At 38.0% G+C, this 57,671-nt stretch carries 56 protein-coding genes (1 of these 56 only partly in view); 20 read left to right on the top strand and 36 right to left on the bottom strand.

The window, feature by feature from the left end; translation table 11 throughout:
* Positions 1-378: 378 nt before the first annotated feature.
* The 4 genes from HCG49_RS06780 to guaB all read left to right on the top strand — a co-directional run bounded on the left by HCG49_RS06780 (position 379) and on the right by guaB (position 4,177).
* Positions 379-1,551: a hypothetical protein gene (locus HCG49_RS06780; protein WP_168468785.1), complete on the top strand. Its 1,173-nt coding sequence runs from the start codon at positions 379-381 to the stop codon at positions 1,549-1,551.
* Positions 1,552-1,602: 51 nt separating this feature from the next.
* Positions 1,603-2,139 carry an FMN-binding protein gene (locus tag HCG49_RS06785; RefSeq protein ID WP_240938648.1) on the top strand — a complete coding sequence of 179 codons (537 nt, stop codon included), beginning with the start codon at positions 1,603-1,605 and terminating at the stop codon, positions 2,137-2,139.
* Positions 2,139-2,639 carry a hypothetical protein gene (locus HCG49_RS06790; protein WP_168468786.1) on the top strand — a complete coding sequence of 167 codons (501 nt, stop codon included), beginning with the start codon at positions 2,139-2,141 and terminating at the stop codon, positions 2,637-2,639. Before HCG49_RS06785 ends, HCG49_RS06790 begins: the two co-directional genes overlap by 1 nt.
* A gap of 65 nt (positions 2,640-2,704) precedes the next feature.
* Positions 2,705-4,177, top strand: a complete 1,473-nt coding sequence (guaB, locus tag HCG49_RS06795; RefSeq protein ID WP_168468787.1) for an IMP dehydrogenase — start codon at positions 2,705-2,707, stop codon at positions 4,175-4,177.
* 171 nt (positions 4,178-4,348) lie between these two features.
* Here the strand turns inward: guaB and HCG49_RS06800 are convergent, their stop codons facing one another.
* Both HCG49_RS06800 and lysA read right to left on the bottom strand, forming a co-directional pair.
* Positions 4,349-4,852 carry a thioredoxin family protein gene (locus tag HCG49_RS06800; protein WP_168468942.1) on the bottom strand — a complete coding sequence of 168 codons (504 nt, stop codon included), beginning with the start codon at positions 4,850-4,852 and terminating at the stop codon, positions 4,349-4,351.
* A 93-nt stretch (positions 4,853-4,945) separates the two neighbouring features.
* Positions 4,946-6,187, bottom strand: a complete 1,242-nt coding sequence (gene lysA / locus HCG49_RS06805) for a diaminopimelate decarboxylase (RefSeq protein ID WP_168468788.1) — start codon at positions 6,185-6,187, stop codon at positions 4,946-4,948.
* A 159-nt stretch (positions 6,188-6,346) separates the two neighbouring features.
* On the opposite strand from lysA, the gene HCG49_RS06810 reads away from it, so the two are divergent.
* From HCG49_RS06810 to HCG49_RS06825, 4 genes are all read left to right on the top strand, one after another.
* On the top strand, positions 6,347-6,985 hold the full coding sequence (locus HCG49_RS06810) for an LON peptidase substrate-binding domain-containing protein (RefSeq protein ID WP_168468789.1): 639 nt from the start codon (positions 6,347-6,349) through the stop codon (positions 6,983-6,985).
* A gap of 77 nt (positions 6,986-7,062) precedes the next feature.
* The gene (gene sucC, locus HCG49_RS06815; RefSeq protein ID WP_168468790.1) at positions 7,063-8,256 is read left to right on the top strand and encodes an ADP-forming succinate--CoA ligase subunit beta; all 1,194 of its coding nucleotides are present in this window, start codon (positions 7,063-7,065) and stop codon (positions 8,254-8,256) included.
* Positions 8,257-8,605: 349 nt separating this feature from the next.
* A complete protein-coding gene (locus tag HCG49_RS06820) occupies positions 8,606-8,941 on the top strand; it encodes a hypothetical protein (RefSeq protein ID WP_168468791.1) in 336 nt (111 codons plus the stop codon).
* A 125-nt stretch (positions 8,942-9,066) separates the two neighbouring features.
* Positions 9,067-9,408, top strand: a complete 342-nt coding sequence (locus tag HCG49_RS06825; RefSeq protein ID WP_168468792.1) for a hypothetical protein — start codon at positions 9,067-9,069, stop codon at positions 9,406-9,408.
* Positions 9,409-9,446: 38 nt separating this feature from the next.
* On the opposite strand, the gene HCG49_RS06830 is transcribed toward HCG49_RS06825, so the two are convergent.
* Entirely contained in the window at positions 9,447-9,815 is a 369-nt protein-coding gene (locus HCG49_RS06830; protein ID WP_168468793.1) for a DUF1456 family protein, read from the bottom strand.
* Between the two features lie 112 nt (positions 9,816-9,927).
* On the opposite strand from HCG49_RS06830, the gene HCG49_RS06835 reads away from it, so the two are divergent.
* On the top strand, positions 9,928-10,329 hold the full coding sequence (locus HCG49_RS06835) for a TerB family tellurite resistance protein (protein WP_168468794.1): 402 nt from the start codon (positions 9,928-9,930) through the stop codon (positions 10,327-10,329).
* 135 nt (positions 10,330-10,464) lie between these two features.
* A complete protein-coding gene (locus tag HCG49_RS06840; RefSeq protein ID WP_168468795.1) occupies positions 10,465-10,890 on the top strand; it encodes an Hsp20/alpha crystallin family protein in 426 nt (141 codons plus the stop codon).
* A gap of 131 nt (positions 10,891-11,021) precedes the next feature.
* On the opposite strand, the gene uvrB is transcribed toward HCG49_RS06840, so the two are convergent.
* From uvrB to HCG49_RS06855, 3 genes are all read right to left on the bottom strand, one after another.
* Positions 11,022-13,010 carry an excinuclease ABC subunit UvrB gene (uvrB, locus tag HCG49_RS06845; protein ID WP_168468796.1) on the bottom strand — a complete coding sequence of 663 codons (1,989 nt, stop codon included), beginning with the start codon at positions 13,008-13,010 and terminating at the stop codon, positions 11,022-11,024.
* A gap of 254 nt (positions 13,011-13,264) precedes the next feature.
* The gene (locus HCG49_RS06850; RefSeq protein ID WP_168468797.1) at positions 13,265-14,098 is read right to left on the bottom strand and encodes an ABC transporter permease; all 834 of its coding nucleotides are present in this window, start codon (positions 14,096-14,098) and stop codon (positions 13,265-13,267) included.
* Positions 14,099-14,119: 21 nt separating this feature from the next.
* The gene (locus HCG49_RS06855) at positions 14,120-15,028 is read right to left on the bottom strand and encodes an ABC transporter ATP-binding protein (RefSeq protein WP_168468798.1); all 909 of its coding nucleotides are present in this window, start codon (positions 15,026-15,028) and stop codon (positions 14,120-14,122) included.
* A 504-nt stretch (positions 15,029-15,532) separates the two neighbouring features.
* Here HCG49_RS06855 and HCG49_RS06860 point away from each other — a divergent pair.
* Positions 15,533-16,615 carry a hypothetical protein gene (locus tag HCG49_RS06860; RefSeq protein WP_168468799.1) on the top strand — a complete coding sequence of 361 codons (1,083 nt, stop codon included), beginning with the start codon at positions 15,533-15,535 and terminating at the stop codon, positions 16,613-16,615.
* A gap of 57 nt (positions 16,616-16,672) precedes the next feature.
* Here the strand turns inward: HCG49_RS06860 and HCG49_RS06865 are convergent, their stop codons facing one another.
* From HCG49_RS06865 to HCG49_RS06905, 9 genes are all read right to left on the bottom strand, one after another.
* A complete protein-coding gene (locus tag HCG49_RS06865) occupies positions 16,673-17,731 on the bottom strand; it encodes a nucleoid-associated protein (RefSeq protein WP_168468800.1) in 1,059 nt (352 codons plus the stop codon).
* Positions 17,732-17,827: 96 nt separating this feature from the next.
* Positions 17,828-18,325 (bottom strand): plasmid pRiA4b ORF-3 family protein, encoded by a 498-nt coding sequence (locus HCG49_RS06870; RefSeq protein ID WP_168468801.1) that lies wholly within the window; start codon positions 18,323-18,325, stop codon positions 17,828-17,830.
* Between the two features lie 26 nt (positions 18,326-18,351).
* Positions 18,352-19,386: a COX15/CtaA family protein gene (locus HCG49_RS06875; RefSeq protein WP_168468802.1), complete on the bottom strand. Its 1,035-nt coding sequence runs from the start codon at positions 19,384-19,386 to the stop codon at positions 18,352-18,354.
* Positions 19,387-19,650: 264 nt separating this feature from the next.
* Positions 19,651-21,072, bottom strand: a complete 1,422-nt coding sequence (locus tag HCG49_RS06880; protein ID WP_410488986.1) for a CCA tRNA nucleotidyltransferase — start codon at positions 21,070-21,072, stop codon at positions 19,651-19,653.
* A gap of 5 nt (positions 21,073-21,077) precedes the next feature.
* Positions 21,078-21,647: an L-threonylcarbamoyladenylate synthase gene (locus HCG49_RS06885; RefSeq protein ID WP_168468804.1), complete on the bottom strand. Its 570-nt coding sequence runs from the start codon at positions 21,645-21,647 to the stop codon at positions 21,078-21,080.
* 2 nt (positions 21,648-21,649) lie between these two features.
* Entirely contained in the window at positions 21,650-23,476 is a 1,827-nt protein-coding gene (locus HCG49_RS18730; protein ID WP_168468805.1) for a CDP-glycerol glycerophosphotransferase family protein, read from the bottom strand.
* Complete coding sequence (locus tag HCG49_RS06895; protein WP_168468806.1) at positions 23,473-24,159, bottom strand: NTP transferase domain-containing protein; 687 nt, start codon at positions 24,157-24,159, stop codon at positions 23,473-23,475. Before HCG49_RS06895 ends, HCG49_RS18730 begins: the two co-directional genes overlap by 4 nt.
* Before the next feature lie 639 nt (positions 24,160-24,798).
* Positions 24,799-25,593, bottom strand: a complete 795-nt coding sequence (locus HCG49_RS06900; RefSeq protein WP_168468807.1) for a glycosyltransferase family 2 protein — start codon at positions 25,591-25,593, stop codon at positions 24,799-24,801.
* 644 nt (positions 25,594-26,237) lie between these two features.
* Complete coding sequence (locus HCG49_RS06905) at positions 26,238-27,053, bottom strand: 2,3,4,5-tetrahydropyridine-2,6-dicarboxylate N-succinyltransferase (protein WP_168468808.1); 816 nt, start codon at positions 27,051-27,053, stop codon at positions 26,238-26,240.
* 103 nt (positions 27,054-27,156) lie between these two features.
* On the opposite strand from HCG49_RS06905, the gene ruvX reads away from it, so the two are divergent.
* The 3 genes from ruvX to HCG49_RS06920 are packed head-to-tail and all read left to right on the top strand — an operon-like array spanning position 27,157 to position 28,656.
* Positions 27,157-27,567 (top strand): Holliday junction resolvase RuvX, encoded by a 411-nt coding sequence (gene ruvX / locus HCG49_RS06910; RefSeq protein ID WP_072762974.1) that lies wholly within the window; start codon positions 27,157-27,159, stop codon positions 27,565-27,567.
* 2 nt (positions 27,568-27,569) lie between these two features.
* Positions 27,570-28,160: a peptide deformylase gene (gene def / locus HCG49_RS06915; RefSeq protein WP_168468809.1), complete on the top strand. Its 591-nt coding sequence runs from the start codon at positions 27,570-27,572 to the stop codon at positions 28,158-28,160.
* Between the two features lie 58 nt (positions 28,161-28,218).
* Positions 28,219-28,656: a DUF5606 domain-containing protein gene (locus tag HCG49_RS06920; RefSeq protein ID WP_168468810.1), complete on the top strand. Its 438-nt coding sequence runs from the start codon at positions 28,219-28,221 to the stop codon at positions 28,654-28,656.
* 344 nt (positions 28,657-29,000) lie between these two features.
* On the opposite strand, the gene HCG49_RS06925 is transcribed toward HCG49_RS06920, so the two are convergent.
* Together HCG49_RS06925 and HCG49_RS06930 are read right to left on the bottom strand one after the other, a co-directional pair.
* Positions 29,001-30,584: a beta-N-acetylhexosaminidase gene (locus tag HCG49_RS06925; protein WP_168468811.1), complete on the bottom strand. Its 1,584-nt coding sequence runs from the start codon at positions 30,582-30,584 to the stop codon at positions 29,001-29,003.
* A gap of 26 nt (positions 30,585-30,610) precedes the next feature.
* The gene (locus HCG49_RS06930) at positions 30,611-31,258 is read right to left on the bottom strand and encodes a GDSL-type esterase/lipase family protein (protein ID WP_317167461.1); all 648 of its coding nucleotides are present in this window, start codon (positions 31,256-31,258) and stop codon (positions 30,611-30,613) included.
* Between the two features lie 392 nt (positions 31,259-31,650).
* Between HCG49_RS06930 and mazG the strand changes: the two genes are divergently transcribed.
* The 4 genes from mazG to HCG49_RS06950 all read left to right on the top strand — a co-directional run bounded on the left by mazG (position 31,651) and on the right by HCG49_RS06950 (position 34,840).
* Positions 31,651-32,424, top strand: coding sequence for a nucleoside triphosphate pyrophosphohydrolase (mazG, locus tag HCG49_RS06935; protein WP_168468812.1), 774 nt, complete (start codon positions 31,651-31,653; stop codon positions 32,422-32,424).
* Between the two features lie 148 nt (positions 32,425-32,572).
* Positions 32,573-33,964 (top strand): MATE family efflux transporter, encoded by a 1,392-nt coding sequence (locus HCG49_RS06940; protein ID WP_168468813.1) that lies wholly within the window; start codon positions 32,573-32,575, stop codon positions 33,962-33,964.
* A 73-nt stretch (positions 33,965-34,037) separates the two neighbouring features.
* Positions 34,038-34,265, top strand: coding sequence for a hypothetical protein (locus tag HCG49_RS06945; RefSeq protein WP_168468814.1), 228 nt, complete (start codon positions 34,038-34,040; stop codon positions 34,263-34,265).
* 5 nt (positions 34,266-34,270) lie between these two features.
* The gene (locus tag HCG49_RS06950; protein ID WP_168468815.1) at positions 34,271-34,840 is read left to right on the top strand and encodes a phosphatase PAP2 family protein; all 570 of its coding nucleotides are present in this window, start codon (positions 34,271-34,273) and stop codon (positions 34,838-34,840) included.
* A 34-nt stretch (positions 34,841-34,874) separates the two neighbouring features.
* On the opposite strand, the gene HCG49_RS06955 is transcribed toward HCG49_RS06950, so the two are convergent.
* The 10 genes from HCG49_RS06955 to msrA all read right to left on the bottom strand — a co-directional run bounded on the left by HCG49_RS06955 (position 34,875) and on the right by msrA (position 45,016).
* On the bottom strand, positions 34,875-35,561 hold the full coding sequence (locus HCG49_RS06955; RefSeq protein WP_168468816.1) for a hypothetical protein: 687 nt from the start codon (positions 35,559-35,561) through the stop codon (positions 34,875-34,877).
* Complete coding sequence (locus HCG49_RS06960) at positions 35,558-37,201, bottom strand: ArnT family glycosyltransferase (protein WP_240938649.1); 1,644 nt, start codon at positions 37,199-37,201, stop codon at positions 35,558-35,560. Before HCG49_RS06960 ends, HCG49_RS06955 begins: the two co-directional genes overlap by 4 nt.
* Positions 37,198-37,821, bottom strand: a complete 624-nt coding sequence (locus HCG49_RS06965) for a lipid-A-disaccharide synthase N-terminal domain-containing protein (protein WP_168468817.1) — start codon at positions 37,819-37,821, stop codon at positions 37,198-37,200. Before HCG49_RS06965 ends, HCG49_RS06960 begins: the two co-directional genes overlap by 4 nt.
* Positions 37,822-38,535, bottom strand: a complete 714-nt coding sequence (locus HCG49_RS06970; RefSeq protein WP_168468818.1) for a glycosyltransferase family 2 protein — start codon at positions 38,533-38,535, stop codon at positions 37,822-37,824.
* 166 nt (positions 38,536-38,701) lie between these two features.
* Positions 38,702-39,742, bottom strand: a complete 1,041-nt coding sequence (gene meaB / locus HCG49_RS06975; RefSeq protein WP_168468819.1) for a methylmalonyl Co-A mutase-associated GTPase MeaB — start codon at positions 39,740-39,742, stop codon at positions 38,702-38,704.
* A gap of 2 nt (positions 39,743-39,744) precedes the next feature.
* Positions 39,745-40,305: a DUF2911 domain-containing protein gene (locus HCG49_RS06980; RefSeq protein WP_168468820.1), complete on the bottom strand. Its 561-nt coding sequence runs from the start codon at positions 40,303-40,305 to the stop codon at positions 39,745-39,747.
* Positions 40,306-40,336: 31 nt separating this feature from the next.
* Entirely contained in the window at positions 40,337-41,245 is a 909-nt protein-coding gene (locus HCG49_RS06985) for an aldose epimerase family protein (RefSeq protein ID WP_168468821.1), read from the bottom strand.
* Positions 41,246-41,497: 252 nt separating this feature from the next.
* Positions 41,498-42,826: a Gfo/Idh/MocA family oxidoreductase gene (locus HCG49_RS06990; RefSeq protein WP_168468822.1), complete on the bottom strand. Its 1,329-nt coding sequence runs from the start codon at positions 42,824-42,826 to the stop codon at positions 41,498-41,500.
* 3 nt (positions 42,827-42,829) lie between these two features.
* Positions 42,830-44,212 (bottom strand): DUF1080 domain-containing protein, encoded by a 1,383-nt coding sequence (locus tag HCG49_RS06995; protein ID WP_168468823.1) that lies wholly within the window; start codon positions 44,210-44,212, stop codon positions 42,830-42,832.
* Between the two features lie 138 nt (positions 44,213-44,350).
* On the bottom strand, positions 44,351-45,016 hold the full coding sequence (gene msrA / locus HCG49_RS07000; protein WP_168468824.1) for a peptide-methionine (S)-S-oxide reductase MsrA: 666 nt from the start codon (positions 45,014-45,016) through the stop codon (positions 44,351-44,353).
* Between the two features lie 759 nt (positions 45,017-45,775).
* On the opposite strand from msrA, the gene HCG49_RS07005 reads away from it, so the two are divergent.
* Positions 45,776-46,018, top strand: a complete 243-nt coding sequence (locus HCG49_RS07005; protein WP_168468945.1) for a hypothetical protein — start codon at positions 45,776-45,778, stop codon at positions 46,016-46,018.
* Positions 46,019-46,259: 241 nt separating this feature from the next.
* Here HCG49_RS07005 and secA read toward each other — a convergent pair whose 3' ends face one another.
* From secA to HCG49_RS07035, 6 genes are all read right to left on the bottom strand, one after another.
* Positions 46,260-49,619, bottom strand: a complete 3,360-nt coding sequence (gene secA, locus HCG49_RS07010) for a preprotein translocase subunit SecA (RefSeq protein WP_168468825.1) — start codon at positions 49,617-49,619, stop codon at positions 46,260-46,262.
* A 184-nt stretch (positions 49,620-49,803) separates the two neighbouring features.
* Complete coding sequence (locus HCG49_RS07015) at positions 49,804-50,028, bottom strand: DUF2795 domain-containing protein (protein WP_072762956.1); 225 nt, start codon at positions 50,026-50,028, stop codon at positions 49,804-49,806.
* A 134-nt stretch (positions 50,029-50,162) separates the two neighbouring features.
* Positions 50,163-50,741 (bottom strand): cob(I)yrinic acid a,c-diamide adenosyltransferase, encoded by a 579-nt coding sequence (locus HCG49_RS07020; RefSeq protein ID WP_168468826.1) that lies wholly within the window; start codon positions 50,739-50,741, stop codon positions 50,163-50,165.
* A gap of 303 nt (positions 50,742-51,044) precedes the next feature.
* Positions 51,045-51,560 (bottom strand): hypothetical protein, encoded by a 516-nt coding sequence (locus HCG49_RS07025; RefSeq protein ID WP_168468827.1) that lies wholly within the window; start codon positions 51,558-51,560, stop codon positions 51,045-51,047.
* 100 nt (positions 51,561-51,660) lie between these two features.
* The gene (locus HCG49_RS07030) at positions 51,661-53,541 is read right to left on the bottom strand and encodes an ABC-F family ATP-binding cassette domain-containing protein (protein WP_168468828.1); all 1,881 of its coding nucleotides are present in this window, start codon (positions 53,539-53,541) and stop codon (positions 51,661-51,663) included.
* A 7-nt stretch (positions 53,542-53,548) separates the two neighbouring features.
* Positions 53,549-54,733, bottom strand: a complete 1,185-nt coding sequence (locus HCG49_RS07035; protein WP_168468829.1) for a DUF4105 domain-containing protein — start codon at positions 54,731-54,733, stop codon at positions 53,549-53,551.
* Between the two features lie 275 nt (positions 54,734-55,008).
* Here HCG49_RS07035 and HCG49_RS07040 point away from each other — a divergent pair, with 275 nt between their 5' ends.
* Positions 55,009-55,770 carry a CDP-alcohol phosphatidyltransferase family protein gene (locus tag HCG49_RS07040; RefSeq protein ID WP_168468831.1) on the top strand — a complete coding sequence of 254 codons (762 nt, stop codon included), beginning with the start codon at positions 55,009-55,011 and terminating at the stop codon, positions 55,768-55,770.
* 71 nt (positions 55,771-55,841) lie between these two features.
* On the opposite strand, the gene lptB is transcribed toward HCG49_RS07040, so the two are convergent.
* The 3 genes from lptB to tatC form a co-directional block, all read right to left on the bottom strand.
* Positions 55,842-56,582, bottom strand: coding sequence for an LPS export ABC transporter ATP-binding protein (lptB, locus tag HCG49_RS07045; RefSeq protein WP_072762950.1), 741 nt, complete (start codon positions 56,580-56,582; stop codon positions 55,842-55,844).
* Between the two features lie 69 nt (positions 56,583-56,651).
* On the bottom strand, positions 56,652-56,996 hold the full coding sequence (locus HCG49_RS07050; protein ID WP_072762949.1) for a carboxymuconolactone decarboxylase family protein: 345 nt from the start codon (positions 56,994-56,996) through the stop codon (positions 56,652-56,654).
* On the bottom strand, positions 56,980-57,671 hold the 3' portion of the coding sequence (gene tatC, locus HCG49_RS07055) for a twin-arginine translocase subunit TatC (RefSeq protein ID WP_168468832.1). The gene runs 148 nt beyond the window's last position; the window shows 692 of its 840 coding nt (coding positions 149-840); its start codon lies off the right edge, out of view — the gene reads right to left on this strand; it ends in the stop codon at positions 56,980-56,982. Before tatC ends, HCG49_RS07050 begins: the two co-directional genes overlap by 17 nt.

The raw sequence follows: 57,671 nt of genomic DNA on the forward strand, positions 1-57,671 counted from the left end.
CCTAAATATAGATCAGAAATACACTTCTATAGGTATGAAATTATTTTGCGTTAGGGATGGCGGCGGCATCCCCGCAGCGAAGCAAGGGATATAGCCAAGAGCCCGACCGACGTAGGAGGGAACGCCCAAGTGATGATCCTAAAACGCTGATAACGTTGAATATGTGGATGGTGCATACTACCTTCTATATAGATCTGATTCATAAATAATATTGGGAAATACGCTGGCATGACTTTGTTTGGAATAAGCTGACTTTTAAAATTATTAACTTTTATTTATAATTAGTTTAAATAAACTTTGTGAGATTGGTTCCTGTTATTATATTTGCACTCGTTTTTAAAAATTATTTACAATAAGTCTAAATAAGGATAAACCAAAATGAAGAAGTTAATTTATTTATCAACATTATTATTATCTGCAAATATTTTTGCGCAAGGTATAACCGATACCACATCAACAAATCCTCAATTCCAAGTAAATTCTGCTCAGCGAATCTTATCGGGAGTACATGGATCTGCCGTAACCTTGGGTGCTTATGGAGAAATGTTATACAACCAGCCAGAAGGAGATAACGGAGAATTAGATGTGCAACGATTGGTGGTTTTATTGGGATATAAGTTTAACGATAAAACGCAGTTCTTTACCGAAATAGAATTGGAGCACGTAGAAGAAGTTTACGTAGAACAGGCATTTGTAAACTATAATGTTGCCAATAATGTAAACCTTAGAGGAGGTTTAATGTTAGTACCTATGGGGATCATTAACGAGTATCATGAGCCTACGACCTTTAACGGTGTAGAGCGTCCGGCTATGGACAATGTGATAGTGCCAACTACTTGGAGAGAATTAGGAGTAGGGGTAAGTGGTAGACTTAATAGCTTGTCTTTAGGGTACCAAGCCTATATTTTTAACGGCTTTAAATCTACCATATCTAATGGTGCCGATGGTGCTAGTGGTTTCTTGAAAGGATCGAATGGTTTAAGAAGCGGTAGACAAAAGGGGATTAAATCTACTGTAGATAGCCCTACTTTTTCTGCGAAAGTTGATTATTACGGAGTACCTGGATTGCGTTTAGGCTTGTCTTCCTACGTAGGGAAAACCCAAGCTGCTGACGACGTAGAAAACCTAGAAGGTGCCAATATTGGGATCACTATGGTAGGATTGGATGCTCGTTATGCTTATGAAAGATTTACTGCTAGAGGACAGTTTATTCATGCTTCTCTTTCCGATACAGATGATTACAATGCTTTGACAGGTAGAGACCTTGGTAGTGAATTACAAGGATGGTATGTAGAAGGTGCTTATAATTTGTTGCCAAGAAATAAGGAACAAAAACTATTTGCTTTTACACGTTACGAAAAATACAATACGCATGCTGCTACTGCTGGTGGTTTGCAGAAGAATAAAGACTATGACAGAACCGATGTGACAACTGGATTAAGTTATCATATTGCTCCAGGAGTAGTGTTAAAAGGTGATTATCAGTTCAGGACCAATGAGGGTAGTGGAGCGGCTAATCGTTTGAATTTCGGAATTGGGGTATGGTTTTAATCAACCCCAATTTTATTATTAAAAATAATTCTAAATTAGTATTTTTGTACGATGCTGAAGAAAATTAGAATTACTGGGTTTATAATGGCTACGGCCTTTATGGTTTTAGGTTTTGGATTGCCTAAACACCTTCAAAATAGAGTGAATAAGGAGGTAGAGAAAGTTTTCAATACCTCCGTATTTACTTTAAAATCTGTTTCCGTGCCTAACGGGATCAATGCCTCCTTGCCTACCAAGATAACCTCGGAGAATTTCTTTTCGGTGAAAACCGATACTGGAGTTCTAGGCTATGTATTTGTCGAAAATGCGCCGAGTAAAACGGCGACTTTCGACTTTTTGTTGGTTTTTGATAAGGATTTGACCATAGTGCATTCCAAGGTACTTATTTATCGGGAAGAGTATGGTGGTGAAATAGGAAGTAAAAGATGGTTGCGACAGTTTAATGGCAAGAATGGTAAAGACAGGGTGGACCACGAGACCAATATCGATGGTATTTCCGGAGCTACGATTTCCGTACGATCTATGACCAATGCTATTGATGATATATTGCAGACTGTAGGAATTCTTCAAGTAAAAAATATCCTTTAATGAATTATAACGGACTTTTGTTATCCTTTCCCCGAGAAATTAAGATGTTTATTGGGGTTTTTGTGCTTGTTTTGTCTATTGGCTTTTTTACCGGATTATTATTTGTTTCGGAAACCAGTGGTACTTCTGTGAATGGCATAGAAGAAAACTACTTGGGGAATGAAGATGATGACGAAGCCGAGGTTATGAAATTTAAAAAAGGAAATCGGGAAATGCTAACGATAGTACATACCCATATTCTGTCAATGTCCATGATATTTTTTCTGCTGGGCGGCCTTGTCTGGCTGACTAAATTACCAAAAAATCTTAAGCTCTTTCTTACCGTAGAACCATTGTTATCAGTGGTGTTAACCTTTGGAGGTATCTACTTGATGTGGATAGGTTTCTTATGGGCAAAGTACGTGGTTATTGTCTCTGGGTTTTTTATGACCGCGAGCTTTAGTGTAGGCGCCTTATTGGTTCTTTGGCAATTGTGCCAAAAACCAAATATTGATAATTAATGACTTAAGCTTATTATAGTTCTTCAAAAAGTAGTATATTTGCACGCAATTAATCTCTAATTGCTATGCAAGCTCACCTAAATAAAATTGTTGGCGAAGGACTAACGTACGATGACGTACTTTTAGTTCCAGCATTCTCAGAAGTACTTCCAAGAGAAGTAAACATACAAGCCAAGTTTACTCGTAATATTACTATCAACGTTCCTATAGTTTCGGCTGCCATGGATACCGTTACCGAATCCCGTATGGCGATTGCCATAGCAAGAGAAGGTGGTATAGGTGTTTTACATAAAAACATGACCATTGAGCAGCAAGCTTTAAAGGTGCGTAGGGTAAAACGTGCAGAAAGTGGTATGATCTTGGATCCGATAACCTTACCGCAAGATGCGAAGGTTCGCGATGCCAAATCAAATATGAAAGAACATAGCATAGGAGGTATTCCTATCGTTGATGCCGAGGGTAAATTGGTTGGTATAGTTACCAACAGGGATTTGCGCTTCGAAAAGAACAACGATCGCTCTATTGTCGATGTTATGACTACAAAAAATCTTGTGACTGTTAGTGAGGGGACTTCCTTGGAACAGGCAGAAGATATTCTACAGTTTAATAAAATTGAAAAGCTTCCTGTTGTAGATAAGGACTATAAACTAGTTGGACTTATCACTTTTCGCGACATTACTAAGTTAACTCAAAAGCCTATTGCCAATAAGGATCAATATGGAAGGTTGCGTGTAGCTGCCGCTTTAGGGGTTACTGCTGATGCCGTAGATCGTGCAGAAGCTTTAGTAAATGCCGGTGTAGATGCTGTGGTGATCGATACAGCCCACGGGCATACCAGAGGAGTGGTAACGGTATTGAAAAGCGTAAAAGCTAAGTTTCCTGATTTAGATGTGATCGTTGGAAATATTGCTACTGGAGAAGCTGCCAAATATTTGGTAGAAGCTGGTGCCGACGCGGTAAAAGTTGGTATTGGCCCCGGGTCTATATGTACGACTCGTGTGGTTGCCGGTGTTGGTTTTCCTCAGTTTTCAGCTGTATTGGAAGTTGCTGCTGCTATAAAAGGTAGTGGAGTGCCAGTAATTGCCGATGGTGGAATCCGATATACTGGAGATATTCCTAAGGCGCTTGCCGCAGGAGCAGATACAGTGATGCTTGGGTCATTATTGGCAGGAACCAAGGAATCGCCAGGAGAAACCATTATCTATGAAGGACGTAAATTTAAATCTTATCGTGGAATGGGCTCGGTAGAGGCTATGAAACAAGGTAGTAAAGATCGTTACTTCCAAGATGTGGAAGATGATATTAAAAAGTTGGTGCCAGAAGGTATCGTCGGTCGTGTACCTTATAAAGGAGATATGTACGAGAGTATTCATCAATTTATTGGTGGTTTACGTGCCGGAATGGGGTATTGTGGTGCCAAGGATATCGCTACCTTACAGGAAACAGGGAAATTTGTAAAAATCACATCAAGTGGAATCAACGAAAGTCACCCACATGATGTAACCATTACCAAAGAATCTCCTAACTATAGTAGATAATAAAGGGCTCATTTTAATGATATTAATTGTTGAAATGATACCGTAGCTATAATTACATAGGGAAAGGGTGGTGAAAACCATCCTTTTTCTATTGATGAAATAAAGACATAAAAAAACTCCAAACTACATTTTAATAGTTTGGAGTTTTTTTATGTCTTAAAGAAAGTAGTGCTACTTTCTTTCGTTATCGTAGGTTTGCCAATCTTTTTCTTTGTGGATGTTATCCCCAAAATATTTGGCTATTTTTAAAAACGGTTCTGGTTTTTGATATCCAGGAACCGGCGATAACATATTCATTTTCTCATCTAAGAAGATCGTCGTTGGGTAGCTCATCCTTCCTTGCATCAATGCTGCTGCAAATTCGTGGTATCCATTTCTTCCCGATGCTATAAATTTAAAGGTCTTGCCTTTAAATTCTATAGGGTCTTTGCCTTCACCGTCGAGCTTAACCATATAATAGTTTTTGGACATGTATGCGGCTACTTCCGGGTTTTGAAAAGTATCCTTGTCCATTTTTTTGCACCATCCACACCAATCGGTATAGACATCTACAAAAATTTTCTTCGGATTTTTTTCAGTTTCCGCCAATTTCACAGCTTCTTCCCAACTGAGCCATTTTACTTCTTGGGCATTGGTAGTACCTATGGATAGGATTGCCATACCCAAGAAAAACATAGCTTTTGTAACAGACCTAATGGCGATTTTCATAAACTTTAGTTTTGACTTATGTTGATTAACGACCTCAAAACTAACGAAAATTTAGCGGCTTTATTTTGCTGTTACGTTTTCTTTAACAGGAAGGAATAAATCTTTTGTGTCTACTTGGTTCTTAATCAGGTCTTCAAAAGTCTCTCTCTCCCGTATTAAAATAGCTTTTCCTTCGTGCCATAGTACTTCGGCAGGTCTAAATCTGGAGTTGTAGTTGCTAGCCATGGTAAAGCAGTAAGCTCCCGCATTTTTAAAGCACAGGATATCGCCCTCCGAAATTTCAGAAATTCTTCTGTTGCTGGCAAAGGTGTCTGTCTCGCAGATATAACCTACTACTGAATAGTAACGCTCACGCCCTTTAGGGTTGGAGATGTTTTCTATAGTATGGGAGGCCCCGTATAGCATTGGTCTGATTAAATGATTAAATCCAGAGTCGATACTGGCAAATACCGTAGAAGTAGTTTGTTTTACGACATTTACCTTGGCCAAGAAAAATCCGGCTTCACTAACTAGGAACTTCCCAGGTTCAAAGGCTAGGGTCAATTCTCTTCCGTACTCTTTGCAGAAGTCATTGAAACGAGTACTTAGTTTTTTTCCTAATTCCTCGATATTGGTTTCTATGTCCCCCTCTTTGTAAGGAACTTTAAATCCACTTCCGAAATCAATAAAATCTAAGCTTTCGAAATTCTTAGCGGTTTCAAAAAGAATTTCCGATGCGTAAAGAAAAACATCAATATCTAGAATATCACTCCCTGTATGCATGTGAATTCCGTTGATATTCATATTTGTAAGCTTAACGATGCGCAACAAATGTGGGATTTGATGTATGCTTATACCGAATTTTGAATCGATGTGGCCTACCGAAATATTAGAATTCCCGCCAGCCATTACGTGGGGGTTAATACGGATACATACCGGGATGTTTGGATGTTTGCTTCCGAATTGCTCTAAAATAGATAGGTTATCAATGTTGATGCGAACCCCTAATTTGGCAGCTTCTTCAATCTCTTCCAAAGAAACACCGTTGGGTGTAAAAATGATAGAACTAGGTTTGAATCCTGCCATAAGGCCTAACTGTACCTCTTGGATAGAAACAGTATCTAGACCACTGCCCAAACTGTTCATTAATTTTAAAATAGTGATATTGGATAGGGCCTTGGTAGCGTAATTTAATTGTAATTTCTTTACGCCCTTAAAGGCTTTGGTCAATCGCTGAAATTGAGATATTATTTTCTCAGAATCATATACATAAACCGGATCACCATATGTTTTCGCTATTTTTAATAAGTCAGTTTGTTGCATCTTACTTTAAATTTTAAGCAAAGCTAGTTTACTTCAATAAGTTGAGCAAAATTTTATGATAAAAATAAACTTATGTAACAAAATGTTTTTTTTGTAACAAATTATAGCAAGAAAAATCCCTTCCATTTTTGAAGTTGTTGTAACTTTAAGAAAAAAGCAATGTTATTACCTATGTTCCCGCTTCAATCCGTGTTCTTTCCCAAGGAGGTGGTTGCTTTGCATATTTTTGAAGAACGTTATAAGCAATTAATCAACGATGTGCGTAAAAATGCCATGCTCTTTGGTGTTCCTGTGTTCATAGATGGGCGGATTTCCTATGGAACAGCATTTAATCTAAAGGAAATTGTAAAAACATATAAAGGGGGGGAGATGGATATCATTTGTCATGCTACTGAAGTATTCAAAATTTTGAGTTTTCAAAACCAGTTGGGCGAGAAATTATATGGTGGCGGAACGGTTGAGTTTTTAAATAATATTGATGACAGTGTTTTGTCGTTAAAAGAAGAGGTGTATCGTCTTATTAAAGAGTTGTATAGGTTAATGGGGGTGTCTCTTAGCGCAAAGTTAATGGCAGACTTCAATAGTTATTCATTTATTCATAAGATAGGCTTGTCGTTGGATCAGGAATACATGCTATTACAAATGGTATTCGAAACTGAACGCTTATTGTATATAAAAGACCATCTATATTCTACGATTCAGGTCCTTAAGGAGGTCAATAGGGCCAAGAAAATCATAAAAATGAATGGTCATTTCCGGTATTTTGACCCTATAGATTTTAATAATTTCAATATATAATGTACACTGCGGTTTTTTATTAGGGTAAATCCCTTGGGTTTCCTATTTTTGCTTCTGAACAAAAAGAAACCTTACTTATGAATCTTCATGAATATCAAGGAAAAGAAATTTTAGCGAGCTTTGGGGTGCGTATCCAACGCGGAATTGTAGCGCACAATACCAAGGAAGCTGTAGAGGCTGCCAAACAGTTAACCGAGGAAACTGGTACTGGATGGCACGTAATAAAGGCTCAGGTGCACGCTGGTGGACGTGGAAAAGGTGGCGGTGTTAAACTTGCCAAGAATCTAAGGGAAGTAGAAGAAATTGCAGGAAGTATTATCGGGATGAACTTAATTACTCCTCAAACTTCTGCAGAAGGAAAGAAGGTACATCAAGTATTGGTGGCCGAAGATGTTTACTATCCTGGTGACAGTGAAACTAGTGAATTCTATATCTCTGTTCTTTTAAACAGGGCTACCGGAAGAAATATGGTGATGTATTCTACCGAGGGTGGAATGGATATTGAAGATGTTGCAGAAAACACGCCTCACTTAATATTTACCGAAGAAATTAATCCAGCTACAGGTTTATTGCCTTTTCAGGCTAGAAAAATTGCTTTTAACCTTGGACTTTCTGGGGTAGCATTTAAGGAAATGACCAAGTTTGTGTCAAATCTTTACAAGGCATATGTTGAAAGTGATGCCAATATGTTCGAAATTAACCCTGTTCTTAAGACATCAGATGATAAGATCATGGCTGTTGATGCCAAGGTTTCGATTGATGATAATGCTTTGTACAGAAGAAAGCAATATGCTGAAATGCGCGATTTACGTGAAGAAAACCCCATTGAAGTAGAAGCTAGAGCGGTTGGTTTAAATTATGTAGATTTAGATGGTAATGTTGGATGTATGGTAAACGGCGCCGGATTGGCAATGGCAACCATGGATTTAATTAAAATGGCCGGAGGTGAACCTGCGAATTTCTTGGATGTCGGTGGTACAGCCGATGCTAAGAGGGTAGAGGAAGCCTTTAGGATTATTTTAAAAGACGATAACGTGAAGTGTATCCTGATCAATATCTTTGGAGGTATTGTTAGATGTGATAGAGTTGCGCAAGGAGTAGTAGATGCCTATAAGAATATGGGCGATGCTATAAAAGTGCCAATTATTGTTCGTTTGCAAGGTACCAATGCAGAACTGGCGAAAGATATTATTGATAATTCTGGTTTAGCAGTACATTCTGCGGTTCAGTTTCAAGAAGCTGCCGATAAAGTAAAAGAGGTGTTGGCGTAGTTCGCTTGCCCACCACATATTAGTTTTAATAAAAATGGCAATGTTTTCATAACATTGCCATTTTTTGTTTCATTCAAACAAAAGGGTGGTTTTCTTTTTGGATGCGTAAAGCAATGGTATTTACGTTTCATTATTTATATTTTTTTTGTCTTTTTGTTGATATATCTTGAGATTACTTTTAAAAAGTATATTTCTTGTTGGTGTTTCCTAATTGTTACTGGTTTTAAGTGTGCGTTAAGTCTGTTTATCAGCTTATTAAGTAAGGTTTTTTGATATTACATTTGTCCTGTCTCCTAAGAAAAGTATAGAGGAGGAAGCTAAATGTAAAGTCAATTTAAATCGATAAACCATGAAAAAAATCAGTATTTTTTTACTTCTCACCCTGTTTTTTGCAATAAGCAACGTACAAGCCAACGACCTAGTAAAACCTCACCCTAAAAAGGAGCTGAACGATAGGATCAGTGAATTATTACAGGATCATCAATTAACGATTCAGGGCGAGAGTGTATCGGCCAAGGTGCTTTTTACCTTTAACAAAGAGCAAGAGGTGGTAGTATTGTCCGTAGAAACAAATTACGAGCCGATGGAGGCGTTTTTAAAAGACCGTTTAAATTACAGAAAAGTTGATGCCCCCAAAGATATGGGGAGTCAGTTTTATACTGTAAATGTGAAATTAGTCCCTTAATAATTGATTTTTAGTACAAAATATTATTTAATATATCAAAAGTTGTAACATTTTTTGTGAACAACCGTCTTTTAAATATATCAATCTATTTATTAATCAATTCATCAATCAAAAAACAAAACATCATGAGAAAATTTAGTTTAGTAGTAGTGGCAGCAGTAATGTTATTATCCTTTGGAAATTCATTTGCTACCGAAAGAGAGAACAGGAATCCTGCTAAAAGTTTGTCGGAGCAAATTGGTCAGCTTTTGGAGGGGAACGATATTAGGGTCAATCAGGGCGAAGATCTTTTCGCTACAGTGTATTTTACTATCAATAGTGAAATGGAGCTGGTGGTACTTTCTGTAGCTACCGAAGAGGAAGGGCTCGATGCTTTTGTGAAAAACCGCTTAAATTACAATAAGGTATCGGCAGAGGGATATGAAGAGGGAAAGACCTATAAGGTTCCTGTGCGCTTAAAAAGCTAAGGAGAGAATCCTTTAAAGCAAAAATCCTGAGGGTAAGCTCAGGATTTTTTTTTGTTTTTGTATTTCACCGGACTAATATCTTTGTCCATGTTGCTTTTTTGTTTGCTTTTAAAAGATGGTCGGCGAGCTGGTTTTTCAGCTATATCTTTTTTGGGTTTTGGTAAAGTGAGGTTTACATCCTTCGGTTTTTCTTTGGTTCCTCGATAATGAATAACCAGTCCATTTAAGAAATTACGTAAGATCTGATCTCCACATTCCATATAGTTAGGGTGGTCGTCTTTTCTGAAAAAAGCGCCAATTTCACTCTTGGTAATATTAAAATCAACCAATTTTAAAATATCTACAATTTCATCGTCTCTTAGTTTTAAGGCTACCCTTAACTTTTTTAGAACATCATTATTGGTCATACTGAAATTTTTTTGCAAGGTATTACAAAATTAGCTTTGGTAAGGCTTCTTTCGTGTTGTTTTAGGAATAAAGAAAGCTTTTTAATGTAACTTAGTGTTAAACTGCTAATTTATGAGTACGTACAAAGAGAAGTTGAGCATTCTTTCTGAAATGATTTCTTTCGCTAGGGTAAATAATGAAATTAAAAAGTCGGAGTACGATTTTTTACTGGGTGTAGCCAATCAATTAGAGATCGATCAAAAAACCTTTGATTCCCTATTTCATAGAAAAGTAGAAAAAATGACTCTTAAGTTAGAGAGTGATCGGATTCTACAATTCCACCGGATTGTCTTGTTGATGAACGTAGATAGAGAACAAAGTGAGCAGGAAATAGAACGTCTTCACAATATTGGTCTGCGATTGGGCTTGCCGCCGGCCGCTATTGATCAGGTATTAAAAGTTATGTATAATTATCCCGATATGGTGGTGCCGCCAAAAGTCTTGATCAATATTTTTAAAGCCTATTATAATTAGGTTTTTTTTCAATTAGTGTCAAAATGACATTATGTTAAGGTAAAAACAGGACAAAATGGCGCTTAAATTGTGCTGGTATAACATTTGACTATATGTTGGAAAGAAACAAAAAGTTTAATTAAAAATATATAGATCATGAGTTTAGTAAAAAGAAACAATGTGTTGTTCCCTGCCTTTGTAAATGAAATTTTAAAACCAGATTGGCTTGGAGGTATGGAGACAGTGAACCAGCATCTTCCTGCTGTAAATGTTAAAGAAGCGGAGGGTGAGTTTGGCTTAGAATTGTTGGTGCCAGGGAGAAAGAAAGAAGATTTTAAAATAGAAATCGACAATGAACTGTTGACCGTATCCTCGGAAATTGCCCAAGAGAGCAACGAAAACGAGGAGAAGTATACAAGACGAGAATTTTCTTTTTCCTCCTTTAAGCGGGTGTTTACGTTACCTGAATCCGTAGATGCTGCGAAAATTAAGGTGACCTACGAAGATGGAATATTAAAGTTTGTATTACCTAAAAAGGAAGAGGCAAAACCAAAGCCTAAAAGATTGATAGAAATAGCTTAATGAAGGTATATTAGGTAGTTTGATTATTATTAGTTTAGTTAGTTAAAAAAAAGCGCCTTATGTTTTAAGGCGCTTTTTTAGTGTGTTTTAATTATATAGGAGTAAGCTGGTATTGTTTATTAGCGGCCAAGCTATTCCTGTTCTTGGAGTGCTTTTATTTCATCCCTTATTTTAGCCGCTTGCATAAAATCCAGTTCCTTAGCCGCTTTCTCCATCGCCTTTCTTTTGGTTCTGATCATTTTCTCTTTTTCATCCGCACTTAGGTACTTCATATCGGGTTCGGCGGCTTTTATACTTTCTTTCTCAAAATGGTAGGTAGAAACCGAATTCTTGGCCAGTATGCTGTCCAAACTTTTGTTTAAAGCAGTTGGGGTAATGTTGTTGACGGTGTTGTAATGGATCTGCTTTTCGCGTCTATAGGTGGTTTCATCAATGGTTTTCTTCATGCTGTTGGTAATCTTGTCAGCATACATGATAGCTTTTCCATTTAGGTGTCTTGCAGCACGACCCACGGTTTGCGTTAAGGACCTGGCGCTTCTTAAAAAACCTTCCTTGTCCGCATCTAAAATAGCTACCAAGGATACTTCGGGTAAATCCAAGCCTTCTCGTAGTAGGTTGACACCAATGAGAACATCAAAGATTCCTTTTCGCAGGTCCTGCATTATTTCAACACGCTCCAAAGTATCTACATCACTGTGTATATAGCGACATCGTATATTGATTCTCGTTAAATATTTTGCGAGTTCTTCTGCCATACGCTTGGTTAAGGTTGTCACCAAGCAACGTTCATCTTTTTCTACCCGTTGTTGTATTTCCTCAATTAAATCATCGATCTGGTTTAGGCTTGGGCGTACTTCAATAACAGGATCTAAAAGTCCGGTTGGCCTAATAAGCTGTTCCACGTATACTCCTTGGCTTAATTCCAGTTCGTAGTCCGCTGGGGTTGCACTCACATAAATAACCTGATTTTGCAGGGCTTCAAATTCCTCAAATTTCAGGGGTCGGTTATCCATGGCTGCTGGGAGCCTGAAGCCATAGTCTACAAGGTTTTCTTTCCTAGAACGATCGCCTCCGTACATGGCATGAACCTGGGGAATGGTAACGTGACTTTCATCGACCACCATTAAATAGTCATCAGGGAAGTAATCCAACAAACAGAAAGGTCTCGTACCCGGTTCCCTGCCGTCTAGGTAGCGAGAGTAATTCTCGATCCCGGAACAATAGCCGAGTTCCCGTATCATTTCTAAATCAAAATTGGTGCGTTCTTCCAAACGTTTTGCTTCCAAAGGTTTGCCGATCTGTTTAAAAAAAGCCACCTGCTTTACCATATCCTCCTGAATCTGATGAATAGCATTTTGCAAAATGTCGGGAGAGGTTACGAACATATTGGCAGGATAAATGTTGACCTGTTCGTATTTTTCCAAGGTTTTATTTTTGTAGGGGTCAAAAGCTTCTATTTCCTCAATTTCATCCCCGAAAAAGTGAACTCTAAAAGCATGGTCGGCATAGCTGGGAAAAACATCGACCACGTCGCCTTTTACCCTGAAATTTCCATTCTTAAAATCTGCCGTGGTCCTAGAGTATAGACTTTGTACTAATTGATGTAAAAATTTAGTCCTAGGAATAACTTGGTCCTTGTGGATATGGACAACGTTTTTCTGAAATTCCACCGGGTTTCCTATACCGTACAGACAAGAAACCGAAGCCACGACCAATATATCCCTTCTTCCCGAAAGTAGGGAGGAAGTGGCGCTTAATCTTAGCTTTTCTAAATCTTCATTGATGGATAGATCTTTTTCTATATAGGTGCCGCTGGCGGGGATATAAGCTTCTGGTTGGTAATAGTCGTAATAAGACACAAAGTATTCCACCGCATTCTCCGGGAAAAACTGTTTAAATTCTGAATATAACTGGGCCGCTAAGGTTTTGTTATGTGCTAAAACCAAGGTAGGGCGCTGAACGCTTTCTACTACATTGGCCACGGTAAAAGTTTTACCCGATCCCGTGACCCCTAAAAGCGTTTGGTAACGTTCATTGCTTTCTAAGCCTTCTTTCAATTGTTTAATGGCAGAAGGTTGATCCCCAGTGGGTTTGAATTCTGAAACGACTTTAAATTTCATCCACCAAAAGTACTAAATCATAGGGTATAAGTCCATCGGTTTTGGGACAAATTCTTCGATTTAACATGCATTTATCAGATAAGTCAATACTGTCTTTGAGTTTGCTGTACTTAAGGAAAACCAAGATATCTAAAGCTGTTTTTGTGTATTCTTAGATAAATAATAAGGCTGTATTACCTATGAGAAGCCAAAGTCTAAATGGCTCCTAGCAGTTAAGGTCATAACATTTATCACAAATATAAAGGGTGTAGAAATTATAAATCCCGCCTTTTTAAAAGCGCATAGGATAAATAGATAAAAATGCCTGTCCAGCTCCCTACGATCAACAATTCGTAAAAATGAACGGCGTAGTCCTTATTCATTACTTCTCCTACCTGGGCTACCATACTTTGTACCGCCTTAAACCTGGATATAGGTTCTTTAATAAGGTTGCTCATAGATTCTAGTGGTAAAAATCTCATGACGTTTTCCGAAGCTCCTTTTCCGACCAACCACCAGACCAAAAATCGAATGGCAATATTTTCCATGGCAAACCATAGGATCAAAAAACCTAGGGCAAAGGCAGAGCGTTTTACCAGAATTCCTAAGAACAGACAAAACGAAAAGAAGCCCATTAGTTTTACGAAATAAGCCAGTAAGTATTTTAGATCTGAAAAAATAATGCTTATTTCTGTAAAATCCGAATAGCATAAACCTAATACAAGCGAGAGTAGAAAAACAAAGAGGGTTGAAACCAGGGAAAAAGAAAATACGGTTAAAAACTTAGAGGCAATAAATTCCTTTTTGCTTAGCCCGTCGATCAGGTTTTGTTTTAAAGTTTTATGACTGTATTCATTGGCCATCATAGAGACAATAATAATGGCAAAAAAGAGTTTAAGGCCACTGGCTATCCAAGTATTTAGGTGCCATATATAAGGGAAATTAAAAACTCCCTGATCGGCAACATGAAATTCGATGGGGCCGATATCAAACTTAATGGCGGCAATGAGGGCCATACAAAGAATGAGGGCAAAGTAGGATATAATAAGCAGCTTGCTGGCTGTATTGTTCCATAATTTTATAAATTCTATCTGTAATAATCGAAACATAAAGCAAGCTGTTTTTAAATCTTATTGTTGGTTGGTGGTGTTGTTGGTCAGTGTCAGGAACTGTTCTTCTAAACTTTCTTTGCGTTTTACCAAATGAGAAAGCACTATCCCTTTTTGAAATAAATATTGGTTAAGAGACAAAGCATCGAGTTCTTCCTTTAAAAAAGCAGTAATAAGGCCGTTTTCCTGGTTTATTTTTCCAAAACTGGCGTGGTTGTTTAAAAGAATGGCGAGCGCATTGAGGTCAGTGGTCTTTAGTTCAAAGAAACCATGGGTGGCCAACATATCTTCTACCTTTCCTGCATACAGTTTTTTTCCTTTTCTAAGGATGATGACATGACTGCAAACTTTTTCAACTTCGTCCAATAGATGTGAGGCCAACAGAATAGTGGTGCCCATAGATGCTACCTTTTTGATGATTTCCCGTATTTGATGGATTCCTTGGGGATCTAAGCCATTGGTAGGTTCGTCCAAAATTAATATTTCAGGGTCGTTCAACAGGGCAGAGGCAATGGCCAACCGTTGTTTCATTCCTAAGGAAAAGGTGCTGAACTTACTATTTCTTCGTTCTTGGAGTCCAACTAAGGCCAACTTTTCTTCTATTTTATCCTCCCCTACATCTTTTATTTTGCACACCAATTTTAGGTTTTGCAAAGCGGTCATATAAGGGTAAAAATTTGGGCGTTCAATAATGGCCCCTACTTTTTTTAAAGCGGTATGAGTTGAGGTTGTTCCGCCAAACCAGGAGAATTCACCGCTTGTTTGGTTAACTACATTCAAGATTATACCCAAAGTGGTAGATTTTCCGCTCCCGTTAGGACCTAAAATGCCATAAACATTTCCCTTTTCAATGGTAAAGGAGAGGTCTTTTACGGCGGTGAGAAAGCCAAATTTTTTGGTGAGGTTGCTGACAGTTAATATCGATTCCAAAATGGGTTTATTTTTTCAGTTCTTCGTGCCTACTTGACGCGAAACTTCTTGTTTTGTTACAATATAGGGTAATAATATTCTTTTTTCTTCTATGGGGTCTCCCTAAAAATAATTATCCGGATGAGGTTTGCATTTTAAAGTTTTTTCAATTGAGTATAAGTAGGTTGGTTGTTGGTTAGGTGCTGTTTTCAGACTCTAAAAAACAAAGGAAAGCAGAATAGCACCACTAGTAGAACACCTGTAGTATTTCGGATTAGCAATAAAATAGAAATTCCTAGCTCACACAGTTTCTAAGTACTGCAATAGGGGCCTTTAATTGGTTTTTAAGAAGTGCTGATTTTATACAAATACGATGAAACAATAGACAGCGACAGGGGTATTCACGGGAATTTTTTGGGCTTTGGGTATGCAGAATTGCTTTTTACCCCTGAAGAATAAAAAAACAAGTCTTAAAATCGATTTTCTTGGTTGCAAAGTTTTAAATTGTATCCAAATACCAAAAATATGTCTGAAGAAAGATTAATGTCCAAGAAAAAGCCGGCATATCCTATTAGTAAAAAATTGGATGCTTATTTAGAGCATTACAGCCGAAAAATAGAAATCCCTATTTTTTATGAAGATCTCTTGCGATTTTCGGGTTCCATCGTAGTATATGATTCCAATGATGAAGATACCCTTTGGGTACGTGTTTATTACAATGAATATGAGCGAGTTGAAATAGATTTAAGTCTAAAAAGAGTATATTCTATTCTTCATTCGGATGGTGGAGAAAGTATTTTTCCCTTTCTGAATGTAGATGCCGTTGACTATTGCACCTTTGGGAATTCTAAACCTTTTCGGATTAAGGTCAGGAATATTCTAAATGATAACTTCACTTACTTTTATGTGAAGAGAACAGATGCTTCTAGGGTTTACGGGTTAGAATTGGAGCATATGCTGTCGCCTTATAACCTTAACTTTTTAGTCTATAAGGATACGCTCATAGAAGAACATATTGCGGGGATTCCCGGGGATGTTTTTATAAAGGATTTTTTGCCCAAATGTTCCGAATCCGAAAAATCACAATTGGCAAAAGAATTTGTGAAATTCAATGAACGTTGTATGATACGATTGTTGGGAGATATGAGGTCTTATAATTATGTTATTGTACCTACTCACGATTTCGATCATGTAGTATATAAAATTAGGGCCATAGATTTTGATCAACAATGTTTCGAAGGCAAACTAAAAGTATATAGGCCTCAATTTTTTAAGGAAAACTACCGAATGGTAATGTTGGTGAAAGAAAAGTTACAACGCGATTCTGTAGATCAATACAAGATAGAAGAACGTTCTATTGTGGCTAAAAGAATTTTGAGTTCTGGTAATAGGATTAAGAGGTTGATTTCTATCAGTAAAACGGATTATATATCGACAGATGAAAATATAGCTACTTTGGCGCATCACATCCATGACCTGACAGGAGATATAGATTTTAAAAAGTGTAAATCGATGGGCGATGTCCTAGCTTTGGCGCTCGATTTTGTAAAAAGAAATTATCAGGATGTAAGTATGAAGCAAATTATAGAAAACAAGATTAAAATTTAAATCAAAAAGCAACGATCAGTTATTATGTTACTGCTCGTTGCTTTTTAGATCACTGTCTTAATTCTTTTCTTCCTTGTTGAAATAAAGAAGGTAATAGTACATTTGTCGTTCTTCGTCCCAACCTTTTTCTACGAATTTTTCTGCAGATTCAGGGTTGATGAAGTCTAGTTTAATCGTGATATTGGTATCCAGATTAATGACGTTTTTCATTTTCTTTCGGGCATCAGAAACCGCTTTGTTGGCAATATCGAAATTAGATACATCCTCGATACTGTATTTAGGGCCTTTTTCTACCTTGTAGTGTTTGAATTCTGGGATCAGCTCAGGGTTTTCCATGACCTCATTTAAAAATTCGGACTCTTCAAAGGTGTCATTTTTGGCAAAGTGATTCACTGCCCTGTTCATGAACAACACTTCTTGTTGTTTGTCCTCGGCAGGTAATACCACGTCTTTGGCAAAATTCTGACACATTTTTAGATAATTTTTTGTTTTAAAATTATCATCGGCCAAAGGTTCTGCGCCCAAGAAGTTTTCCAACCAATATTTGGCATCGTATCGGTTACTGTCAACCGAGAGTATTTTATAGCCCTCCTCTTTATCGGTGTTAAAGATAAGACAGCCCTTGTCCAATTTATTAATATTAATTCCCTGTTGTACTAAAATGTCGAGGCTATTTCCTTTTTCTTGGAATTGAAGGAAGTCGTGTTTAAGCTCGCTTTTAAATACACCAACGGCATTTACCTTTACATTGTCTAGCATCAGGTCTGTAAGGTAGGCAATATACACTTCGCCACTTTTAATGTGTGGGTGATTGGACTGATCAAAAAGCAGGTTTGCTATTTTCTTTGAATTCTCGTGTAAGGAGTTTGGGTTTTCAAAAATAGCCGTAGCTATTTTATACATTTCATTAAATGTTACATCAACCTCATTGTCAAATTTAAAATAGTTTTCTTCTTTTTCCCTGAAAGGTTTAAAAAAGTATTCCTTTAAAAGACCAGTAGTTTCATCGTTTAAGGAAAATGGTTCTTCGGAAAGAAAAACACCTTCACCCTTATTTTTATTCCCCACCCTATGGAGGGAAATAGTTTCAATTTGAGTAGGATATAAATTGATCATTTTGGTATGTTAAATCGTTAACTGATAAGTGTGGACTGTAACCTTTGTAAAAACCGGTATATGTAGTCCCGAACAATTTTTAGGGTTCAAATTGGTTTAGTTCCAATTCTCGTCAAAACCCATGTCTTCGTAATTGTCTAGGGTATGATCTAAATCGAAGTCTGTTTCTTCTGCTTTAAACGATTTTTCTGGAGGGAATTCTGGTACCTCTCCAAAACTGAAAAGTGTATTAGGGTATGAACGTCCATCTTCTTTTTCAGTAATATCTGCTAATTCGACAAAGAAGGTCCACATGCTTAAAAAGTCATAAACATAGATAAGTTTAGGGGTATTCTGCGTTAAAACATCTGTCAAAATAGTTTCGTTCATTAAACGCACATCGGTACCGCTCTCACTTAAGTCAAACAGCGCAATCTCCTCGTCCTGTACCCACTCCTCATCACAAGTGTAAAAAGAAGCCATTTCATTACCTAGAAATCCAAATGCTTGAGTGATAGCATTATGGAAGTCTTCCATGGTATTATGGTCCTCTATTTCAATATCTCTAAAGATATCTTCCTTGGCATCAAGGATAATCCTTATTTTATATATCATTCGATCCTTTATTTTGTGGTGCAAAGTTACAAAGTTTTCACGGTATTGGAAGAGTTTATAGCTTCCAATACCAAATAGAATTGAACACCAAAGAGAATGGCCGCTAGGACTAGGTGTAGTGCCTGTGTGCTAAATGGGAAATCAAAATAATACATACTCATACCCGTAATTATTTCGAGGAGTAACAAAATCAAAACCCAGTTAATCTTCTTGAAGTCGAGTTTATTTATATAAATTTTATAGGCTAAAAAGACATTGAGCAAAACGATCGCGATCGATAAGGATCGGTGAATATAAAATGAAATGGGGGGGTTGGCGAGCCATAGATGGCTGGCATCATCTCCTACTAATGCACTTTGTTCATCTATGAACTGCCTTACCTGTGTCCCAAAAACGACCTGGATCAGGGTTAGTGCCAGTGCGGTGATCAGTAAAAACCTTATAGGGGTATTTGTCCTGATTGTTTTTGCGGTTGGTTTGCTAATATAAATCACATAAAGGATAAGGGCCACAATGACCAAAGCCATGACCATGTGAACCGTGATTTTTGCCGGGGCTAAAACCGAAAATACGACTGTTGCTCCTAGCCAAGCTTGGAAGCCCATAGCAAATACAATGAGCCATGAAATAATAGTAATCGATTTTTGTTTCTTCCAAAACCCTAGTGCGGCGATAGCCATCACCAAGGTACCCAGACCGGCCAAGGCGCCAAAAAGTCTATTTATAAATTCGGTCCAAGTATGCAAGGGATTAAATACGGCATAGTCGTGTTTGGTATAGGGAGTCCAGTTGTCTGCCTCGTAACTGCTGCCGGTAATAAAATCTTTCCGTGCTACTTGTAACGATTCGTTTACGATAATTACCTGGCCTTTTTTAAAATCCCTGTTGGCATCCCATTGGAGTTCTGAAATATCAGTGGGAGGTATGTAATAGCCAAAACACTTGGGCCAATCAGGACATCCCATGCCACTGCCAGTCATTCTTACTACTGCTCCTGCTACAATGACCAAGTATACAAGGATCAAAGATATTTTAGCGATTTTTGTAAAATTTTTATGCATTTGTTTCAAGTAAAAAGATATTGCGAAATTACCATTCTTTTGTTGAATAATCTCTGTTGTCCAAGTCGAATTCTTTAGGTTTATAAAAAGGGCAAGACCGGAATACTGGCGACAAATACGAATGAAGATATTCGAATTACATATAACCTTAAAAAACAATAATCATTTATGTATAAAAACAAAAAGAGAAGGAAGGCCTTCTCTTTTTTTGATGGTACTTTCCAATCGGCATAGGTCGATTAGGGAGGTATCATGTTGATTGTTTTATTTGGACGAAAGCCCTAATTCTTTTCCTTTTTGTAACATAAAGAGGTGTGCTGCTTCATATTCGTTCGGAATGTCTCCTTCAAGAATTGCTTCCTTGATCGCATCTTTGATAATTCCGATTTCCTTGGAAGGCTTTAGGTTAAAAGTACTCATGATTTCCTCGCCACTCACAGGGGGTTGAAAATTTCTTACATGATCGCGTTCTTCTACCTCTTCTATTTTTTGGCGAACAATAAGGAAATTATTTTTATATTTTTTCTGCCTTTTTGGATTTTTTGTGGTGATATCGGCCTCGCATAAGGTCATTAGGTCCTCTACGTGATCTCCGGCATCAAAAACCAACCTTCTTACTGCAGAATCGGTAATGTATTTTTGGGATAGCACTATAGGTCTAGAGCTCATGAGTACCATTTTTTGGACAAATTTCATCTTGTCATTAAGCGGTAATCGCAAGCGTTTAAACAGTTTGTACACCATTTTGGCGCCTAAAAACTCATGTCCATGGAAGGTCCACCCTACCTTTTTGTCGAACCTTTTGGTCGGGGCTTTGCCAATATCGTGTAATAAGGCGGCCCATCGAAGCCATAGGTTATCGGTGTTTTCAGCAATATTATCGACGACTTCCAAAGTATGCCAAAAATTATCCTTGTGACTTTGACCTTCAATTTCTTCAATTCCTTCCAAAGCAACCAATTCGGGCATTATATAGGATAATAGCCCCGTAGTGTGAAGCAAAGAAAAACCAACAGATGGCTTTGGACTGGAAAGAATCTTATTTAATTCGTCAACAATACGTTCGTTGGAGATAATTTTTATCCTGTCCTTATTGTCGGCAATAGCCTGAAGGGAGCTTGGGTGAATGATAAAGTTTAACTGAGTAGCAAATCTTATTGCCCGCATCATTCTCAATGGATCATCAGAATAGGTGATGCCTGGCTCTAAGGGGGTGCGTATTATTTGCTTGGAAAGATCCGAAAGGCCATCGAATGGGTCTAGTAAAGTGCCGTAGTCGTTTTTGTTAAGGGAGATAGCCAATGCATTGATGGTAAAATCACGGCGTTTTTGGTCATCGTCCAAACTTCCGTTTTCAACGACAGGTTTTCTACTGTCACGGTGATAACTTTCTTTTCGTGCACCAACAAATTCAATTTCAATTTCATGGTACCTGACCATAGCGGTCCCAAAATTCTTAAAAACCGATACTTCGGAACTGCCAGGCAAATTTTTAGCCACTTTTTTAGCCAGTTCTATACCGCTGCCGATAGCAACAATATCGATATCTTTGGGCGTGCCTCTTTGTAATAAATAATCCCGGACAAAACCTCCAATCACATAAGCATCTACAGAGAGTTCTTGGGCTGCTTTGGAGATAATATCGAAAATGGGGTTCTTTAAGGCTTCTATATGGTTTGTCTGCATCATTCTTATTCTCGGATCACTTTAACGGTTCCATCATTTTTGAGTAAAATAATAGAAGAGGGAGCGCTTTTTTCTTTATCGCGATCCAAATTTACTATATAGTCTACACCTTTTAAAATCTCAGTGGATATTTCTTTATAACTAGTAGGGGTCGGAGCACCGGCCAGATTGGCAGAAGTCGATACAATTGGCTTCTTGAATTTCTGAATCAGCTGCTGGCAAAATTTATCCGTAGCCACTCTAATAGCTAAGGTATTATCTGCCGCAATCAGATTCTTTGCCACCCCTTTTGGCGACTCGTAGACAATTGTAGTAGGTTTGGAGGCAAGATCGATAATGTCGAAGGCTAAGTCCGGAACCTTGGCTACATGTTGTTCTAACATAAAATCATTGGCTACCAAACATATCATGGTTTTGGTGTTGGCGCGTTGCTTTAAAGCGTATATTTTCTCTACAGCAGCCTCATTGGTAGCATCACATCCTATGCCCCAAACAGTATCCGTAGGGTATAAAATTAGTCCACCGTTAGACAGTGTTTCCAAACATTGGTTCACTTCGTTGCGAATATCATCCATAATCAGTTCTGTTTTTTATTTCTTAAAAGCCGTAATTCGTTATATCTAGCATATACCCCAAGGGCATTTAGGTAGCAAATTATAATTCCTTTTTTCCCGTCTAGAATACCCAGTCTAAGGATATAATGGTTTAAAAACTTATAGATGGGGCGGAATACAAAATGATAGATGTTGGGGTCGTAATTTTTTGCCAACTCCTCCTGAGCCTTCATTTGGCCGTATTTTATCATTTTACCTTTATAGTCCTCATAATCCTTATATGAATAATGGATCAATTTGTGCTTTAGAGTGTCAGATTTTCCATCTACCACTAAAGTTTCGTGTACTATTCTTTCTTGGGTAAAATGTACCTTACTTTTCTTAAATAGTCTATAGTTTTTATCACTTTGCCAGCCGCTAAACCTTAAGATTTTGTCTTTGAACATAAAGGTCCTGTAAAAATAATACGCATCGGCCGTTGGCAGGTCCGAGTTGACGGTCTGTAATATTTCGTTCCTCAAGTGATCGGTCACACGTTCGTCCGCATCCAAAAAAAGCACCCAATCATGGGAAGCTTGGTTCATGGCAAAAGATTTTTGGTCGGTATAATTAACAAAGGGGCGTAGGATTAACTTAACGTTGGGGAGTTGTTTTATTTTTTCGATGGTCCCATCGGTGCTAATAGAATCTACTACAACAATCTCATCCACAAATTTTAAATTCTCCAAAACGGCATTGATGTGGATATCCTCGTTATAAGTGATCATAACCGCGGAAATCTTATTTGTTTTTTTACCCTTAAATATGTTTTGAACGGGTTTTCCAAATTTAGAGTTTATTTTCAGTCTCCTTAAAAGGGATAATTTTCTTTTTTCGGGGACTCCTTTGGTCTCAATATAATTTTGAACAGCAGCTACCATTCTTTGGGCAGATTTCCCGTCTTGATATGGATGGAACTGTTCATTGATATATGCTCTTTCTGGCGCAAAGGGATCCTGTTCCAAGTTTTTAATAACCTTATCTGTAAGTCCGTTGTAATTATTGGCGTTGTCCCATAGATTTAAATCTGAAATGTTCTTAAAGGAAATGACAGGTTTGTTTAAAAGGATAAATTCATAGATAACGGATGAGGTGTCGCTGATCAGGATATCGGCCTGTAGTAGGTATTTTATAATGTTCTTATCCGTTCTATAAAGGATGTTTGGAATGTTTTCTGCCAGTTTTTTGTATTCCTTAATCCATTTTGGGTTCATAAGGTCGTGAAACTTTATGCACACTACGTATCCGGTTGTTTCCGCTAAGTCTTGTATTTCCTTGATCAAATAGGGGGCTGAGGTTAGACTAGGGGAAAAAGTTGGTGCGTATAATATTATTTTATCCGTATTGTATTGTTCCAATAAGGATGTTTTTTCAACATCGTATTTGGATTTTTCGGTACTGTATACATCTAGTTTTGGCCATCCTGTTTCGATGACCTCAAAATCGCGATGTATATTTTTTAATTGATTAAATTTTTCGGTGAAATAAGGGCCTTGAGTCAAATAGAGATCAAAGTAATGTCGAATCCTAAAATGTCCTTTTTTTTCGCCTGCCAAGCCGTGAAATACCTGTACTTTCAGGCCCCTTAAGTAATGAGGCACCTCATTTCCTGGAACAAAAATAGCATCGCTCTCAAAACATTGGAGGTCTAGCATACTTACTGTATAGGGTTCTTCCTTAAACGGAAAATCGTTTAATAGTTTATCCGATATATACCAGAGGTAAGAATGGTTTTGTTGCTGTAAGATATTGCGGATGGGTGATAGAATCCCAAAGGCATAGGCGTTTTGACAAAATAGGATTACCCTCATTTTTTAAACATCTTATTGGCATTGTCCAAATCTTCCTTAAAATCTACTTCCATGCAGTCGTACTTTGAAATATCTACGGCGGCAATCTTTACTCCGTTCTTTGCTATGCAAAGTTCAAGGCCTCTTTCAAAATAATCTTGGTCGTCGCATTCTTCAAGACTTTTTATGAAATATTCCATATCCTTAGCGGCTATAAAATTGATCCCTACGGCTTCGCCAAGGCCATTTTTGACCGTTTTGGACAATTGGTCAATATATTGGTCTTTTAGGGTGTATTTTACTTCCTCTTCCGCAACTTTGCTGGTGTTTACCGCAACAAAAGATTGGTTTTGGTCTATGTAAGGTTGGAGGACCGATAGGAGCTTAGCATCAAATACAACATCCCCGTTTAACCAAAGTACGGAGGTGCTTCGGTTTTTTTTCAACGCCTTCAATAGGCTTTTGGAAGTATTGGTCTGGTCAAAAAATGGATTATAGACGAAGGTGAGCTCGGGAAAACTTTCCATGATCAGGTTTTTTTTAAACCCGACCACCACATATATATCGTCTATATTGAATGCTTGATTAAGGTTGGAAACTTGCATTTCCATGATGGTTTTACCGTTTTTTAGGGGTGTCAGTGGTTTTGGAAATGGGTTTCCAAGTCTTGATCCAATGCCCGCAGCTAAAATTATGATTTTCATATTTTATTAATTGATTATATGGACAGTATTCAACTGTTCCAATTGTATGTTCTTGACCTTATAATAGCTATAACGGCCAAGTTGATTACCGATTTATATTGTTGCCATTCTCTGAAAAAAGCCGATTTTTTGAAGGCAAAAATTAAATAATATCATTTCCACAGCTGTCCTTTTTAAACAGAGAAGATGGCATTGCCACGGTTTGGACAAGTTTACCAGCCAACTACTACTTTTGCAAAGTTAAAAGGGATTGTCAAAACCCAATGTTTTGTCCAAGGAATGTTTATGAAATTTTTTACCACTAGCGAATCCATCGATTAAGGCGTGGGCAAAGATATGTAATTAAAGGAATATATAGTTTAGAGGGTAAGGATGCATGTGGTCTTGATGCTATTGGTAAGACCCTATAAAGGGAAGTCCTTAGGGTGGTCAAAGCAATTTGCCCTAACTATAGGGAGTGGACAGCAGCGTCTTGCCTTTGGGAATAGGGATAATTAAAACTATTTAGAATCGTACCCTTATAGAAGTACCCCTAGGTTGTGTTTTTTATATTTGGAATAAGGTATTAGTCAATTGTTAAATATGATTTATCAGGAATTCGGAGTTTACATCAAGAATATAATAATGTAATAAAAGCGATTACCTAATGGATAGGGAATACGCATGTTGTCGTTTTTTCCATAGGCGTTTAAGCTCCATATATCTTTCACATTCACCAAGGGCGTTTAAATAACATACGATGATCCCCTTTTTGCCATCGAGAAAACCTAATCTAATAATGTAATTGTGGAAGAATTTCCACATAGGTTTGATGGTTAAGGGGAAATAGCTGAATTTTTTCTCTTTATGAAAGGCTTCTTTAGCTTTTAGGCGGCCATATTTTACCATTTTCATTTTGTAGTCAGCGTAGTCTTTATAGCAGTAATGCATTAAATGTTCTCTTAAAACACCCGAGGACCCGTTTACCACGAGCGTTTCATGTACTATTTTTTTATCGCAAAATTGTACCTCACTCTTTCTAAAGAGTCTATAGTTTTTATCGGTTTGCCAGCCACTAAAATACAAACGACGGTTTTGAAACATAAATTTTCTGTAGCACCAATAAGCACTATGTTCGGCATCTCTTGTCGCTTTGGTTTTAATCTCTTCCTTTAACTGATCCGTTATTACTTCATCGGCATCCAAAAATACAATCCAGTCATTGGTGGCTTGTTTTAAAGCAAAAGATTTTTGATCCGTATAGTTTACAAAGGGGTTTTGAATAACCTTGACTCTAGGGTGATCTAAAAGATACTGGTAGGTGCCATCTGTGCTAAAAGAATCTACCACGATAATTTCATCGGCAAAGGAAACGGAATCAAGACATTTTTCAATGTATCCCATTTCGTTATAGGTGATGATCAAGGCGGAAATTCTTTCTGTATTATCTAGCATGACATTAATTATGGTACTACTGCTTAGATAGGGTAAGACGAAATAGTTGCGTAAAAATGGTAGAAATTTATTTTCAGCTTTCTTTTCAATATGCGAAAATCTAATAAAGAAAGTATTAGTTGTAATAATAATATTTCTTATAGTATTAGAAATCAGTGCTGTATATTATGAGTATTGAGGAAATAAATGCTTTCTTATCTGGTAGGGGGCAAATCACTAAAAGAGTATTTGCTTATAGATTTAAGGTGTTTTTTTTCCTTGAACGAAATAAAAAAGGAATGGATTACTAGAGAATGAATACTATAAATAGCTGGTAATAAAAGGGACTCAAAGAGAAAGATAAGGTTCTTTTTCTAGTGCTAAGGTTCTAAATAGGGGAGGTCCGGCTTTTGTTCGGAAGTTCTGATTTTTGCCTTAGGAAACGCATAACCAGAATGTTTTACTAATTCTGTATTCCACCTTAAAGAATACGAAATGATCACTGTAGAAGGGTTTGTTACAGGCGGTTCTTTGGTGTTCTTATTGCTCTAAGAATGACTTGGTTGTTGGGGATGTTCTTTTTTAGTAGTTTACAGCGCAAAGTGCTATAAAGAACATCCCCATTATTTTTTGTACAACCAGTATTTTATGACGCTAGGTAACCCTTAAACGGCAACGTTGTATTCTCTTAGTGCGTCGTTTAAAGACGTTTTCTTATCTGTACTTTCTTTTCTAGTACCGATAATCAATGCACAAGGAACCTGAAATTCACCAGCAGGGAATTTTTTGGTGTAACTTCCTGGGATTACGACAGATCTTGCCGGTACCACCCCTTTTCTTTCGACAGGAGTATCTCCGGTTACATCAATAATTTTAGTAGAGGCTGTTAATACCACATTGGCACCTAATACAGCTTCTTTTTCTACACGTACTCCTTCTACAACAATACACCTAGAACCGATAAAGGCGTTGTCTTCGATGATAACAGGCGCTGCTTGTAGGGGCTCTAATACACCACCAATACCAACACCACCGCTCAAGTGAACGTTTTTTCCAATTTGGGCACAACTACCAACAGTAGCCCATGTATCTACCATAGTACCTTCATCTACGTAAGCACCGATATTTACATAACTAGGCATTAATATAGTTCCTGGAGAAATATAAGCACCATGTCTGGCAACGGCATTTGGCACTACTCGGATTCCTTTTTCCGCATAGCCTCTTTTTAAAGGCATTTTATCGTGGTATTCAAAGATACCAGCTTCCAAGGTTTCCATTTTTTGGATAGGGAAATAAAGAACTACGGCTTTTTTTACCCATTCGTTTATTTGCCATCCATCTTCTGTAGGTTCGGCACAACGCAATTTACCATTATCAATAAGATCTATAATTTGGCGTATTGCTGATTGTGTATCGCTGTCTTTTAGAAGTTCTCGGTTTTCCCAAGCAGCTTCTATTGTTTTTCTTAATTCCATCATCTTTTAGCTACAAATTTTAGCAAATATAAGGGCTTGCCCGTAATAAACCTTTCCTTTTTACACTTATAACAATTTATCGTTTATTTTTGCAAAAAAAAATATTTTGGGAAGGATTGTTGCATTGGATTATGGGAAAGTAAGAACAGGGATTGCGGTTACGGACGAGTTACAGCTAATTGCTTCCGGACTTACTACCGTGGCTACAAAAGACTTGCTTAATTTTCTTAGGACCTATGTCGAAAAAGAAAATGTCGAGAAATTTGTGGTCGGCGAGCCCAAGCAAATGAATAATGAGCCCTCTGAAAGCGAAGCGCTGATAACTCCATTTTTACGGACCCTACATGGCGTTTTTCCTAAAATTCCCGTAGAACGACAAGATGAGCGTTTTACTTCTAAAATGGCCTTCCAAACTATGATAGATAGTGGCCTAAAGAAACAACAACGAAAAAACAAGGCTTTGGTAGATGAGATTAGCGCTACCATTATCCTTCAAGCATATTTAAATAGATATTAAGCATGATATTACCCATTGTAGCTTACGGGGATCCCGTACTTAGAAAAGTAGCAGTAGATATTGATAAGGAGTATCCAGCATTCAATACATTATTGGAAAATATGTGGGAAACCATGTATAATGCCAGTGGTGTTGGTTTGGCTGCACCACAGATAGGACTTCCAATCCGTTTGTTTTTGGTAGATACTACCCCCTTTTCTGATGATGAGGACCTTACGGAAGAAGAACAAAAAGCCTTAAATGGATTTAAAAAAGTGTTTATCAACGCCTATATAGAAGAAGAAACAGGCGAGGAGTGGGGCTTTAACGAAGGTTGTTTAAGTATTCCTGATATTCGGGAAGATGTTTTTCGTAAAGAAACCATTACTATCTCTTACATGGACGAGGAGTTCAATTCCCATAAGGAAACCTATAGTGGCCTTTTGGCAAGGGTTATTCAGCACGAATACGACCATATTGAAGGGATCTTGTTTACCGATAAATTGTCGTCTTTAAAAAAGCGACTGATTAAGAGTAGGCTGGCCAATATTTCCAAAGGAAAAATAAGGGTCGATTATAGGATGCGTTTTCCAAATATGAAAAAAGCGCGTTAAAACAATTTCTTTTATAAACAAAAAGTGCAATATTTGCTTTTGAAATTTAAAATTACAGATGGGTTTAAACAAAATATTATCCGTAGCAGGAAAACCGGGACTTTATAAGTTATTATCGCAAACACGTTCAGGATTCGTAGCCGAATCATTGTTGGATGGGAAAAAAATCACCGTTAGTTTTAAAAACAACGTTAGTGTTTTATCCGAAATTGCCATTTATACTTTGGAGGAAGAAGTTCCTTTAAGAGAGGTTTTTGAGAAAATCAAGGAAAAAGAAGAGGGTGGTAAAACATCTATAGGTCATAAAGAAGATAAAATTAAATTGGAAGAATATCTTTTTGAGATACTTCCAAATTATGATGAAGATAGAGTATATGCCAGCGATATCAAAAAGATTATCCAATGGTATAATCTTTTACATGATCACGGTATTACTGATTTCTCAACAGAGGAAGCAGCAGAAGATACTGTTGCTGAAGAGAAGGAAGCTGAATAAGCGTCCGGATAAAAAAGTTGTAAATAAGGCCTTCGTTCTCGAAGGCTTTTTTTATGCCCAAAAGTGTGGTTGGTACAAGGGTCAATGACTGCCGGAAATTCCTTTGCGTTAGGGATCGCAGCGGCATCCCCGCAGCAAGGTAAGGGATAAAGCGAAGAGCCCGCCCGACGTAGGAGGGAACGCCCAAATTATTCCTTTGAAAATTCTACAACAAATACGGCAGTGATCGGCATTGGGCAATAGTGGTAATTCCTTGAGGGGTGTTTTATGCAATAGGGCAAAAAAAAAGCAACAACCTTTTTTGTGAATAAGGTTGTTGCTTTCTAAGTGTAAATGCTATCGGTTTATTTTTTCCAATCGATACGTTTGGAAGGATAGTATTTTACGTTCATTTTATCTAAATAAGGAGTTTGCTTGGCCAGTCTTTCTTTGTAGCTGTCCCAATTTCTATTTTCCTCAGTACTCCAGCCTAATTCGGCATAACCGATCATTCTAGGGAAGGCCAAATATTCTAACTCTTCCATATTGCTAATAGTTTCTGACCAAAGTGGTGCTTCAAGGCCAAGGATGTTTTCTTTGTTAATACCTTTTACATATTTTTCTGGTGTCCAAATGTAGGCAGTATCCACAGGGATAAGTCCAGCCCAACCTAAGCCATGCTTGGAGTCTTCGTCATATTTCATATCCAAATAAGCTTTTTTACCAGGAGATAAAATAATCTTTAATCCTTTTTCAACACCTGCAAGGGCATTTTTTTCATTGCTCCAAAACTGTGCAATTGTTGACGGATTAACATCGGCATGTACGATTTCGTCCCAACCGATCATTTGTTTGCCATACTTTGATACAATCTTATCTACGCGGGCAATAAAATAGTTGAAATCTTTTTTCTTGGTAACATGACTTTCGTCTCCACCGATATGGATATACGGTCCAGGAGTCATTTCGGAAATTTCACGGATTACATCATCAATAAAATCGTATACGCTTTCCTTGCGGGTATCAAAGGTGCTAAAGCCAACATCTATACCGGTATAAGGCTCTACTTTTTTTCCGTTACCATTAAGGAACGGGTACGCTAAACTTGCTGCATTGGTATGCCCAGGCATATCTATTTCTGGAATAATCGTAATGTGGTGTTTGGCAGCATAGGCTACAAGATCTTTATATTCCTCTTGGGTATAAAATCCGCCTTCGCCACCACCAACTTCTGAACGGCCACCAACTTCGGTAAGTTTGGGCCATGATTTTATTTCAATTCTCCAGCCTTGGTCGTCTGAAAGGTGTAGGTGAAGAATATTAACTTTATAATAAGCTAAGATGTCTATGTACTTTTTAACGTCAGACACGCTAAAGAAATGCCTAGATACATCTAACATTGAACCTCTGAACCCAAAATTTGGCGTATCGGAAACCTGTCCAGTTGGGATCAGCCACATTTTGGTCTTGGCCAAAGTGTCGTTACTAGTTTGTGGGATTATCTGTCTAATAGTCTGTACGCCCCAAAATGCGCCTTGGGCAGACTTAGCATTGATGATAATAGAATCTTGGGTAATGTTAAGCTGGTAGGCTTCCGGGGTCGTAAATGCTACGTCATCGGCTTGGTTAATGTATATGACACGGCCAACATCTGCCTTTTCAGTATTGTTTACCGGAAGGTTTAAGGTCGTTTGCCATTTTATTTTTTCAGATAAAAATTCGCCTACTTCAGGAAATCCTGTTGCCGTGGTAGAGGTGAAAATATGGGTGTTTTCATCCAGTCCAAAGGCGCTGTTTGTCGCGATTACCTTTGAAGGCATAGGAATTAATGCTTCCGTGGCAAGATCAGTTTTAGGAAAATTAATAGGTTTTTCTTGTTCCTGACATGATGTCAAGGCGAAAATAGAGACTAGTAAGCCTAGTCCGCTCAAAAAGGTTGTTTTTCTCATTAGATACTATTTATATATAAGGGTGTTTAATTCATTAAAGGATTGATGACGGAAAACCACAGGGAATACCCCAAATCGTTCATGTGGAGACCGTCTTTCAGAAAGATATCTTTTCTTAGCTTTTTTCCATCCACCATAGGCGACCACACATCGGCATAAAAAACCTTAGGGTCATTCGTGCAAAGCTTCTCGATCTTTTTGTTCAGTCTTAGGTATTTTTTTCTCAAATGCCAACGGGCTATACTGGGTTTTGTAGAGATTAGTACGATTTGGATATCTTTATTTTCTTCTTTTAATTTTTGTATAATTTGCCGTGTCGTGGTCATGATTTTTTTTATCGATACGCCACGGGCAATGTCATTGTCCCCTTCGTAGATAAATACTTTCTTTGGGTTGTATCGAAGAATAAGCTCATGGTGATATCCCAATAAATCGAGCGATTCCGAGCCGCCAAATCCTGAATTTATAATTTGATGGTTTGGAAACATACTTTCTAGGTTTTTCCAGGTCCGGATACTAGAACTTCCGGTAAACACCACTGTTTCTTTAGAAGAATCCCATAGCGTATCGTATTTTTGCTGTATTGCTAATACTTCATTCCTAAAATCAATATTTTGTTGGGTATAACCAATAAATGCTGATAGAAAGAGGGATAAATAAAGAATTTTGCTCACTTTTTTCAATTAAGGGATGAATATAATTCATTTTAAGCAGTCGACAAATTATTTTGTTCTAAGTCTTTTTATAAGGGTTTCCTTCTTATAACGCCTTGGGCTGTATGAATGCTCTTACCAGTAAGGCAAGCTTGGTTTTGATACACTTTAATTCTTTTTGATTTTTTATATGTCCGACAGACGGTTGGGGGAAAGGTGAAGTAATCAGGAATATAATTCCGTAACAAAAGAAACAATAATACGTTCTAAGCCCTAGCCTAAGCATGTTAGTACTAATTAAAATTCTTCTTATCCATATTTCTTCCAGTTTAAACATATAAGCATTTTAAAAATTGCCAATTATCCTTCAAAGGAACGATTTGGTCTTTGTATTTTTGTGAAAATTTTTCATCATGAACAATAGAGAGGCCCAATTAAAAGCATTTGATCGTTTATTGACTATAATGGACGAGTTGCGTGCGCAATGTCCTTGGGACAAAAAGCAAACCATGCAATCGTTACGTCATTTGACCATAGAAGAAACGTATGAGTTGGGCGATGCCATCCTGGACAATGATTTGGAAGAAGTTAAAAAGGAGCTGGGCGATGTCTTATTACATATTGTTTTTTATGCTAAAATAGGAAGTGAAACCAACGATTTTGATATTGCCGATGTCGCTAATGATATTTGTGAAAAGCTCATTAGTAGACACCCTCATATTTATGGTGATGTAAAGGTAAAGGATGAAGAGGAAGTAAAACAAAATTGGGAACGGTTAAAGTTAAAGGAAGGGAAAAAAAGTGTTTTAGAAGGGGTGCCTAAAGGGCTTCCGGCCCTAGTAAAGGCCAGTCGCATACAAGATAAGGTGGCCGGCGTAGGCTTCGATTGGGAAAAACCAGAACAAGTATGGGAAAAGGTCCAGGAAGAATTAGAAGAACTTCAGGAAGAAGTGAAGGATGGAAATACCGATGCCATGGAGGCCGAGTTTGGAGATGTTTTGTTTTCAATGGTCAATTATGCCCGTTTTTTGAATATTAACCCCGAAGATGCTTTGGAGCGCACGAATAAAAAATTCATTCATCGCTTTCAATATTTGGAATCTAAAGCCAAAGAGAAGGGCAAGGCCTTAAAAGATATGACCCTGTCAGAAATGGATGTTTTTTGGGAAGAGGCCAAAACCTTATAATTCCCTGGTTGTTGGCATTACCTATTTCAAAAAAGGAGTAGCTATAGGCAGCTTGTGGTAAGATGGTTAATTAACGGCTATTTAACCAAAAAAGTGCAGCATATAAGGCGGGTAAAAACATATCTTTGCCACCTCAAATAATTGAATTTTGTTAGAAAAATACACCAAAGAGTTTCGATATAATCTAATCCTATCCTTTCCTGTGATTCTAGGAATGTTGGGGCATTCCTTTGTGGCCTTTGCGGACAATATTATGGTAGGGCAATTGGGAACGGCTGAATTAGCAGCTGTGTCCTTAGGCAATAGTTTTGTTTTTATAGCCATGTCATTAGGGATCGGGTTTTCTACGGCAATAACCCCACTTGTGGCCGAGGCCGATGGTGCCGGGAATATGCCCAATGCCAAAAGTGCCTTAAAACACGGCTTGGTATTATGTACTGTATTGGGCCTTGCGCTTTTCGGAATTATTATGATCGGGAAGCCCTTGATGTATATGATGAAACAACCGCCAGAAGTGGTTGCCCTTGCGATGCCTTATTTAAATTTGGTCGCTTTCTCCTTAGTTCCATTGATTATATTTCAGGCCTTTAAACAATTTTCAGAAGGGCTGTCCCAAACCAAATACCCCATGTATGCCAATATAATTGCCAATGTGGTGAATATAGTGCTCAATTACTTGTTTATTTTTGGCTCCTTTGGTTTTCCAAAAATGGGCATCATAGGCGCGGCCATAGGTACTTTGGTATCCAGGGTTGTAATGGTGATTTTGCTTTGGTATCTTTTAAAGAACAAAAAGAAATTCCACGATTATGTAACGGGGTTTAATTTTAAATCCTTGGAGAAAAAGATGATGACAAAAATCATCAATCTAGGTTTTCCATCGGCCTTACAAATGTTTTTCGAGGTCGCTATTTTTACCTCGGCAGTATGGATAAGCGGGGTGTTGGGTAAAAACTCCCAAGCAGCAAATCAAATAGCCCTAAATTTAAGTAGTATGACTTTTATGGTAGGAATGGGGCTTGGAGTAGCGGCAATGATTAGAGTAGGAAACCAGAAGGGATTAAACAATTTTAAAGAGCTCAGACGGATAGCCAAGTCTATTTTCTTACTTACCTTATTCTTGGAAATACTTTTTGCTACTTTGTTTATCCTTTTCAAAAACTGGTTGCCAAGTATTTATTTAGATGTAAATGAGGCGGCCAATATGGCCGATAATATGGAAGTTATTAGTATTGCGGCGCAATTGTTATTGGTAGCTGCGGTCTTTCAGATTTCAGATGGGGTACAAGTGGTAGTACTGGGGGCTTTACGTGGACTCCAGGATGTTAAAATACCTACTTTGTTGACTTTTATAGCGTATTGGTTGATAGGTTTTCCTATTAGTTTTTATTTGGGTATATATACCTCCTTGGGAAGTATTGGGATATGGATAGGCTTGTTGGCAGGGCTTACCGCCTCGGCGATATTGTTGTATATTAGGTTTAATTATTTGACCAATAAATTGATTAGGTCATCAACTATTCAAGCAACAACAGCATAATTGTAGAACTGATTAGAGGCTTCGCTCAATACTTTAAAGGCGAAGTTATTTTTATTATAAAAAAGTGATATATATGGAATTTCCGAAATTTTTATTAGGTGACAATACTGATTATCCAACAGCTATTTTTGTTGTGCATACAGAGTATCCAAGGTTTATAATAAACCTAGAAGATGATGAGGTGGAGTGGCTAGAAGATTTTTCTCAAGAGGATGAAAAAGAGCTGGAGTCAGAAGCCGAAAACCTTATTGAGCAAGCAGTAGCATTTTATGATAGGGAAATTTCCCGTTATGACGATTAAGTGTTATGTTGGAAGAATTAGTAAAGTACGACAAAGAGTTATTTCTTTTTTTAAATAATTTAGGAACGTCCCATTGGGATGGTTTTTGGATGTTTATGACCAACAAGTTTAGTGCTATTCCCTTATATGTTTTGCTGGCCTTTCTTGTGTATAGGAGCTATGGCCTAAAGAGATTAGGAGTTGTGATGGTGACCATAGCTTTGTTGATTTTGGTGACCGATCAGTGTGCTAACTTATTTAAGTATGGGGTACAGCGATTACGACCCTGCCACGATATGGAATTAAGTGGATTAATGAGATTGGTAAAGAAAAGCTGCGGAGGACAATTTGGGTACTTTTCTGCCCATGCGGCAAATTCTTTTGCCGTTGCTTTTTTCTTTACAGCTTTATTAAAGGCTAAATACCGCTATATAGGGGTGTTCTTACTATTGTGGGCCCTTATTGTTGGGTATAGTAGGATATATATAGGAGTTCATTTTCCATTAGATGTACTCACCGGTACCCTAATCGGACTTTTCTTAAGTTGGTTGTTTTATAATTTGTATTTGAAGGCACTGCCAGTTTTTAAATTATAAAACAACCCAAATTAAGATGCTAGGCCCAGAGACTTTATTGTTGCTCTGGGCTTTTTATTTTAAAGATACTTTGATTTAAAGGACGTAGGAATATCATGAAAAAGATAATTCCAAAAGCCAGTTCGTACACTTCCCATGTTCTGTCTGCCGGATTTAAGGCCACTAAAACAGTTGTTAAAAGAAAGGCGATGGTATGGTGCCATTTTACAACCGGTACGGCAAAATTGTCGGCCAGATTCTTAAGCCAATTTAATTTCCTATAAAGGATAGGAGTTACGATAAGGTAAAGGAACATAACGGCAAATAATAGCTGACTGAAAATTATTTTGTTGATTTTCTTTTCGCCAACTACCAAGTTGTGCAGGTTGGTTTCTCCTTGCGCATTATTTTCTATAAAGAATTCTCCGGACTCAATGCCAAAAATTCGCTGGCCCCATGAAATTTCTTCCCCAGCAGCAAAAAAGAACAAAATGACAAATATAAAAGTACCTATTTTCCACAGGACCTTTTTGTGATTCCAAAATCTTTTTAAGCGATAAAGGGACAGTACGGAAATACATAACAACAGAATGGCGGTTCCCCATTCTACCGGACCATCTTCTTGGGCGTATTTGGTATCAAAAATCATCTCATTGGTCAAGCCAAGTAAAAGGCCTATCAGGGCTAATAAAGCTAATAAGCCGTAGGCAGTTTTTTCAAATTTTGTCAGGTTTCGAATCATTGTTTTTTAACTAAATATAAATTACTTACTAAGCGGTTTTTATGTCCTTTAGCGCCTGGACTGGCGTTGTTGTTAAAATCGTAAACGGTTTTTAATTCATAGCTGAATGTAGTATCAAAGATACGTTTAAAATCAGATTCATCGACAGGGGAAACCAAGACATAAAATTGACCAGTGTCCGGAATGGTTAACTGTTCCTCGTTGTTAAGGAGGGGAATAGCACTGCCGTATTCCCACAATAACTCAGGGGCAATTTCGCCATAGACATATATTTCCATGTCTTCTGTGGCAATAGTAGATCTAAGGTCCGATATATTATGATAGGCGGGGTTTTTTTGCAATGCCCCTGCAATGGGTAGTGCGAACACCTTAATGACAGCAATAAAGGTTATGGTATATAGGAACGCTTTAAATAAGTCTTTATTCTTGAGTTGGATAAAAATTAAAATACCTATGGCAAATAAGGCGGTAGAGGAGAGGACGTAAAATATCCAAAAATCGCCTAAATTATCGTGTAGGAAAAAATAGGCTACAAAAGGAAAAACAAGACCCAATACCCCTATTAAACCAAAATGGAAATAAACAGGGATCTTTTCCCTTGCCGTAAGCCTGTTTTTGAAGCTACGAATCAAATAGTCTATATAAAAACCGGTATTTAATGCTAATGGAATTAATACCGGAACCAAGTAACGCGCTTTTTTTTCGGGAATAATAGATAGTAGTACCAAGGAAAATACGGTCCATAAGAACGTTAATTGGTAGACTTTTTTATGGCTCACCTTGTTTTTTAAGTAAGGGTACAGCAAGCCGACAAATGCCGGAATTGTCCACAGGCCACTTTGTACAAAAAAGCTCCAATAATAATAAAACGGACGAACATTGTAACTGGTCCAATTAGCAGTTTCTTTTTCCGCAATAGCAAGAAAGGCATGAGGGTCGGCCAAACGCACGTATACAAACCACCATAGGCCAACCATAGCGGCAACAGTTACAAGCGCCATTAGGTGCAAGTAGTTGTTTCGGATTTTAAATCCCTTGAATTTATAAACGAAAGCATATGCCAATAAAAAGGGTAGTAGCAAGCCGTAAAAAGATATTGGCCCTTTACTCATAAAAGATAGGCCTATAAAAAAGGCGGCCAAAAGCGCATTCTTCCACTGAAGGCTATGCTGTCCAAAAAAGTCATATAAAAAATAAATTGCGGCTAACATAAAGCCGTGGGTATATATGTCCCATGGCGCTTCGATAGTAATGGCAATCACATAAAATGAGCTTAACAGGATAAGGGCATTTATAAGGGCTTGCTTTTTGTTCTTTAGTAAGTTTAAGGAGAACAAATACGCAATATACCCCAATGCAATAGCCATTAGCATAGTAGGTAGGCGTAGGCCTACAATATTGTCCAATCCAAAAATAAAACCAAAAATGGCAGTGATCCAGCTTGGTAAGGGTGGTTTTTCATACCTTGGAAGTTCGTTCATGGTGGTTAACAACCAACGGCCGTCAGTGACCATTTCCCGAGCCGTTATAAAGTTTCTGGCTTCCATAATGGTTACCGGAATAACGTCCAAATTGAACAGAAAAATTGAAATTCCAACTAGTAAAATTACTAATTTGGGATTATTTTCCAACCACTTCATACGACCTGATTTTTTAGAATAAATAAATTTCTGATATAAACTACCAGCCCTAGACTATGTCCAAGAAAAAGCACTGGGTCTTTCCTGAAAATTGCGTAGGTAAGTATAAGGGAAGCTCCTATGAGGCTCAAGAGCCAAAAACCAAAGGGTAGACTGGAAATTTTCTTTTTTTCAGAATACAACCATTGATAGACGAAACGCAAAGTAAAAATAATTTGAGCGATACTTCCCAAAGCCAGTAACCATAAAGGAATGGCATCGTTATTAAAAATAGCTTCTATATCGTAGGCATTGTTATTATACCCGTACATAATAACTAGGACAGGGAAAATCCACAAAAAAATGCGAATAGGCTTGGGGAATTTCTCCCATTCTCCCTGCAGTTGAATATTGCGGATATAAATAAAATAAGTCAAGGCCTGACCTAGCATAATGGCAAAATCGTCCCGTAGCCATCCGTAGACAAACAATAAAAAAGAGGCGAATAAACTAAGCTGCCAAAACAACCTTGGAGTGAGTACTTTCTTGTTTTTTTCTGATAAGATCCATTGAACCAACATACGGCTTGAAAAAAGAATCTGGGCTAAAAAACCTATGGAATAAATAATCCAATCTGCCATTTATCCTATTTTCTCTACTTCGTAATTAATATACTTCTTCTTCATCCACAAATAAGCAAAACAGTCCATCAATGGACCTAGTAGCCTATTCCATAAGCCAAATTTTGCCTGTCCGGCCATCCGCGGAAAATGACGGATAGGTATTTGTATCACACTGCCGTTCTGGAGAAGGATCATTGCTGGTAAAAACCGATGCAATCCCTTAAACATGGGGATTCTTTTGGCATAGTCGGTCTTGATCACTTTTAAAGGACAGCCGGTATCATCCATGCCATCATTGGTGAAAGTCCTTCGGATAGTATTGGCGATGGAGGAGGAAGCATTTTTTATAAACGAATCTTTTCTGTCGGCTCGTACTCCTGTGACCAAATCATAGGTGCCAATGTGTTCTAAAAGTAAATTAAAATCTTCTGGTGAGGTTTGTAAATCAGAATCTATATAGCCTACCAAGGGGGTGTCCGTATGGTCAAATCCGGCTTTTATGGCCGCACTTAAGCCTTTGTTTTGTCTGAATTTAATATAATTAAAAGCCTCATTTCTAAGACAAATAGCCTCGATTAATGCTTGGCTATTATCTTTTGAGCCGTCATTTACGAATAATACCTTGGTGTTTTTTGTACTGATTTCTATGTAGTGGAGAAGCTCTTTTTCTACACGTTCCAAATTATCTTCTTCATTGTAAACAGGAATAATTATGGTAAATTCGTAATTCATTGTTTTTAATATGATAAGTGCTATTTAGCTTATTTTCAGTGTTTTGTTTCCTTTTTTCTTGTGTTAAAAACCTAAAGAAGCTAAAGGAAGGCGTAAAGATAAAGAACTTTCCCAAGCCAGCTTATAATAATAATGCAGGAAAACTATAATAACGACTGCCCCTTAGCTACTTTTCCTTGGAAAGTTGTATTAACTTGTCAGCAGCAGAAAAAGGCGATATCTTACCGTCAATTACCTCTTGTATCATTTGCTCTATAGTGTGTTTCACCTTATTGTTTTGGTAAAACTGACGTTGTAAATGTTCCTCGATTGTTTGTAAAAGCCAATATTTGTTTTGTGATTTTCTATGGGTATAGAAATACGAGCTTTCTTGATTGTCAGTAATATAGTGCTGTATCATTTCCCAAATTTCAGTAATGCCATCATGGGTTAGAGAAGAGCAGCTGATTACAGGTGGCACCCAATTATTTTCTTTGGGCGGATAAAGGTGAAGGGCTTTTGTAAAAACTAATCTAGCTAAATCTACCTGTTTTATGTTTTGACCATCGGCCTTATTGATTACAATGGCGTCGGCCATTTCCATAATGCCTCTTTTTATACCTTGTAGCTCGTCTCCGGCACCTGTAATTTTTAATAGCAAAAAAAAGTCAACCATACTATGGACCGCCGTTTCGCTTTGTCCTACGCCTACGGTCTCTATTAAAATAGTATCATAACCGGCCGCTTCACAGAGAATTATAGATTCTCGGGTCTTTCTGGCCACTCCCCCCAAGGAGGAACTCGATGGGGAGGGCCTAATAAAAGCATTGTCGTTTTTTACTAGTTCAGGCATCCGTGTTTTGTCGCCTAAAATACTTCCCTTGCTTACCGTACTGGAAGGGTCAACAGCTAAAACGGCGACTTTTTTGCCTAAGGAGGTCAGTCGGGTGCCTAACGCCTCTATAAAGGTGCTTTTTCCCACCCCAGGAACCCCAGTGATACCTAAGCGGATGCTTTTGCCACTATGGGGCAAACAGGCCTCGATGATTTCATTGGAAATACTTAAATGTTTGGGATTCGTACTTTCGACCATGGTAATGGCCCTGGCCAAAGACGAGCGGTTACCCGTCAAAATTCCTTGAATCAATGCTGCCGAGGAAGGTATTGTCCTTCGGAAGGACTTGATTTTCGAAATATTTTCTGGGCCTATATTTTTAGAATTGGTCAAATTTATTTGTTAATAGGGACGCTAACCTTGGTTTGGTCCCAGATGATATTAAAATAAAGTGTTCCATTATCCTCAAAGTCCATGGATAGATTTTCCACGGGTTCCGAAATGGTTTCCGCACTAAGGGTTAGTTTAAGGACATCGGTAGCCGGATTTCTAGTGGTTTTCTTGCCCCCGCTAAGAATGGTAACACCCCAATCTGGGATTTCGCTGTTAAATAGTATTTTCCAGTTGTTTTTTCCCGGGATGGTCCATAGTGAGTAGGTTCCAGCAGCTAAGTCTTTGCCGTGTACCTTTATGTCCGTAGCAGTCGTAAAAGTGGTCGGTTCATTGGCGCCAGTTCTCCAAACCATATCGTAGGGGACCAGTTCCCCAAAAATAACCCTTCCCTTTTTGGAAGGACTGCTGTAGTGAACTTTTAAATCCAATTCGCCGTGGGTATAAGTAGACGTTTGTTCTGGGCTGTTCTTTTTAGTTTGCTTCTTTAAAAAAGATTTTCCTCCCATAAAGAAGGCTAAAAGAAGGATAACTAAAAGGCCAATAATCCATTTTAGAATTTTCATATTGATTTGTTTAGTTGGTTTTATGGTATTCCTAATTTACAAAACCAAATCTAAATATGCTGTTATTCTCATAGGTTTCTCCCGGGTTCAAGATGCTATTTGGAAAATGGGGATGGTTTGGGGCATCGGGGAAATTTTGTGTTTCAAAACAGATAGCAGCAAATTCTATGGGTGTATACACCACAATACTGGGCTGATTCGTAGAAACCTCCATGCTTATTCCCGATTTTGTTGAAGCTATCCATGTTTTCTTATCCAAACTACTATTCAAGACAAAGGGAGTGTCCAGTCGGGTTTTACCGATCTTTTTTGCCGTTAAAAAATCGTAGGCTGTGTTTTCAACACTGTTTATCTTCCCACTTGGAACTAAGGCTGCATCCGTATCTAGGTATTGTGAACAAGCCAATTGTAACGAATACTCATCAATCTGCTCTTCATCATCCAACTTAAAATAGGTGTGGTTGGTAAGGTTTACCGGAGTGGCCTTGTCCGTGGTAGCGCTATGCAATATATGAAGTGCATTGTTCTCTAGTTTGTAGGTTAGATGTACTTTTAAATTACCGGGATAGCCTTCTTCCATATCCTCACTAAAATAAGATAAGGTGATATATGGATTATCGCCCTGGTGCACCTGCTCTATATTCCAATATTTTTTCGCAAATCCTTCCCTGCCGCCGTGTAAATGGACGCCGTTATTGGAAAAAAGGGAATACGATTTGTCGTTTAGCTTAAAGCCACCCTTGGAAATTCTACCGGCATACCTGCCAATGGAAGCACCTAACGATTTGGTGTCCGATAAATAATCCATGGGGTTTTCAAAGCCGACAGCAACATTAATGTCTCGACCTTCTTTGTTTTTTACGGTTAATTTTTGGATGATAGCGCCATAATCTAAAACGGTTAGACTAATAAAGCTATTCTTTATGGTAATTTGATTCAAGGTATTGCTTTTAATTTTTGTTAAAATTACTCTTTTTTACGGAGTTGGAATTATTGGTTTTTTAGAAAAATAACAATAGCGGTCTCCTAATGATAGCTCCTTAATACTGTATCCATAGAGTTTTTACATGTATATTAAGGTTCCCAAACAGTTAGGGGTGTTTATCTCCTTCGGTTCCTTAACATACAGAAGACCGGTATTTTAGATAAAAATACCGGTCTTCCGTATTGTGTATTAATCAATTGCCAGAAGTTATATCTTAGGCTCCCAACCCTTGGCGTATTCCCTTTTCCAATGGGACATAGCTTCAGCATCGTCCTTAATTTTTCCGGTAACAGGGTCTATATGGATTGTTCTTCCAACGTCTTGGGCAATATTTCCTAAATGACAGAGCATGGTAGAAATACTAGCATCTGCTATAGGTGAGTTCTGAATTTTATCCTTTCTAATAGCGTCAAAAAAGTTAAAGACATGGTTCACGTCTAAACCACCCATCCCCAAAGTATTGGTCGTAGCACTTTCTACACCTTCTTCTACTTTTTTAATGAGCTTACCATCCAAACTGTAAAGCTCATAGGAATTTCTACTAAGGGTAATCATTCCTTTACTACCGTAAATAGTGGCACCTCTACCAGGTTGCTCCGGTTTAATAAGGCCCCTGCTATGACCTGTCCAGGTAATAAATTTATCGCCCCCGTATTTATAAGTTACTTGTTGGTTGTCTACAAATTCCCAATCGTCTTTATAGGCGTATTTACCTCCAAAAGAGGTAACGCTATCGGGTAAATCTACACCTAGGGCCCATCGACAAATATCAATTTCATGGGTACCGTTGTTGTGGACTTCCCCGGTTCCCCAAGTACGGAACCAATGCCAGTTGTAAGGGTGTATATTGTCCCTGTAATCTTCTCTGGGCGCCGGTCCTTGCCACAGGTCCCAATCTAAGGTTTTGGGAACGTCTATTTTATTGCCAATCCCTATAGAGCCCCTGTTATTTGAATAGTAAGCTTCGCCTTTAAAAACTTCACCGATAATACCTTCTTTAATTTCTTGAACGGCCAGCATAGAACTTTGGGCAGATCGTTGCTGATTCCCCATTTGTACTTTTTTACCGTATTTCTTTTGGGCGGCTACCAATAATTCGTTCTCGTGCGGATTATGGCTACAGGGTTTTTCTACATATACGTGCTTGCCGGCTTGTAGGGCCATAATGGCCATCGGGGCATGCCAATGCTCTGGTGTGGCAATAAAAACGGCATCAATGTTTTTGTCGTCCAATATTTTACGGAAATCCTTTTCTACTTTGGGGACATAGCCGATATTTTTTTCGCACCAAATATTGTGCTCTTCTATAATCTGATCATCTACATCACAATTGTAGACAATTTTTGCTTTCGGATCTTGGTGAATGGCAATAATATGCGCTTTAGCTCTGCTCCTTACACCAATGACAGCCACATGTAACCGGTCATTGGCTCCCAATATATTGGCACTTGCCATATTAGGAAGTAGTAACCCCCCCAATGTCATAGCGGCGCTGCCCGCAGCCGTTTTTTTTATAAAGTTTCTTCTGGTCGCCATAATTTAGTTGTTGGTTATTTTCTTGATCTTGATGTTTTTAAAGGTCACTTTATCTCCGTGGTCCTGCAGAAGAATATACCCTTTGTCGGCCTCGCCAAAATTGGGCCATTTAGAATATTTACTTTCAGAAACCAGTTGTTTATATTCCGGACTTTTTCGCTCGTATTCAAGAACCTTTGTACCGTTTAACCAATGTTCCACATGGTTGTCAATAGATTTTATATAAGCGGTATTCCATTCGTCTACGCCCTTAAAAGGTTTGTTTGTATCGGCCTGTATTAAATCGTAAAGAGAAGCTAAGGTTCGGCTACCTTCATGGCTGCCTTCCTTCGCGTCCGGATGGCGGCTGTCATCTAAAATTTGATATTCTAAACCAATGGAAGATCCTGGACCTTTATTCAGGTCAGTATTTACATAATATTTGATGCCACTATTGGCACCTTCGGTAATTTTGAAATCTACTTGCAGCTCAAAATCGCCATAGAGTTCGGTGGTCACAATATCACCACCCGCTGCCGACTCTGCTCCTTCAGAAGCTAGGACTGTTAGTTCGCCATTGTTTATTTCCCATCCCTTTTCAGGAAACTCCTCCAAACGGGCTCCCCGCCATCCCTTGGTGGTTTCGCCGTCCCATAACAGTTCCCAGCCGTTCTTTTTTTCGTCAATGGTTAGCTGGTTTTTAGTCCTGATAGGGGATAAGGGCGTCTTTCTAGAATATTGGTCTAGGTTCTCCGTTAAAATATGAACGTTTCTCCACATAATAGGAGTGCCTTCTTTTTTGTCCTTTCCAATGCTGTGCACCTGAAGACCTATAAAACCACTGGCCGTTTTATCATCGATTAAAAAGGAAGCAGGAACCTGATTGATCCAGGTTTTTATAGTATCGCCAATCGCCTCAATTCTATAATGGTTCCAGTCGTTTTGCTTAAAGGCCTTTTGGGCAGCTACGTTATCGGTCAAAGGATGCAGCCAGCCTCTTCTCCCTTCATCATAAATACCCGCACTCCAAGCTCGTTTAGAAGGATCAATCTCTATTTGATATCCGTGCACTTGCCCATTTCTGTACTGAGGAAAGCTATTGCTTCTTATTTGAATGCCAGAATTCATAGTAGAATCTACCTTGTATTCCAATTCTAAAATAAAATCGCCATACATTTTATCAGTAGTCATAAAAGAATTGGGAGTGTCGTGGACAGTAGTCCCAACTAGTATCCCATCTTTAACTTCATAATTGGCATTGCCTCCTTTTTGGTTCCATCCGTTCAGGGTTTTTCCATCAAATAGGGAGACCCAAGGCGTCGTTTCTTTCTTTGTTTCCGAGCAACCCCAAAAAATAATTAGGGATAGCATAAGGGTCAATGTCTTAGCGTGATTTTTTTTGATCATTTTTAGTATGGTTGATTAATAGTGTACGCACACGTAAATTGGTGTATAAAAGCTTAAATATAGTATCTAATTCCTACAATAAAAAAAAGACGACCTAAAATAAGTCGCCTTTTTTGATAATTAAACAAAGAAGTATCTCTAATGTTTATCTTTTTTTAAAAGATCCGGGTAGTTCTTTTGGAATTTTTTTAACCTAGGAACCGATACATTTTTGATATATGAATTAGTAGGGTGTAGTTTTTCATAATCTTGGTGGTACTCTTCGGCCTTATAAAACAAAGTGTGCGGTTTTACTTCGGTTACAATAAGGTTTTGGAAAATCTTGTCTTGGGTTAATTGTCGTATATAATCCTTAATAATGTTCTTTTCTTCCTCATTCTTGTAGAAGGCTATAGAGCGGTAGTGAGGACCACGATCGGGGCCCTGCTGGTTTAGGGTAGTGGGGTCATGAGATCCAAAAAACACTTTGACCAATGTTTTATAGGAAACAAGCTTTGGGTCATAATAGACTTCTACTGTTTCGGCATGGCTGGTTTTTCCATAGCTTACAGCTTCATAAGTGGGGTTTTTTTCTGTGCCACCGGCATAGCCCGAGTACACCTCTTGTACGCCTTTTACACTTTCAAAGATAGCTTCTACACACCAAAAACAACCACTTGCAAAATAAGCCGTCTCATAGTTTTGAAGTTGTTGTGGTGGTTTTTCCAGATCAGGAAGGGTTTGTTCAGCTTTTTTGGTGATTGAATTACAATGGGTAACGCTAAAACCAATAATCAGGCACAAAATAATTTTTAAAAGTTTCATAGTAAATATGCTGGTTTAATAGTTTTAAGGGGCTGCTTTACGAAAAGGCTCAAAAATCACGCCTTACCTTTCTAAAGGTAGCCCAACAATGTCGTTTTTATGCTTTTCATGGAGAATATTGTTAGTTCTCCTACTATTTAGTTCTAATTAGCTGTAAATACTTACGATTTTTTTACAATAAAAGTTTTAAAATATTGCTTTTTTAAAGGTGTTGAGCGTAAGTATGTAGAAAAAATAGAGGAGGAGCAATCTCTTTTAGCCGTTGATAAAATGAATTTTATCGCTTGTAGCTCTAGGATATTTCTGAGCCATAGTCATCATTTTAATTTGGGCGTTCCCTCCTTCGTCGGTCGGGCCCTTGGCTGTATCCCTTGCGATGCTGCGGGGATGCCGCCGCGGTCCCTAACGCAAAAAAACAGCTAGCAGGTTTTACTGGCTTGGTATAGCAGTAATTCTAATAAACGCTTAGGATCTAAGGTTGCTGGCACAATAATAATAGTCAGGTGTATTAAGGAAAGCTATCGAATTGCTAGGTAGGCCGTCAAATTATAGAAGGCTCCCTTCTGAGCGTTCTTTCTAAATGCTCGATGAAAGACCCAATAATTCGATAAGTTAATATCTGACTGAAAACCATAATCCGATTTATTAAACACTTAATCTATGGAATTGTTAGATACCGAAATATATGGGGTTTTTAGCGATTGGAAGGGTATACTTACATGTAACAGGTGTTATTTTTACAATAGAAACCTACTAGTTATGAAAGCACTTTTTACCTTGATCTTTGTTTTTTTTATCGGATTTTCCGCGCATTCACAATGTCCAAAGAACGACCTGAATAAAGTAGACACTATAATGATGGAAGTGGTAAACGTTTCAGAGAAAATGGAGTTTTCTTTAGATAATGAAAAAGATATGGCGCGTTTATATATGGATAAAAATTATAGGGTAAAAAAAGCATTGGCCTTCACTACCAAAAGGAACAAAGCTAAACTCGCTTAAATGTTTCTACAACCACGAATATTAATCTTAGGCTTAGAAAGCTGTAACCAAATACGCTATCCTGCAATAGTTTATAGAATTATCAGACTTTTAAGGAATACGGATAGGAAAATACATATGTAATACTATATACATAATTCCAAATTAATAGGGGGTAATAAAAAAGCGACAACTAATATAGTTGCCGCTTTTTTTATACATATAGTCCCCGATTACTTAGGGCTATTGGGTCGTATGTTTTTTACTCTTCTACGATTACCCATTCTCCTCGTTCTACTAAGGGTTCGGCTTGTTTAAATTTTAGTGTTTTGCTTTCCCCAGAGATGACGTTTTTAATAGTAACCTTTTCGTTTCTTCCAATTTTGGCGTGTTCCCTAATAATGGTTTCTGTAACCTGTGGTCTACCGCCTTGGTTTTGTCCTACAGCTCTGCTCTTGGCAGCCATTTCATCTACATTAGGGATTTCTTCCTTGGTGACCGTTAAATTTTCCTTTGGTCTGCGAATATTGGCTGCTTCTTGTATTTCATTACTTTGATTAGGAAGCTCTGCTTTGAATAAAAAGGAAACGATTTCTTTATTTACCTTTTCTATCATTCCTTTAAAAAGTTCAAATGCCTCAAACTTATAAATAAGCAACGGATCTTTTTGTTCGTGTACCGCTAATTGAACCGATTGTTTTAACTCATCCATTTTTCTAAGGTGAGTTTTCCAAGATTCATCTATAATAGCCAACGAAATATTCTTTTCAAAGTCGGTTACAAGCTGCTTTCCGTTACTTTCGTATGCTTCTTGTAAATTGGTAACAACGTTCAAGGATTTAATGCCGTCGGTAAAAGGAACTACAATTCTTTCAAACTTGCTGGCATTATCTTCGTAAACCTGTTTAATCACCGGAAAGGCGGTAGCGGCATTACGCTCCATTTTATTTACATAGTGCTGGTGGGCTTCCTTGTATATGATGTTGGCCAATTCCTGTACTCCAGTTTTTCCAAATTGCTCTTCGGAAACAGGAGAGGTTAGGGATAAAAACTTAATAAGTTCAAACTCAAAATTTTTGAAATCATTGGCGCCCTTATTGGTACCTACGATTACTTCACAGGTATCGTAGATCATATTAGCGATGTCTACTTTTAGGCGTTCACCTTGCAAGGCATGTCTCCTTCTTTTGTAGACTACTTCCCTTTGGGCGTTCATAACATCATCGTATTCCAATAATCTTTTACGAACACCAAAGTTGTTTTCTTCTACTTTTTTCTGTGCGCGTTCAATAGATTTGGTCATCATGGAGTGTTGAATAACTTCTCCGTCTTCCAAGCCCATTTTATCCATCAATTTGGCAACTCTGTCCGATCCGAACAAACGCATTAAGTTATCTTCCAAAGACACGTAGAACTGTGAGCTTCCAGGGTCTCCTTGTCGTCCTGCTCTACCTCTTAACTGACGGTCTACCCTTCTAGAATCATGTCGCTCTGTACCTATGATGGCTAATCCTCCTGCTTTTTTAACCTCTGGACTCAATTTAATATCAGTACCACGACCGGCCATGTTGGTGGCTATGGTTACTACTCCAGCATTACCAGCTTCCGCAACGATATCGGCCTCCTTTTTATGAAGTTTAGCGTTCAATACATTATGGGCAACCTTTCTGATGGTCAACATTCGAGATAACAATTCGGAAATTTCAACCGAGGTAGTACCTATAAGCACAGGTCTTCCAGACTGAGAGATTTTGGTTACCTCATCAATGATAGCGTTGTATTTTTCACGTTTTGTCTTATAAATCAAATCTTGTCTGTCATCTCTTGCAATGGGTCTATTGGTAGGGATTTCCATAACGTCTAGTTTATAGATTTCCATGAATTCCCCAGCTTCGGTAACAGCAGTACCCGTCATCCCCGATAATTTTCGGTACATTCTAAAGTAATTCTGTAGGGTTACCGTTGCAAAGGTTTGGGTCAAGGCTTCAATCTTAACATTTTCCTTGGCTTCAATCGCTTGATGAAGTCCGTCAGAGTAACGACGGCCATCCATGATACGGCCCGTTTGCTCATCAACGATCATAACCTTATTGTCCATTACCACATATTCTACATCCTTTTCAAAAAGAGTGTAGGCTTTTAATAGCTGGTTCATGGTATGGATACGTTCGCTTTTTATAGCAAAGTCCTTAAATAAAGTTTCTTTTAATTCGGCTTCTTTTGTTATCTCTAATTCCTGATTTTCAATTTTGGCAATTTCATTGCCTATATCGGGCATTACAAAGAAGTCCTTGTCGCCATCGCCAGACAGATATTCAACTCCTTTTTCAGTAAGTTCTATCTGATTGTTTTTTTCATCTATAACAAATAACAGTTCTTCATCTACCTTAGGCATTTCCCTGTTGTTGTCCTGCATATAGAAATTTTCGGTTTTCTGAAGCAATTGTTTTACTCCTTCCTCACTCAAAAATTTTATTAAGGCCTTATTCTTTGGAAGACCTCTGTAAACCCTAAGCAAAAGGAAGCCACCTTCTTTGGTATCTCCTTCTTGGATAAGTTTTTTGGCTTCGGCCAAAACCCCTGTCAAATAAGCTCGTTGTTTAGAAACGATATCGCTTACCTTAGGTTTTAAATCGTTAAATTCATGTCGGTCTCCTTCAGGTACTGGACCAGAAATAATAAGAGGCGTACGGGCATCATCGACAAGCACGGAATCTACCTCATCCACAATGGCGTAGTTATGCGGTCTTTGAACCAAATCCTTCGGGGTGTGTGCCATGTTGTCCCTTAGGTAGTCAAAACCAAATTCATTGTTGGTACCGTAGGTAATATCGGCGTTATAAGCGGCTCTTCTGCCTTCCGAGTTTGGTTGGTGTTTGTCTATGCAATCTACCGTAAGGCCATGGAATTCGAACAATGGAGCCATCCATGCGCTATCCCTTTTTGCCAAATAATCATTGACCGTTACTAGGTGGGCACCATTTCCGGTAAGGGCATTTAAATATAAAGGTAGGGAGGCAACCAAAGTTTTACCTTCCCCGGTGTGCATTTCAGAAATCTTACCTTGGTGAAGGGCAATTCCACCAATAAGCTGCACATCGTAATGTACCATATCCCAAGTAACCTGCTTTCCAGCGGCATCCCAAGAATTTTTCCAAATCGCGTCTTCGCCTTCAAGACTTACATAGTCCTTAGTTCCGGACAATAATCTGTCATTTTCCGAAGCCGTTACCTTAATAGTAGTATTGTGGGCAAAACGATTCGCTGTTTCTTTGACTACCGCAAATGCTTCTGGTAAAATGTCATTAAGTGCTTTTTCTGAAATGGTGTAAATCTCTCCTTTTAAGGTGTCGATTTCCGCATATATGTCTTCGTTTTTGTCTATATCCGTGGAGGACTTGACTTCTTCTAGAAGTTTTTCAATCTTGAGATTGATTTCTTTACAATCTTCTGCAATCTTAGCCTTAAAAGAAACGGTCTTTTCACGAAGTTCATCGTTGCTTAACTGTTCCATTGCGGGACCTAAAGATTTTATTTTGTCGACTAGGGGTTTAAGTTCCTTGATGTCCTTTTCGGACTTGTCGCCAACAAAAACCTTTAATATCGAATTTATAAAACTCATAATATGTACTGTTGTTAAAGAAAGGCCTTATAGAGGTCTTTATTATGAAATAGCATAGCTTATTTTATTTAATTTTTAGGGCTATGCGTTCGTTCCTATCCTAAGGTAGGGTGTGTTGTGATTTCAAAAATACGTAAAAAAAAAGCCTCTTATGAGACTTTTTTGTTGTAATTCAGTTAATATTTTAATACTCGTCTTCGTTCCAAAGATAATCTTCTTCTGAAGGGTAGTCTGGCCAGATTTCTTCGATTGACTCATAAATTTCCCCGCCTTCTTCTTCCATAGACTGCAGATTTTCTACAACTTCTAAAGGAGCTCCGGTTCTAATAGAGTAATCTATTAACTCATCTTTTGTGGCAGGCCAGGGTGCATCACTTAAGTAAGATGCCAATTCTAATGTCCAATACATTGTAATAAATTTATTATAATATTTTGCAAATGTAATTTTTAAACTGATATAGGCAAGTTTTTTTTGATAAAATTCAACTTTGTTATAAACAATTTAATCACTTTTAATAATTTGATACCGAATCTATAAGCTTATTATTGGTCCTTTTTCTCTGGGATCCATTTTATTTCTTCAGCTCCTAAATCATAGGTCAATTTTCGTGCCAACACAAATAGAAAATCTGAAAGCCTGTTGAGATAAGACAATAAGCTAGGGTCTAAAGGTTCCATGGCATGAAGCTCTGTAACCAAACGCTCGGCTCTACGGCATATTGTACGGGCAATATGACAATATGACACTGTTGTATGGCCACCAGGCAATACAAAATGTGTCATAGGAGGTAATACGGTCTCCATTTGGTCTATTTCCTGTTCCAAAACTTCAATGTCCGCAGTCGTTATTTTAGCGATTTGAAGTCTGTCCTTACCGTTTTTAAGCTTTTCCTTTTTTGGGTCTATCGCTAAAAGAGCCCCTATGGTAAAAAGTTTATCCTGAATTAGAAGTAGCGTTTCTTTAGATGAATCGGCGATGTCCTGATCCTTGATTAAGCCTACCCACGAGTTTAGTTCGTCTACAGTGCCGTAACTTTCAATACGCAGATGGTATTTGGGAACCCTTGTGCCTCCATATAGGCCAGTGGTGCCATCGTCACCAGTTTTTGTGTAAATTTTCATCAGCTGTTAAATGTTTATATGGTTCTCTAAAGAAGGAGTTGAAATTACAAAAAGGAATCTATAAAATGCCCTAATGGTAACGTCAAATGCTATAAACCTTTCGGTTTTTGGTCATTCTTTTTCTTTTTATCTGCTAGGGTAGAGCCTTCCATAAATTTTCTCGATTTCCTTGACCTCGACTTTCTTTTATTGGTAGCTTGTCCTATAAGATAAATGATAACTAAAATACCTAGTACTATGTAAACAATATAATCCATTAATAATGCTTGTTATAATCTTTGAATCTTGCTTAAAATTACAAGTTTAAAATCGTATTTTAAAATGTTCCTTGGCTTGTTCCTTTCTAAAAAAGACTATTCCACCATAAAACAGGTCTATGGTCACGGTAACGATCTCCAAATTTTTTACGGTCTCCCATAGGATCTCCGATTCTTTGGAGTTGTGGATGTTATCAATAAAAAGGATAGACCTAGAATTCAGATACTTGTTATCCTCGATTTGATGTTTGATGAGTGCTGCACTAGAGTGCTCCCAATACATGAATTCCCCCGAGTCCCCAACAATAGAAATGTTCTTGTTGTGTTTTAAAATTAGTTCTTTGATCGCCTTGTTTTCAGTGATAAGTTGAGCGCGCTTAATATTAAAAAAAAGAAGGGTTTTTAAGATGATGTTAAAGGACTTGGTTGTTTTAAAGTTAGGGTTGCTATATAAGCCCTTAGTGACGTATTTAAATATAAAAGGAGAATGTACTCCGTGGTGATTGGTTGAGTTTAAGAGGAACCTTATATGGGCTAAAAATCGGAATAGCATTCTCGACATGATTTATTTTTAAATGAGGATGTTTTTGTAGGTCGATCTTAGAAAGAATATCGGCCTTTGAAGTTCCTTTTTAAAAAAGAAATTCAAAGGCCGATGAAGCTTAATTATCCCTGATGTCGGCAAGTTCAAACCAACGTTCAGATTTTAGATCTATAGTATTGCTGATCTCAGTGAGCTCAATAGATAGTTTTGAGATTTCCTCCCCGCTAAGAGACGGGTCTAGGAACTTATTTTGGAGCGCCGTTTTTTTGGTCTCTAATTTTTGGATGTCCTTTTCTAATTGCTTGTATTCCTTCTGTTCTTGAAAAGTAAGTTTGTTGCCTGTGTTTTCTTCTTTCCAGGTGTTTTTTTGATTTTTGTTCTCCGTAGGTTTGTCCTTGGCCGCTCTGTTTTCTTGCTCAGTGCTGTCTTCGTAGGCTCTGAAATCAGAGTAGTTGCCAGGAAAGTCTTCAACTTCTGCATTTCCTCGGAATACAAATAAATGATCTACGATTTTGTCCATAAAATAACGGTCGTGAGATACCACAAGTAGGCAGCCAGGGAAATCTAACAGGAAGCTTTCCAAAACATTTAAGGTTACAATATCCAAATCATTAGTGGGCTCATCCAAAATTAAAAAGTTTGGGTTTTGGATAAGAATGGTACACAAATAAAGACGTTTTCGTTCCCCTCCACTTAATTTTTCGACAAAATCATATTGTTTTTTACGGTCAAAAAGGAAGCGTTCCAATAGCTGTTGGGCAGAAATTTGACGCCCTTTCATCAAAGGGATGTAATCTCCGAATTCACGGATGACATCGATGACCTTTTGGCCTTCCTTTATTTTGATCCCCGCTTGGGTGTAATAACCAAATTTAATAGTGTCCCCGATAATTACCTTTCCACTGTCAGGTTCGTCTTTTCCGGTTAGGATATTCAGAAAAGTAGATTTACCCGTACCATTCTTTCCAATAATCCCTATACGCTCGCCTTTTAGAAAATTGTATTCAAACTTGTCTAAAATTGGTTTGTTGGGAAAGGATTTTGATATTTTATGAAGTTCAAGGATTTTACTGCCCATCCGCTCCATGTTGATTTCTAATTGTACTTGGTGCTCAGTTCTACGCTTGCTAGCCTTTTCCTTAATATCTTGAAAGTCGTCTATTCTGGATTTTGACTTGGTGGTTCGTGCCTTGGGCTGTTTCCGCATCCAATCCAATTCCTTTTTAAAGAGTAGTTTGGATTTATGCTGCTCTGTCGCTTCTTGTTCAAGTCTAGCCTCCTTTTTCTCTAAGTAATAAGAGTAATTGCCTTTGTACGAATACAGCTGGCCATTGTCTAATTCTATAATTTCATTACATACCCTTTCTAGAAAATAACGGTCGTGGGTAACCATAAACAAGGTGATGTTTTCTTTGGCGAAGTATTGCTCTAACCATTCGATCATTTCTAGGTCCAAATGGTTGGTAGGTTCATCAAGTACCAACAAATCGGGCCTATTGATCAGGGCGTTGGCCAAGGCAATACGCTTTTTTTGTCCACCAGACAGTAAGTTTACCTTAAGGTGGATGTCGTCTAGTTTAAGGCGCGATAATATTTGCTTGTACTGGGTTTCAAAATCCCAAGCATCAAAGCGCTCCATGGCTTCAAACGCCTTTTGGTAGGCGTCTTCGTCCTCAGGATTGGCCAAGGCTTTTTCGTAGTTGCGTATAACCTTTAAAACTTCGTTGTCCGAGGCAAAAATGGTTTCTTCAATGGTTAAATTCGGATCTAAATCCGGTTCTTGTTCCAAAAAAGAAATTCTGATGCCTTTTCGGGAGTTCACCTGCCCGGTGTCTGGGGTGTCTTTTCCCGAAAGGATATTTAATATGGAAGTTTTTCCGCTTCCGTTTTTGGCGATAAAAGCAATCTTCTGATCTTTGTTAATTCCAAAAGAGATGTCCGAAAAAAGGACCAGTTCGCCAAATGATTTGGATATATTTTCTACAGTAAGTAGGTTCATTTTGTCTTTATTTAGTACTGAATTGGTTTTGGAGATGTCTCCATAAAAATAGGTATCTCACCGTAAGCGCAATAATTATAGGGATAATTAAAGGAGAGAAGTTCTGAATTTTAAACACTCCTAATAAGATCGTGAAAATAAGTAAGATCAAAAGTATTTTTAGATACTTTAACAGCCAACCAATAGGAGGATGCTTCTTAATAATGGCAAAGGCCGCAATAATATTAAACGGAAATAGCCATAAAACATTAAGGTTGACGGCCGTAGCTGTGTGGTCTGTGAGGAACCATAAAAACAGCAATAGTACGCCTGCTGATCCAGATATAAAAAACAATAGGAAATCGAAAATTCTGGTTCGTTTCTTGTTTTTATAGTCTGTATAAGTAAGGATAAGTATAGCCGCCAAAAAGGCCGATAACCAAAATAGGGGGGTGGTTAAAAAGGAACTGCTTTTAGGTAGACTTTTTTCTTTTAAAATAGTCCGCTCCTTGGATACCAGAGGGGTCGAGTTTAAGGAGGTATTGCTCAGTTGGTACATTACATAGTTTGGCAAGAACATATGTTCTTTTGAAGTAGCCTTTTTATCTATAACAGCTCCTAAGGCCAAGTCTATGCCAAAACTAGACCAAGAGTTGAGGGGTAGGTTTTGATGGATCAATTCCCTGAACGTGTATCTTGTTTCTAAATGGTTTTCCTTAAAATGTAGATTTTCTCCCAAGGTTTCTTCTAATACGTCCTTGATTTTTGTCGAACAATTGTTATAGAGAAAATCATACTTGTAATCCCTGTTTTCGGGAAGGTGATTATTTTCTAAAAACCCGTATAATTCATTTTTCTCCCTGCTGTCTAGATGTAATACCTGTTCTTTTACCCAACGGTTTTCTACCTGGTAGGCATATAGGAAGTAAGGCATGTCTTGTTTGCTTAGGGAATAAAGCAGCTTGCCTTGCGTAAACTTTAAATAAAAGTTTGGGGTGTCAAAATTAAAAGTTCCATAATTGTATACTTCGTCTATACCATTCACAGGGTCATAGACTCTAAAAGCACTATGTCCAAAAGTAGAATATAATTCATCACCTGCACCACAGGTAATGACACTGACTTCGGCCTTGGACGAAAGTGGTTTTAATTGGGCAATTGTAAACAAGGGGAACCCTAGTAGAAATGTAATTAAAAGAATCTTTAAGCGCATAATATCAATACTGACTACCTTTGAAATAGTTACCGCAAATATCGAATAAATAATAGGATTTAGGAACTATGGGCTATTGTATTATAAAAAAGCAGATTTAAATAGACGGCATTTTTTAATTAATGTTATTTTTACCGCTGTGCGGTGCGCGGAAAATAGCGTGTCAAGGGAAATACAGTACTAGCGCTTACACCTCCCGACCCGCTAATTAATTCAGGTAAACCTAGCCTAAAGAATAAGGGTAGTCAATTAAAATTCAAATAAAAAACAAACAGATGAAACGTCATATTCCTAATTTCATTACTTTATTAAACGTACTCTGTGGTTGTATTGCCACAGTATTTGCGGTTTCCAACAAACTAGAAGTAGCCGCGGGCTTCGTTTTTCTGGGTATATTTTTCGATTTCTTCGACGGATTGGCTGCGCGGGTACTGAATGTAAAAAGTGAATTGGGGCTGCAATTAGATTCCTTGGCGGATATGATCACTAGCGGGTTGGTTCCTGGGATTGCAATGTTTCAGTTGTTGAGGATGTCTTACACCGGGGGGTGGAACCTCCATGTTGCCAACGGGGCTACAGAAAGTATGTCTTGGGAGTTGTTCGAGATGCCGTTACTGCCATTTTTTGGTTTTATAATAACCATGGCCTCCGCATACCGATTGGCGAAATTTAATCTTGATGAAAATCAGGTCTCCTCTTTTATAGGCTTGCCAACTCCGGCCAATGCCCTGTTGATACTATCCTTTCCCCTAATGTTGATCTACCACAATAACGACTTCTTAAATGAGTTGATTCTAAATCAATGGTTTTTAATTGGGGTGACCCTTTTTAGTGCCTTTTTACTGAATGCTAAGATTCCTTTATTTGCCTTAAAGTTTAAAAACTGGAGTCTCAGGGACAATGCAAATCGCTATATCTTTTTAATAGTCAGTGTCGTGTTCTTGTTGACCATGAAATTTATGGCAATTCCGGCTATTCTAGCCTTTTATGTGGGCAGTTCCGTAGTGAGTAATATTAGTGCTAAAAAAGAGGGGTAAGCCTCAGTGTTATATACCAGCAATAAAAAAAGCCGCAAATTGCGGCTTTTTTTATTGCTATTCTTATGGTTTTAGAAGTCAAGCTTTTTCTTCCTTAACTCAAAATTTTGTCCTAGATATACTTTACGGACCATTTCATCGGCGGCCAAATCTTCGGGAATCCCGGATTTTAAGATTCCACCTTCGAACATTAGATAAGAGCGCTCTGTAATGGCTAAGGTTTCTTGTACGTTATGATCGGTAATAAGGATACCTATGTTCTTGTCTTTTAATTGAGCAACAATACGCTGAATGTCTTCTACGGCAACCGGGTCTACCCCAGCAAATGGTTCGTCCAAGAGTATAAATTTGGGATCCGTTGCCAGTGCTCGGGCTATTTCGGTACGTCTTCTTTCGCCCCCCGACAATAAATCGCCACGGTTTTTGCGAATATGCCCCAATCCAAATTCTTCGATGAGCGATTCCATTTTCATCAACTGCTCTTTTTTACTGAGTTTGGTTAGTTGCAATACGCTCAATATATTTTTCTCGATACTTAATTTTCTAAACACAGAGGCTTCCTGTGCCAAATAACCAATGCCGTTTTGAGCCCTCTTGTACATGGGGAATTTGGTAATTTCCTTTTGGTCCAAATAAATACTGCCTCCATTTGGTTTGATCAATCCTACGATCATATAAAAGGAAGTGGTTTTTCCGGCGCCATTAGGGCCTAATAATCCCACGATTTCACCTTGGTTGACCTCTAAAGAAATTCCCTTTACTACCTGTCGTCCTCGGTAGGACTTCATTATATTTTCTGCTCTTAGCTTCATAGTATCTTGCTATCCTTCAAAACTAAACTTTATATTTTTCAAGAAGAATAAAATGTAGTTTTTTTTAACTTATTGTTTTTCAAGTTCTTCCCAGAACTCGTATGCTCTCCTTAAATGAGGGACCACAATGGTACCTCCAACAAGGGTTGCAATGCCAAGGGTTTCCATAACCTCTTCCTTGTTGGCACCTTCTTCATAGGAGCGTTCCAAGTGGTATTTTACGCAATCATCACAGCGCAGTACCGCAGAGGCTACTAATCCTAATAGTTCCTTGGTCTTAACATCTAAGGCGCCTGCAGCATAAGCATTGGTGTCTAGATTAAAAATTCTTTTAATTATTTTATTGTTGTCGGCTAACAACTTTTCGTTCATTTTTGAACGATAGGCGTTAAATTCTTCAATTTGCTTTGACATTTTTTTGCTCTTTTTTAGCTTGTCTTTTTAAAACAATTTTGGAAATATAGATACTTATCTGGTATAAAATTAAAATAGGTACTGCTACAATAATCTGGCTGGCAACGTCTGGTGGGGTAATAATGGCAGAAAGAATCAAAACCACTACCAAGGCCATTTTTCGATACTTGCGCAGTATTTCCGGTGTTACTAGGCCGATTTTTGTTAAAAAATAAATAATAATAGGCAGTTCAAAGATTAGACCACAAGCTATTACGGCAGCCCTGACAGTTGATATGTACGAACTTAAATCGATCTCACGGACCACGGTTTCACTAATAGAGTAGCTTCCTAAAAAGTTAATGGATAATGGCGCTACGATATAGTATCCGAACAATACTCCATTGAAAAAAAGAAATGATGCAATGGCAATAAAACCTCTAGCGTTTTGTTTTTCGTTGTCATATAGCCCTGGGGAAATGAATTTCCACATTTCATATAGAATATAGGGGAATCCAAGGATGAAACCGGCCCATATAGAGGTCCAGATATGAGCAGAAAACTGCTCTGACATTTGTCTACTCTGAACGGTAAAAGCAGGTTCCGTATTACAGAAAGCTTCATTAAATCCTAATTTTTGCGATAGGCTACAGAAGATGTCGTAGGTTGGGAATTCTGGATTCATTGGTCCAAAAA

Source organism: Arenibacter sp. 6A1 (assembly GCF_012272855.1).
GTDB lineage: Bacteria > Bacteroidota > Bacteroidia > Flavobacteriales > Flavobacteriaceae > Arenibacter.

What these genes read in the sequence shown, in the direction of transcription:
- HCG49_RS06885 (WP_168468804.1), bottom strand. Translation starts at nt 21,647, where the DNA reads ATGGATGATATTCGCAACGAAGTGAACCAATGTTTGGAAACACTGTCT.
- HCG49_RS06900 (WP_168468807.1), bottom strand. Translation starts at nt 25,593, where the DNA reads ATGCTAGATAATACAGAAAGAATTTCCGCCTTGATCATCACCTATAAC.
- HCG49_RS07005 (WP_168468945.1), top strand. Translation starts at nt 45,776, where the DNA reads ATGAAAGCACTTTTTACCTTGATCTTTGTTTTTTTTATCGGATTTTCC.
- HCG49_RS06850 (WP_168468797.1), bottom strand. Translation starts at nt 14,098, where the DNA reads ATGTTTCGATTATTACAGATAGAATTTATAAAATTATGGAACAATACA.
- mazG (WP_168468812.1), top strand. Translation starts at nt 31,651, where the DNA reads ATGAACAATAGAGAGGCCCAATTAAAAGCATTTGATCGTTTATTGACT.
- HCG49_RS06785 (WP_240938648.1), top strand. Translation starts at nt 1,603, where the DNA reads ATGCTGAAGAAAATTAGAATTACTGGGTTTATAATGGCTACGGCCTTT.
- secA (WP_168468825.1), bottom strand. Translation starts at nt 49,619, where the DNA reads ATGAGTTTTATAAATTCGATATTAAAGGTTTTTGTTGGCGACAAGTCC.
- HCG49_RS06840 (WP_168468795.1), top strand. Translation starts at nt 10,465, where the DNA reads ATGAGTTTAGTAAAAAGAAACAATGTGTTGTTCCCTGCCTTTGTAAAT.
- HCG49_RS06875 (WP_168468802.1), bottom strand. Translation starts at nt 19,386, where the DNA reads ATGCATAAAAATTTTACAAAAATCGCTAAAATATCTTTGATCCTTGTA.
- HCG49_RS06950 (WP_168468815.1), top strand. Translation starts at nt 34,271, where the DNA reads ATGTTGGAAGAATTAGTAAAGTACGACAAAGAGTTATTTCTTTTTTTA.
- HCG49_RS06835 (WP_168468794.1), top strand. Translation starts at nt 9,928, where the DNA reads ATGAGTACGTACAAAGAGAAGTTGAGCATTCTTTCTGAAATGATTTCT.
- HCG49_RS06965 (WP_168468817.1), bottom strand. Translation starts at nt 37,821, where the DNA reads ATGGCAGATTGGATTATTTATTCCATAGGTTTTTTAGCCCAGATTCTT.
- HCG49_RS06865 (WP_168468800.1), bottom strand. Translation starts at nt 17,731, where the DNA reads ATGATCAATTTATATCCTACTCAAATTGAAACTATTTCCCTCCATAGG.
- guaB (WP_168468787.1), top strand. Translation starts at nt 2,705, where the DNA reads ATGCAAGCTCACCTAAATAAAATTGTTGGCGAAGGACTAACGTACGAT.
- HCG49_RS06810 (WP_168468789.1), top strand. Translation starts at nt 6,347, where the DNA reads ATGTTATTACCTATGTTCCCGCTTCAATCCGTGTTCTTTCCCAAGGAG.
- lysA (WP_168468788.1), bottom strand. Translation starts at nt 6,187, where the DNA reads ATGCAACAAACTGACTTATTAAAAATAGCGAAAACATATGGTGATCCG.
- HCG49_RS06955 (WP_168468816.1), bottom strand. Translation starts at nt 35,561, where the DNA reads ATGATTCGAAACCTGACAAAATTTGAAAAAACTGCCTACGGCTTATTA.
- HCG49_RS06880 (WP_410488986.1), bottom strand. Translation starts at nt 21,072, where the DNA reads ATGCAGACAAACCATATAGAAGCCTTAAAGAACCCCATTTTCGATATT.
- HCG49_RS06870 (WP_168468801.1), bottom strand. Translation starts at nt 18,325, where the DNA reads ATGATATATAAAATAAGGATTATCCTTGATGCCAAGGAAGATATCTTT.
- HCG49_RS06905 (WP_168468808.1), bottom strand. Translation starts at nt 27,053, where the DNA reads ATGATGGAATTAAGAAAAACAATAGAAGCTGCTTGGGAAAACCGAGAA.
- HCG49_RS07020 (WP_168468826.1), bottom strand. Translation starts at nt 50,741, where the DNA reads ATGAAAATTTACACAAAAACTGGTGACGATGGCACCACTGGCCTATAT.
- uvrB (WP_168468796.1), bottom strand. Translation starts at nt 13,010, where the DNA reads ATGAAATTTAAAGTCGTTTCAGAATTCAAACCCACTGGGGATCAACCT.
- msrA (WP_168468824.1), bottom strand. Translation starts at nt 45,016, where the DNA reads ATGAAACTTTTAAAAATTATTTTGTGCCTGATTATTGGTTTTAGCGTT.
- lptB (WP_072762950.1), bottom strand. Translation starts at nt 56,582, where the DNA reads ATGAAGCTAAGAGCAGAAAATATAATGAAGTCCTACCGAGGACGACAG.
- HCG49_RS06895 (WP_168468806.1), bottom strand. Translation starts at nt 24,159, where the DNA reads ATGAAAATCATAATTTTAGCTGCGGGCATTGGATCAAGACTTGGAAAC.
- HCG49_RS07040 (WP_168468831.1), top strand. Translation starts at nt 55,009, where the DNA reads ATGAAACGTCATATTCCTAATTTCATTACTTTATTAAACGTACTCTGT.
- HCG49_RS06995 (WP_168468823.1), bottom strand. Translation starts at nt 44,212, where the DNA reads ATGATCAAAAAAAATCACGCTAAGACATTGACCCTTATGCTATCCCTA.
- sucC (WP_168468790.1), top strand. Translation starts at nt 7,063, where the DNA reads ATGAATCTTCATGAATATCAAGGAAAAGAAATTTTAGCGAGCTTTGGG.
- HCG49_RS06860 (WP_168468799.1), top strand. Translation starts at nt 15,533, where the DNA reads ATGTCTGAAGAAAGATTAATGTCCAAGAAAAAGCCGGCATATCCTATT.
- HCG49_RS06820 (WP_168468791.1), top strand. Translation starts at nt 8,606, where the DNA reads ATGAAAAAAATCAGTATTTTTTTACTTCTCACCCTGTTTTTTGCAATA.
- HCG49_RS06830 (WP_168468793.1), bottom strand. Translation starts at nt 9,815, where the DNA reads ATGACCAATAATGATGTTCTAAAAAAGTTAAGGGTAGCCTTAAAACTA.
- HCG49_RS06980 (WP_168468820.1), bottom strand. Translation starts at nt 40,305, where the DNA reads ATGAAAATTCTAAAATGGATTATTGGCCTTTTAGTTATCCTTCTTTTA.
- HCG49_RS06825 (WP_168468792.1), top strand. Translation starts at nt 9,067, where the DNA reads ATGAGAAAATTTAGTTTAGTAGTAGTGGCAGCAGTAATGTTATTATCC.
- def (WP_168468809.1), top strand. Translation starts at nt 27,570, where the DNA reads ATGATATTACCCATTGTAGCTTACGGGGATCCCGTACTTAGAAAAGTA.
- HCG49_RS06970 (WP_168468818.1), bottom strand. Translation starts at nt 38,535, where the DNA reads ATGAATTACGAATTTACCATAATTATTCCTGTTTACAATGAAGAAGAT.
- HCG49_RS06960 (WP_240938649.1), bottom strand. Translation starts at nt 37,201, where the DNA reads ATGAAGTGGTTGGAAAATAATCCCAAATTAGTAATTTTACTAGTTGGA.
- HCG49_RS06780 (WP_168468785.1), top strand. Translation starts at nt 379, where the DNA reads ATGAAGAAGTTAATTTATTTATCAACATTATTATTATCTGCAAATATT.
- HCG49_RS06800 (WP_168468942.1), bottom strand. Translation starts at nt 4,852, where the DNA reads ATGTTTTTCTTGGGTATGGCAATCCTATCCATAGGTACTACCAATGCC.
- HCG49_RS07030 (WP_168468828.1), bottom strand. Translation starts at nt 53,541, where the DNA reads ATGAACCTACTTACTGTAGAAAATATATCCAAATCATTTGGCGAACTG.
- HCG49_RS06790 (WP_168468786.1), top strand. Translation starts at nt 2,139, where the DNA reads ATGAATTATAACGGACTTTTGTTATCCTTTCCCCGAGAAATTAAGATG.
- HCG49_RS07050 (WP_072762949.1), bottom strand. Translation starts at nt 56,996, where the DNA reads ATGTCAAAGCAAATTGAAGAATTTAACGCCTATCGTTCAAAAATGAAC.
- HCG49_RS18730 (WP_168468805.1), bottom strand. Translation starts at nt 23,476, where the DNA reads ATGAGGGTAATCCTATTTTGTCAAAACGCCTATGCCTTTGGGATTCTA.
- HCG49_RS07015 (WP_072762956.1), bottom strand. Translation starts at nt 50,028, where the DNA reads ATGTATTGGACATTAGAATTGGCATCTTACTTAAGTGATGCACCCTGG.
- HCG49_RS07035 (WP_168468829.1), bottom strand. Translation starts at nt 54,733, where the DNA reads ATGCGCTTAAAGATTCTTTTAATTACATTTCTACTAGGGTTCCCCTTG.
- HCG49_RS06925 (WP_168468811.1), bottom strand. Translation starts at nt 30,584, where the DNA reads ATGAGAAAAACAACCTTTTTGAGCGGACTAGGCTTACTAGTCTCTATT.
- HCG49_RS07025 (WP_168468827.1), bottom strand. Translation starts at nt 51,560, where the DNA reads ATGTCGAGAATGCTATTCCGATTTTTAGCCCATATAAGGTTCCTCTTA.
- HCG49_RS06945 (WP_168468814.1), top strand. Translation starts at nt 34,038, where the DNA reads ATGGAATTTCCGAAATTTTTATTAGGTGACAATACTGATTATCCAACA.
- HCG49_RS06990 (WP_168468822.1), bottom strand. Translation starts at nt 42,826, where the DNA reads ATGGCGACCAGAAGAAACTTTATAAAAAAAACGGCTGCGGGCAGCGCC.
- HCG49_RS06920 (WP_168468810.1), top strand. Translation starts at nt 28,219, where the DNA reads ATGGGTTTAAACAAAATATTATCCGTAGCAGGAAAACCGGGACTTTAT.